The organism is Methanocalculus taiwanensis (genome assembly GCF_024372745.1).
GTDB lineage: Archaea > Halobacteriota > Methanomicrobia > Methanomicrobiales > Methanocorpusculaceae > Methanocalculus > Methanocalculus taiwanensis.
Window position 1 is genome coordinate 1 of sequence record NZ_VOTZ01000010.1, and the last position, 56563, is coordinate 56563.

The following is a 56563-nucleotide window of genomic DNA, read 5'->3' on the forward strand; positions in this document are numbered from 1 at the left end:
GCTGACTGCAGATCAGCTACACCCCAGTTCAAATCTGGGCCTTGGCTTGTGGTAATGGCGGCCATAGCGGTGGGGATACACCCGGACTCATTCCGAACCCGGCAGTTAAGTCCACCCGCGTCGAACATGGTACTGAGGTACGAGAGTCCTCGGGAACTGTTCAACGCTGCCAATACCACCCCCCTATTATGAAAACAACTCTTCTCAGAATGCTTTTCCAAAGACGCCTGCGTCTGTTTCTTCTTTAAATATACTCTCGCTGATTTCAGCATGCATTCCCTTTCCAGAGTACAATGCTCCCGAAAAGAAAAGAAAGAGGGGTCGGATAGTTTTTGGGTTTTGCGGGAAACCCTGACCAGAGAACGGGATCAATGAAGCGGAACTCCCGTAATGCTCCGGCATATACTACTCAGACTCGAGGGTATATAAACAAAAGGAGCGGGGCGCGAAAGTGAATGCCAGGGCACAGGCTGGTAGGTGGCATCGTCAGTATTCTATAAGATAAGGATCATTTTACTTCTGGAGACAGATCCTCCTTATGATACCCGATGTGCTTCAATTTCTCATAGACTTCATCTACCCGCTCATCATCATTGCAAACATCATTTTTGCATTGACTGTCATCTTTATCGAGAGGAAGAATCCGACGGCAACGATTGCATGGCTCATGGCCCTCATCTTCCTTCCAGTAATCGGTTTTATTCTCTATCTCTTTATCGGACAGACCTTTCACCGGGATCGGATGTTCCGGGTGAAGAAAGAGTATGATGAAAAGATGACAGATCTAATTGAATCGCAAAAGAAGGAGCTCTTTAACCAACAGATATCAAAATTACCTACTGTTTCTGATGCATATAAGCGGATGATGCTGATGCTGATGGATGGCAACAGGGCACTTGTAACGACAGATAATGAAGTCAGAGTTTTTACTGAGGGAAATTCCAAGTTTAACGCTCTGCTTGAGGCTATCCGGAACGCAGAGGATCACATCCATCTCGAATATTATATCTTAAAAGATGATGATATTGGACGAGAAGTCTTTGCAGCATTGACCGAGCGGGCGAAAGCGGGGCTCACGGTCAGATTCCTTGGTGACGGGCTTGGTGCGGCCGGTCCGAAGAGCTCTTTCTTCTCATCCTATCTTGAGGCGGGAGGAAAGCTCGCCTTCTTCTTCCCCTCCCTCCTGCATATACGGCATCCGAGGATTAATTACCGGAACCACCGCAAGATCGCAGTGATTGATGGAAAGCTCGGGTTCATCGGTGGTTTTAACATAGGTGATGATTACCTGGGCCGTGTCCCGGAGTGGGCGCCATGGCGCGATACCGCTGTGATGGTAGAGGGCCATGCGGTCTTTTCGATGCAGATTCGATTTATCCTGGACTGGAACTATGCATCAAAAGAAGGTACGATCGAATTCTCCTCCCGTTACTTCCCCGAGTTTAATGGTTCAGCGGAGGCATCACTTCCGATGCAGGTGGTATCGGGTGGGCCGGATACCTACTGGAATCCGATCAAAGAGTCATACCTCAAGCTGATTAGCCTTGCAACAGAGTCGGTTTATATCCAGACACCATACTTCATCCCTGATGAGAGTATTATGGATGCTCTTCGTATGGCTGCCCTCTCCGGAGTTGATGTCCGGATCATGATGCCCTCAAAACCCGACCACTTTTTTGTCTATTGGGCAGGATATTCGTATATTGAACAACTCCTTGATGCAGGTGTCAGGGCATATACCTATGACAACGGGTTTATCCATGCCAAGACGATTGTCGTTGACGAGACTGCCGCATCGGTTGGGAGTGCTAACTGGGATGTACGTAGCTTCCGGCTCAACTTTGAGACAAATGCCATCATGTACGATCATCAGATTGCAAAGGAACTCAAAGAGAAGTATCTTCTGGATCTCCATGTCTGTAGTGAGCTGACTCCCGATCGGTTTGCAGCCCTTTCTCTCAAGATCAAGATAAAAAAATCTGTATCACGCCTCTTCTCTCCGCTCCTCTGAATCCCCCTCCCCTTCCTTTTGTCTGGAATGGTCCGATGAAATTTTCGTGCGGTAGGATGATACCAGATTTGTCGTCCGGTGTTTCTGGTACCTGTAATGAACGCCTGCCTGTTCAAAGGTATATGGTACAAAACTCCATGCTATGACTCCTGCAGTTGCACATCGTGCGATATATCCGCCGGATGAACCGATAACGAGGTTTTCTCTCCTTATGATCCCATCCAGAAACTCTTCGACGGTCTCTGCTGCAACAGCAGAGACAACATTCCCGACATCGGAGAGGATATGGGCATCGGATCCACCGGTATAGGCGATATTATGTGTTTCCGCATACACAATCGCCTTTTTATTGAGACCATACATCATTCCCCCGCATATGACTTCAATCCCATCAATATGATCGAGAACGCCGGGGAGCATCTCTTTCTCGATACATTTGAGAATGCCCCGGTTAATGCCATAGTATCCATACGGGTGGGCGGCTATCCTGAGACAGTCATAGTCTTTGGCAAGCAGAAGGCACTCAAGAACCGGCAGATTCTCCGGCAGGCCGGGCCGCCTACGGTTTCTTTCACGGGTAAATTCATTGAAGAAATCCTCCATGTCGGCGGATGTATAAAAATAGAAGAGGAGGTGCGGCCCTTCCTTTGTCTCAAGTTCAATACCCGGGATAAGAAGATGTTTCGGCTTCTGTGCGAGCGCATCAAGAGATCCGCTGATCGTATTATGATCGGTGATTGCAACCCCAATCTTCTCCCGCTCTGCATACCGGATCAGATCGGGGATCTTTGTTTTGCCATCTGAATGGCTTGTATGCAGGTGCATATCAACCGGGTAGTACCCATCAGCCTGGAGTGCTGCAATATCTGGCGGGCAATAGCAGATACCTCCTTTATTGTCTTGCATAAACCTTTTCATCGGGATGTGCTCTCTGTTGTAGAAATAATCTCGTTATCCTGCATACTCCTCGAGGAATTTGGCAGCCATCTTATATGCCAGCGTCACCTGCTCCTTCTCCACCTTCGGCACTCCGCATGCAACCAGATGAATTGTTTTTGTGGCATGTGTAATCTTTGTTGCATCCGAATCACGGTATGGATAGATGGCAACGATAGCATCTGTATCTGTCAGGATAACCTGGTTCTTCTGTAAGATAACCGGTTTTTTCATTCCGATCCCAAGAAACTCCTCCCCTTCCCCGGCAAACCGCATGATCAGATCGCCGGTGAGGCAATCGGCATCGAATGCAGCGATTGGGATGCCTGTTCGAATCGATGCCAGATTATAGGCATCAACAGCTGAATTGATCTGAGGAAGGGGCTTTCTGGCAAGTACCCTCCGTACGAGGGCTTCAGATGCGGGACGGGTCTTAGTCGGATCAATGCCGACCCTCCAGAAGAAATCACGGTAGGCACGGAAGAGGGGCTCATTTTTTACACCATCGAGTGTATATCGTTCCTCTACCCAGCCAATGACTTCATCTGTCAGGGCTTTGAGCCGGGAGGTATCCGCTTTTGGAGTAAGCGGTCCGATATCGCCTTCTGCTACTGAGAGTCCGGGGAAGGCGGCCAGAATATCCGCATGCATCTTCATGACGGGTACTTTTCCGATTAGTATAATAAAGTGTTTCCTCAGGTATAATTCGATTTTAGCCTAGTTATCCTGCATATTTTCCACAACTGTGGTACTCCCTCTTTTGGATCACGGGGAAATTAATACTTTCATTGTATGGAAGAACGGACGCCCTTCTTTTGCCAGTGTTCGGAGGATATAGATCGGCCTGAGGTAAAACTCTCGGTACGCCCTTCTCTGGAGGTTCCGTATCTCATCAAGCGTCAGGCTCATAGTCTCCACAATCGGTGAGAAGAGATCGAATCTTGACCAGTCCTCCAAAAATTCCCCGGATTCCAGTACGTCTCTATAGTATTCCGTTCCGGGATAAGGTGTTGCTACTGAGAACAGGGCATAGCTTGCCCGTATGCTCTTTACAAATGAAACACTCTTTTTTGCGGTCTCTTTCGTTTCTCCAGGCAGCCCGATCGCAATTGATGCTATTGTTCTCATCCCGATATCATATGCTGTATCAAATACTGTCCTGATCTGTTCAATACGGGTTCCTTTTCGGACAATATCCAGAATATCCTGTTCTCCAGACTCCACCCCGATGAAGAGGGTCTCACATCCAGCCTTCTTCATCAGCCTGATCAGATCAGAATCAATACGGTCAACACGGGCCGTACAGCCCCACTCGATATCAAGACTCTCCTCAATGAGCAATTTGCAGAACTCTTGCACCCAACCGGGCATCAGAGTAAAGGTGTCGTCCATGAATGCGATCATCGAGATCCCAAGCGTCTCCTGAATATGACGGATTTCATCCACGACATTTCGGGGAGAGCGTTTGCGTATTTTTTTTCCATGAAGTGCGGATGATGCGCAGAACGAGCATTGCATTGGGCAACCCCTGCTGCAGATCATCGTTGCAATCGGCATATTGACATCGAAGATCCGGTAGTTCTCTTTGGGAAGGAGATGGCGGGCGGGATAGGGCAATGCATTCAGATCCTGGATACGGGGTCTGTCTCCATTTTCGATAATCTCCCCACCTGATCGGAAGACGAGTCCCTGTACCATACTCAGATCAGTTCCGTTTTTAAGAGCCTGATAGAGTTCGAGAAATGTATACTCCCCCTCTCCTTTAATGATCAGATCAATCGCACTATTCTCCCGGAGAATGTCATTGTACATAAAAGTGGCATGAGGTCCGCCAAGAACGATTGAACTTTTTGATACACGTCTGACCGCCTCAGCTGACAGGAGTGCCTCGTCAATGAGAGGCGTGGTTGCTGTAATCCCGATGAGAAACGGTTCTCTCTCTGCTATCTTCTCTTCAATATCCCGATAAACGCTATCGTCTGCTGCACAGTCCATCACCTCGACGGATATCCCGTTCTGCTCCAGGACTGCGGCAATATAGAGAATGCCAAGAGGTGGAATTCTGATATTCAAATACTTCTTGTACTTGGATTTCTGATCAGGGGGATTGATCAGGAGGACATCAACAGCCATTAGTGGGAGTATAGTTTCTATGTTTGTATTTAAATGCAGTGATTGCAACAGTATCTCCGAATAAACCCATTCCCGGCGCCTCATTGCCTGGGTGGGGAGTGCCCAAAAGGTCCCCCGGCGTGATTGGCATTCGAGACCCTCTCCTCCCCAGGCTCCGTTCCGGAAGAGACAGGCAGATTCACCTATACGCGTGAATAAACTATTGTCAGCTTTATGACGATATAGGAAGAGATGATGGGATCGATTGGAGAATCCCCCGGCTATATTCCTCCCGCCAGAACCGGGTATTCAATCTGGATCGCGAGTTTGCCTTTGTGAGGGGCAAGCGGGAGGCTTATGCCCATCCATCCTCTCTTTTATACATGCGAAGACTTATATTTGATAATGAATATATTCCCGTCGTTCATTCAAAGGAGATAGTATGCCCCCATATCCGCAACACACCATTGGGTCGATCACCATCATCGAGCTGCCAGCACGGGTCGACTCTGTAACGTCCCTGGATCTTGAAAAACAACTTCAAAGGCTGATTGGAGTGAATAAAGGGATTATCTGTGATTTTTCCCAGACAACATTCATATCCAGCCTCGGCCTCCGTGTTCTCCTTCAGGCATATAAGGATGTAAAGCGCCTTGGCAGTGAAATGGTACTCTGCTCGGTATCAGATTATGTGATGGAAGTCTTTGACATATCCGGGTTTTCAAGAATTTTTACCATGTACCCTTCACGCACAGAAGCGCTTCCTGCACTTGAAATATCCATCAAATCAGGTGGTATGAACAAGGTGCAGGGGGAATGACTGATGAAATGCACAGTTGCAGAACTGATATTTGATTATCTTGAGCAGCAGGGAATCGATCACATCTTTGGCGTTCCCGGCCTTGTCCTTGAGCCATTCCTTGCTGCATGCAGGAAGAAAGGTACAATCACTCCTATTCTGGCAAAACACGAAGAGGGAGCTGCCTTTATGGCAGATGGCTATGCCCGCGTCAAGGGTCTTCCCGGTGTCTGTTTTGCAACATCCGGTCCAGGTGTTACAAATCTTATCTCAGGTGTTGCAGGTGCAAGTCTTGATGGAATTCCGCTTCTTGTCTTCTCAGGCCAGATTCCGACATTCACGAACCGCAAGGGGACGCTTCAGGATTCAACGGGTGTCGGGATCGATTCTGTGAAGATATTCGAGACGATCTGTAAAAGCAGCATGGTGCTTTCTTCCCCTCATGCCGCAGAATATGATCTTCGATCTTCATACATTCATGCTATGACCGGGAGAAAAGGACCTGTTCACCTGAGTCTCCCGAAAGATATCCTTATGGAGACCATTGAGATCTCCATTATCGAGGAGCCTTTTACTCCTCCGGTTGCGGAATACTTTGATAGAAAACGGGTTATTGAAGCAACACGTGAGCTCTGCATTGCTGAGAAGCCTGCCATGCTTGTCGGAAGCGGTGCTGTTGCCTCGGGCGCATCTCAGGAGATCGTTGAGCTTGCTGAGATGTTCCGTATACCTGTTGCGACAACCCCAAAAGCAAAAGGTGCCTTTCCTGAAGATCATCCACTTGCACTGGGGGTTTTGGGGCTTGGCGGCTCGCCTCTTGCAGAATGTTACATAAAATCCTCTGAAATCGACGTTCTTCTGGTCGTCGGATCAAGCCTGAACCAGATTTCCACCTTCTCATGGGACCCGGCTATCCTCCCGTCTAAAACCCTTATCAATATCAATATCGATCCAACCATCATCAACATCAACTATACAGCGGATATACCGCTCATCGGTGATGCCCAAACTGTAATATCCGAGATCTCGTTCCGAGCGCTCAGATATCTTGATGAGCAGGAAGAAATGATCGAAAAACGCTATGCTGACTTTCAGCGGGAGAAGCAGCACCAGAATATGGTGGTTGATCCTGAGAAGATGATGAGCGATCAGGTGCCGATCAAACCCCAGCGACTTATTTTCGATCTCCAGAATGGGCTGCCGAAAGACGCCATTCTCTTTAGCGATGTCGGGAGCCATCTCCTCTGGGCACTCCACTACCTGAAGATGACCCGGCCGGGGCAGTTCATCGCACCGTTTGGCCTGTTAACCATGGGCTTTGGGACTGCCGCTCCAATCGGGGGGAAACTTGCTGCACCTGACCGGCCGGTTGTCGCCATCGTCGGTGATGGGTGCTTTGGCATGAACGGGATGGAGATTGCAACTGCAGTTAATTACAATCTCCCAATCGTCTGGATCGTTATGAACAACAGCATGCTCGGACTGATACATGCATTCCAGTCTCTTTCCCTCGGTGAAGATACGATCCTCACCCGTTTCAGGCGGATCGATTTCGCAAAACTTGCCGGGTCGCTTGGTGCTGTTGGAATCACCATCACCGAGCCTGGTGAACTTGCCCGACTTCTTCCGGAGGCGATTGCTTCGGGAAAACCGACTGTCTTTGATTGCCTCATCGATCCGGATGAGAAGCCTCCGATTACCTCTTTTGCTACCGGTGCACGGGATTATGCTGCCAGAACGCTGCATTAAGGGTCTTGTTCTCTTTTTTTAGTAGCAGCGATATCATTCACCATAAGGATTATTCCCCACTGCTATGACCTCAGATCCATAACCAATATCTCTCTCCGGATCAATTCAATCGTATGGAGGTATGGTCATCGCGCCTTGGCTTCATCCTTGCAGCAATAGGATCAGCTGTTGGCATCGGTAATATCTGGCGTTTCTCAACCGTTGTTGGTCAGAACGGTGGCGGTGCCTATCTTATACCATATCTCACCGCCGTCCTCCTCGTCGGCCTGCCACTGATGATCCTTGAGATGCAGGTCGGGCAGCATACAAGAAGTGCCGTCATCGCCGCCTTTGGGAAAGCCTCCCTCAGGTGGGCGGGCTGGATCGTCTTATTCGTGGTGATTGCGGTCATCTCGTATTATCTTGTCATCACGGGATGGACATTTGGGTACCTTGCTTTCTCCCTCACCGGAACCCTTGAGCCCTTCTCAGACTTTACTGGATCGTACTTTCCAATACTCTTCTTCATTCTTGCAGCTATTCTGTGTGGGGCGATCGTCTCATCCGGCATCACAAAGGGGATTGAGCGGACGACGACTATCCTCGTCCCACTGATCTTCATTCTTCTCATCATCATGCTCCTCTTCACAATCCGGCTCCCCGGTGCTCCATCCGGCCTTGCTTACCTCTTCACTCCTGACTTCTCCGTTTTAAACGACCCCCTCATCTGGGGGGCAGCCCTTGGCCAGGCATTCTTCTCACTTTCAGTCGGGTATGGAACACTCCTCACCTACGGGGCATACCTTGGATCGGCTGAGAAGATCCCGGCATCGGCGGCAATCGTCACCATCGCAGATATCTGTGTCTCCCTGTTAGCCGGGATCATCATCTTCTCGATCGTCTTCACCTATGGACTCGAACCAGCAGCCGGACCTGAGCTCGTCTTCACCACCCTCCCCTATGCCTTCGAACTGATGCCGTTTGGTGCCGTCTTTGCTGTATTCTTCTTTCTCCTTGTCTTTTTTGCTGCAACAAGCTCTGCGATATCATTCATTGAGGTTCCAACAGCCGCCCTGACAGGAGTCTTTGGGAGATCCAGACGATCAATGGCTGCTCTTGTCACTTTGATTCTGATTATCATAGGTCTGCCTGCTGCTGCAAGCTATAGTGCTTTATCCCTCTCATTCCAGGGTATTCCCATCCTTGATGCAATGGATGAGGTCTTCGGGACGATCGGCCTCTCAGCCTCTGCCTTTCTCCTATCAATCGCCTTCGCCTGGCTCTTTGACCAGAAGATCCTCTGGGGGGATCTATCAGAAAGCTCTCCTCTCATCTGGGCAGTACCCGTCCTCTGCAAGTACCTGATCCCGGTAGCCCTCCTGATCACCATCACCTACCGGATCGCCGCCCTATTCTGAAATGCAAAAAATGTTATGAGATGTTCCAGACTACCACTATTTCTCTCCACTCACGACAAGCCCATAGGGATGGGCAATAACCTGCAACCGGGAAAACCCGATCCCGTCAAGGAGTGTCTCCAGCTCTTCCTGTGTATACGATGCCCGGACAGATGTTTCAAAACCCTTCCGGATTTCTGGTTCGAGGCAGGAGTCCCGCATATACCCAAATATCTCCGGTGAGAGATCACGGCGGAGATCGCTGACAAATACCACTCCTCCCGGCCTGATTACCCGCAATATTTCGGAAAAGACCTGCCCTGCATTCTCCCATTCATGCATGGATCCATTGGAGAAGGCGCAGTCGAAGGTATTATCGGGAAATGGCATCGAAAGGGCATTCCCCTCTTTATAGGCCGCACGATCCGAATGCTGGTATTCACGGGCATTTCTCTCTGCAATTGCAATCATTGCAGGGCTGATCTCAAGCCCCGTCAGATGGGTTCCCTCTGTATGGGTGAGCCATTCAAGCCCGAGATACCCCGGTCCCGGCCCGATCTCAAGTGCATGGTCGCCTTCCCGTGTGCACCCTGCCAGCTCATGTACCGGCAGGTGCCCCTCATCACGGAGACCTCTTTGCATACGATCATATTCTTCTGTTGTTACCTCGTCCTGAATTCCGTCACAGGTTTCAGGAATCCTTGATTCAATCTTCGGTGTGGTGTTCATCTCATCTCCCTCCCATCCTGCCGATACATACCTTGCATCCACCGCCTCTTCAAGCCGTACCAGCCGCCCCTCTCTTCGGAATATCAGCGGAACCCGTTCAAATCCGCTTTCTCTCCTGAGCGACCGGACAGAGGAGGATAGCGAATCGCTGTCATATACTCCTGTAAAGCGAGCACAGAGATCCGCAAAAAGCAGTTGTTCGTCTAAACTCAGGTGTGCCATACGTACCTCAAGGAAACCAAACAGCTTCTCTTCGGTATCAAGAATCCATTCCTCACCTTTTTCGGTCGGCACAACTAAAATGCTCCTCCTGTTCTCTGTATCCTGAACCCGCCTGACAAATCCTTCCCGCTCGAGATAATTCACAAGATCCGTTGCGGAACTTGGGGAAATATCCAGCATCCCGGCAATGTCTCCCATACATATCTTTGAGAAATACGCAGAATACAGCACTTCAATCCCACCTGGGCTGAGCAGGTTCTTTCTTCCCCTGTCTTTCCCAAAGATCATGTTGATTGCGATTGATACAAATCCGAGGGAGAGCCTTATTCGTGCAGTTGGATCCATGATCCCTCTCATATTGGTCCTCCTGCTATCTGAATATTACGGTTATCCGTAATGTTTTGGATACTCTTTAAAACCACATACTCTTCGCCGCAGTTCACAAAAACCCTTAATATCGCACATATTCAATAATTACTGATGTATCATTTCAAAACAGGTATTCTCCTCGCTTTTCTGTTTGTGATCATCATCACCGCAGCAGGATGTTCTGCTCCCACCTCCCAACTTTCTGAGGATGGTGAACCGGATTATCCAATAGATTCAGTGGTTCTGACAACAGTTGACAGAACCGTTCTTCCCGTCCCTGTTCCATCAACATCGCCTGCCCTGAGTCCAGATCAGATCGAAAGCTTTTCAGAATATGGATACGGGGTCTGGGAGTTTGGCGAAGGGCTCGCGTATGAGAAGAGACTGGACCTCATGCCCGATGGATACACTCCTGCATCAGATACCAATACAGAGAAACTTCTGACCTTCTTTGCCATGACCGATATCCATCTCACCGACAAGGAGTCTCCTGCCCAGGCGATCTATTACGGCTATAAATGGGGTGTCATCTCAGGATACTCTCCCGCCATACTGTATAACATCCATCTATTTGATGCAGCAATCCAGACAGCAAATGCCCTTCATAAAGAGAGTCCATTTGACTTTGGTATATTTGTTGGTGATGCAATTAACAGCGGTCAGTACAATGAACTGCGATGGTATATCGATATACTTGACGGCAGGAGAATCACCCCCTCCTCCGGTGACAGGAACGATCCAATCCCCGGCCCTCTCAATGATTACCAGGACGAATTCAAAGCAGCAGGGCTTGATGAATCGATCAGCTGGTATCAGGTTCTCGGCAATCATGATCACTTCTGGATGGGTCTCTTCCCTCCGGATGAGTATGTGAAAAGTGCCATTACAGGCTCTGAAGTGCTCGAATTAGGTAATATTTTCACCGACCCTCTCCGCCTTAAAAGCCGTGGTTTCTATATGGGAGCAATCGATGGCCGGACACCATATGGTGATATTATTGGTGCAGGGCCTGTTGCCAGCTTCCCTGATGGTCCTCCGACAGTCCCTGCCGATAACGATCGCCGTTTCCTCTCAAAAACAGAGTGGATCAGTGAATTTTTCAACTCCTCTTCAAACCCACAAGGGCATGGATTCAGCCAGTCCGCCAGAACAACGGGATTTGCCTGTTATTCATTCGAACCCGGATCAGATATCCCCATAAAGGTCATTGTGCTTGATAATACCCAAAGGGACGATGACCCCAGTGAAAACAGCTCCGGATTTGGTTCTATCGATTCTGAGCGGTATGACTGGCTGGTACAGGAACTTGAAGATGGTCAGACAGAAGGAAAGCTCATGATCATCGCAGCCCACATCCCGATAGTCATCAAAGAGACTGAAGGTAGTCTCAGTTCGGTCATGAAATGGAGTCAGTACGCTGCGGTATCTGATGTTGATCTGATAGCCAAACTCCATACCTATCCAAATCTTTTAGTATGGATTGCGGGGCATCGTCATCAGAATGCGGTGATACCGATTAAATCTCCGGATTCTGACCGCCCGGAACTCGGTTTCTGGCAGGTTGAAAGTGCATCACTGCGGGAGTTCCCCCAGCAGTTCCGGATCTTCGAGTTTGTTTATAACAGCGACAATACACTCTCAATCTTCACGGCCAATGTTGATCCGGCGGTCAGAAACGGATCACCCGCTGCGAAGTCACGTTCGTATGCTATTGCAGCCCAACAGATATTCCAGGCTCCGGTAGAGATGACGCCAAGCGGTGCCTATAATGCAGAACTTCTTGTTCAACTGACCCCGGAGATGCAGGAGATCCTTCAGAAGACAGAAGAGTAGATGTGGATTCGGTTATTACATTGATACTCAGTAGCGGCCGTGTCAACTGGCCGGTACGAATAAGGCTCAACTACAAGCAACCTTCGTGCAGATTAAATTGCAATATCCGTGCTAACACCGCTATTGCAAGCCCCGCTCTTTAGGGCGGGGTAGTTGATCGATCTTCTGTCTTAGGGTGTAATCAACTCCTATAGCACCCTTAACCGATTACAGTGCTCTCAACAGGTTACAGAACCGGGAACATACCTGCGGACATCAATAAGCGTACCATTCTTTGCACTCCGCTCAGCCAACACCATGATCTCATGGGTGATCGCCTCATCCACATAATCTTCCTCGCAGTTCATGCAGACCTCTGCCAAAACCTCCTTCACCACCAGGGTGAAACCTTCCCGTTCGAAGGTGATCGTGGTCTTACCGGACCGTATCTCTCCACTCTTACAAATAACACACTTCATCATCTTCTCCTCATCTTGTTCTCTCTCCATTGATCTGGATCCGGTTCATATGCAGTGATGATAATGATCTCCCCCTCATCTTGTCTGCCAACCTCTCTTCTCCCAAGAGAATACCGGCATCACCTCCTCATATGCCCGTTCCAGCAGCACCCTGTAGTATGCAGGATCCGCAGTCGCCGCCTCCCATGGGGGATCGGCGACCAGCCGCTTCCCGTCACGGACAACATACCCGATCTCCATCCCGGCTTCAACAGCAACACCTGCCATCCCGTAGGCACGGATTGCTGAACCTTCGATGCACCGGTTTTTGTACTCAGTCCTGCTCACCCGCCGGGTGATGACGAGATCCGCAATTGCCGCAGATGAAAGGCCGGAGACCGCCTCATGGAACAATTCCTCCACGTCCCCGGCAAGATACGGAAGTTCGGCTGCACACTCCGCCCTTTCAAACACCGAGAAGATTTCCTCCTGAAATCTGCGTATATATGGCGGGGTATCGCCCCTGCGGGCGGCAACCCCCCGGATCTTCATAGTGCCGTCTTCAAGCCTCCCGAAATACCGGTTATAGGCTCCCGTTCCGTCAGACATCGGGAGGAATGCAATCCAGCGGTATGCTTCAGATTCGGTTGGAATATTTGTAGCAGCCTCCGTCTCCCGTACAAACCGTTCGATATCGCCCCCGGCAACCCAGAGCGAGTCGACAATCCCGTGAAGAACATGGCACCCGCACTCCTCAGCGCACTCTTTTGCGGCAATCAGAATCTCCCGGGCATGCCGGGTGATCGCCTCGTGTACCGCAATACATCCGAACTTCGCGTTCCGATATCCGGTATAGCCAAAACTGGTGACCAGCATCCATTTCAGGAGGCTGTCCATCCCGGCATATTGTTTATCCACCTTCTTCAGCGCTTTTGTCTTCAGCCTGAGCCCGACCACCGGCGCAAGTACCGATGCCAGAAATCCCTCATCTCCGCCACTGGCAACCGTCTCGGGGGAGAGATTTTTGCCGACGATGATCGAGGGGTACATGGAGGTAAAATCGACCTGCACAACATTGTCATAGACGCCCGGGATGGGCTGGAAGATCATACCTCCCTTATCTGCCTCACGGAGGGTGGCAATCGGGCGGGTAGCCTCTGCATGCCATTTCCGGAATGGCACTGCAATTCCCCGCCTGATCGCCTCATAGTTCTCGTAACCTGAGATGAGGGTTCCGGGCGTGAGCCTGGCGGTCAGGTTTGGGGCAAGCCCGGTCATCCGGGACGCAAGCAGCACTCCGGCGATCCCGCTCTCGCGGTATGTGAAACTCCGGGCAGCATCAATCAGGCACCTCCCCTCCGGGATAAGCGCTCCTTCCCGGTGGACCACCCGCCCGTAACTCCAGTATGATCGTGCCGAGAGGCGGCTGTATCTCCCGTTTCTGCTGATAAAAAGCAGTATTCCATGCTCTTCTGCGGAAGAGACGAGCGCCGGCATCCAGTAGTCGGCATGGGGAAAGAGGATCAGATCCGGGTTTCGGTCATCAAGGGCTGCCGCAAGCTCACCAAGCATATCGGGAAGAGATCCGGTGATTTTCTTCCCATCCACTGACATACTGTTCACTTTCCGGCTCCGGTACGGAGGATCAGCCACCCCGATCTCCATCATCGCCAGGCTCCTGTCAAAGGAGGGGGAGAACCTGTCCTCTCCCGGGAGTGCGCAGGCGGTGAGTCCGCGCTCTGCCAGGAACCGTTGTTCGGGACGGAGGTCGAGATTGTAGATTTTTGCGCTGTACCTGCTCTGCTCCTCGATCAGTCCTGCAACCTTCCGGGACGCGGCGATTGCATACCCCTCCTCTTCCGAGAAGATCGTCTTCACCCGGCAGGGGGAAAGCCCGAACCGCTCATCCAGCCCATCCAGCATATCACGGTGAAGGTGGGGATCATCCAGGGTGAAGAGGAAAGCAGGGGTATAGGCGACTCTTTTTGATTCCCCGTCTCTTCCCCAGAACCGGATCCCTCCTATATCTGCAGATGTGTCAAGGATCCACATCTCGTTCCTTCACAAGCTCAATAAAGACCGAAAAGACTGCAGCTTCAAGAGGATCATCGAAGGCATAGAACCCCTCTCCGGTATGGGCGCGGGCCATTTCGGCGAGGCGGATGGCATAGGGCTGTTCCTCCCTCCTCAGTGCCCGGCCTGCCCGTTCCCACCTCCGGGCAATCTCGTTTACTCCCTGCCTGACACTTCCGATACTCCGCCCCATCAGAATGCCCCCAGTGTCGCCTGCCCAAAACGGCTGGCACGGACATTCTGCTTCCGCACCGGTGCTTCTTCGGGTGCGAGGGTGATGATCCGGTCCGCATAGGCTGCCATCTCCCCGAAGAACCGATCCGGAACCGGCGTGTACAGGATCACAAGTGATCCTGAGGCGGCTTCAGAAATCACCTTCCCGATCGCAGCAGCCATACTGCTCCCCCCGGATTCAAACAGGGTTGGATCATGCTCGATGAAGATGATCGTATGGGTGGCCTCCCTCAGGATCGTAAGGAGCTGGTGGGCGGTGAATGCCCGCCTGACATCGAAGGTGGCGCTTCTGTCCCCTGCCCGTGTCAGCAGGCGGGAACCGTTCCCGGAGATATACAGAAACAGGTACCGCTTCAATTCGGGATGCTCTGCAAAGAGGCTGATCATCGCTTCCTCCGGGGCAACAACTGCTGCAAATGTCCCGGTTCTGAGGGTGATATATGGTGCAAGTCGGATCTCCATACCAACCTATCTGGCGGACTTGTGTATTGATACTCAGTGCACGGAGTGCGAAAGTGAAGGGGAATTATTTATCTCTTCCTCCCCAAGCTACCAATGATACCGATGAATATTACAGTGTCACGAAATGAGGGAGTTGTCGTCTTTACACCGGATGGCAGGCTTGACGGGCATGGAGCCGGGATCTTTGATGAGGCGATACAGTCGGCATTCCATGATGACGATTCGGCAGCGGTTGTTGACATGTCGTTGGTTGAGTACCTCTCAAGCGCCGGTATCCGTACCCTCCTTGCCCTTGCAAAGGAGGTGAAACGGCGGGGCGGCGTCATGGCACTTGCGGGGGTGCAGGAGTATCCGATGAAGGTGCTGAAGATGGCGGGCTTTCATTCGGTCTTTACGATTGTACCCACCGTTGGCGAAGGGCTCCTGGCCTGTGGGAAAGACGGCCTGGCCCTTTCGCTAATTGATGAACTCTCTGCTCCCTCAGAAAAACACGGCGATGTCTCATACCAGGTAGAGCGGGCAGGAACCGGCACTGCACGCCTGAAGGTGCGGGGGAGCTTATCCACCCTCCTTCATGCACGGATCACGCGGGAGGATCTGGTGGAATCCACTTTTACGTCAATTAAATACTCAATCGGGCTTGGTGCGCTCAGCCCCGATGCCGGCTCGGCCCTTCCGCTCCTTGGGGAGATGATCACCCTCCACGGCGCGATGGTCTGGCTCCCGACCGATGGAAACGACACCCCGGACTTCCTCGCACCGGCAGGAGAGGACGTTGGGATACCGGTCTATACCGCTTTCAATATCACATTAGAAGGACCCTTCCACGAATACATCTCCTTTGAATCCGAAGATCCTGATGGCATCTCTCTTGAAGATCTCTATCGGCAGCTCTTCTCGCGTGCAAAGGAGAAACAGAAGAAATGTAATGGCATCATCGCCCTTGCTATAGCCGGTGTTACTGCAGGGATGACCGGTTCAGGGCTCGCCCGCTCTCCCCTGAAAGAATACTCCGGTGGACTCAAAGGAACCATCATGGATGAGGATGCAATTGGTGAATGGTGCTCGGTAAACCCGATCCCCCATCATATCGGTGACACCCTCGTCTCGTTCGGTGTTGGAGTGGATATAACCGCCGAACTCTCTTCCTATGATCCGGTTGCCCTCCATTCGCTTGCCTATCTTCACCCGGCACACAAAGGTACCGCCGATCAACAGCTCCATAACCACGGTGTCATCTTCCGTGGCGTACCCTGGGATAAAAACGCACATCTTGAGAAGATGATCCAGACACTGCTCCAGGAGGCGGATGTTGCGGATATGCGCCATCTCTTAAACACCACGAGGTTCCGCCGCGGAAAGATTGGAGTGGCATACATTAGTGAGGTCACAGAAGAGTAACTTCTGTACCATCTACAACAACGGATATGATCATGCCTCTCTTCCCAAAGATCTCAAAGAAGGCTGGCATGCCTCCCGGCTCACTCATACATATCGGGGAGAAAACCGGTGATCCAATCACTATAACGGTGATGGATTACGATGCGGATGGCAACGTCACTGAACTCTGCACCCGCGATCCCGCAATCATCAGCAGGTACCAAAACAGCCCGTCGGTCACCTGGATCAATATCGATGGCATCTATGACACAAACGTCATCAGGATGATAGGTGAGATCTTCTCGATCCATCCACTGACGCTTGAGGATCTGATGAATACCACTCAAAGGCCAAAGTACGAAGAGTACCTCGACTACCTCTTCCTGGTTCAGAGGATGCTCACACGTTCAGATGGCGAGATCCGATCCGAACAGGTGAGCCTGATCATCACCCCGACCTGTGTCCTCTCATTCCAGGAGCGGATCGGTGATGTCTTCGATCCCATCCGCCTGCGGATCAGGAACAAAGGGAAGATGATAAAATATGGGCCGGACTTCCTCTGCTACTCCCTCATCGATACGATAGTCGATGCATACTTCGAGGTCCTTGAGTCTTTTGGAGAAGATATCGAGGTGCTTGAGGATACCCTTATCCAGAACCCTGATCCGGATACCATCGTCTCTATCCGCCGCCTCAAACGTGATCTGATCGCTCTTAGAAAAGCGGTATGGCCCCTTCGGGAAGCCTTATCCTCACTTGAAAGATCCGATACTCCGCTCATCTCTGATAGGACCGGGATCTACTTCCGCGATGTCTATGATCATACGATCCAGGTGATCGATGCTGTTGAGACCCAGCGTGATCTCACAGGGGGCATGCTCGATCTCTATCTATCCACCATCTCGTTCAGGATGAACGAAGTGATGAAGGTACTCACCATCATCGCAACGATCTTCATCCCGCTCACTTTCATTGCAGGAATTTACGGGATGAATTTTGTGTATATGCCCGAACTTGACTGGGAGATCGGGTACCCCGCAACACTTATCCTGATGTTTGGGATCTCCCTTCTGATGCTGGCCTACTTCAGGAAGAAACGCTGGATATAGGGGAATAAAACCCTCTTCTCTCTCTTCTCCAGTTTTACTTCCTGCTGGAAGAGCGCAGCTCCGTGTATCATCTTTGGATGGGGAACCGATCGCTTCTTCCTTGGTGATCCAAGCACCTCTTCAACCTCACCAATAAGATCAAGGATGTCAGGCCGGATGAGAATTGAACCACCTGCTTCAAAGAGGGGGGAGAGGCCCTGCGGAGGATGGGTGGGTGCAATGTAGAGGAACTGCACCTCACGCCCCCCGGCAAGATCAGAGAGGAGCCCCCTCTTCCTCTCCACCTCTTCTGTAAAAGCGAATGCAGGAGAGTGGGAGATCGTTGCTTCAGCAAAGAATATCACCCCGTTATTATCTTCAAAGAGGAGATCGACTTCAGCAGCAATCGCACCATCTGCGCAGATCCGGATCCCGCCGTCCCGTGAGTACCAGATTCCTTTTTTTGATCCGCCATATTCACAAACGTCAGCACCCCATGCAGCGATTCTGCTGATGCATGAGCGTTCATCACCTGCTTTTTTTAGAAGCTCGTAGGCAGCCGCCTCAAAGAACCTCCCCTGAGCCCGCCGTCGTGGTTCATGATCGGTTGAGATGAGCGCTTTTCTGGTTGAAGGATGCAGGTGCCGGAGTGCAAGGAGCGCTTCTTCCCTGCCAACCCCTGTCTCTCTCAGCAGGTAGATTGCATCCATAAAAAGGGTTCACCGATGGGTGAAATAGGCGGTGATCGATCCCTTTTCGAACGAATCGATCCGAACAAAACCGAACCGCTCGAACTGGACGGTTCTGCCTACGAATTCTCCTGCCTCCGCCTCAGCATACCCTTCGATAACTCCTTCCGGGGTGAGGATGCGGCATGGAACCGCCGCCTCCGGCGGGAGCCACTGGATAATCGGTGCTTTTGCTGCCCTCGCATCGGCAAGGGATTCCCCTGCAAATTCTGCTGTTCGCTCGCCTGTGATCCTGATATTAAAGAGGTCTTTTAACCGGATCATCCCGGCATCTTTCATTTCAGATGCAGGAATGAGCAGATCTCCCGTGAAGTGGAGCTTCCGCAATCCACGCTCTTCATCTCCCGGATAGCGGGGTGCCTCTGCGATCTGGTCGGGCGCCCCCTCCACCCGGAGAGATCTCGGCTCAGGAACGAAGAAGTAGCGGTTCGATTCCTTATCGATGATATCGCGGTTCTTCGCAAAGAGGTTGTCCCATGAGAACGAGATATCGGTCTCTCCAATGCCGATCTCAGTGATCGCAGCACGTACTGCCTCGGGACGGATTCCGCGCCGTGCGAGTGCACGGAGTGTTCCAAGCCTGATATCATCCCATCCCGAGTAGATCCCCTCGCTGATACCCTGGTGCATCGAAGAGGTCGAGAGTACAAGCCCCTCTATGGACATCCTACCGTAATGGAGATAGTGTGGTGGTTTCCACCCGAAGTAATCAAAGATATATCGCTGGCGACGGGTATTGGCAATATGGTCTTTTCCCCGGATCACATGTGTCATCCCGAGAAGATGATCGTCTATTGCTACTGAGAAGTTCATCAGGGGATAGACTGTTGCATCGACGCGGGGATGGAGGGTACTGTTTACGATCCGCATTGCAGAAAAGTCCCGGATCGCGGGATCAGGATGATCGATCTCGGTCTTGATCCGGATTGTTGCCTGCCCCTCAATGAATGTGCCATTAAACATCTGCTCATAGCGAAGGAGATTCTCCTCTGGTGTAAGGGTGCGGCATGGACATGCCTTTTTGGCAATCTTGAGCTCGCGGAACCGCTCAGCTTCGCAGGTGCAGACATAGGCCCCTCCGAGTTCTATTAGCTGCCGGGCATAGGTATAGTAGATATCGAGCCGGTCGCTCTGGTATACGATATCAGAGATCCCGATCCCCAGCCATTCGAGATCATCTCTCACCATCTCGTAAGCTTCGGGATCAACCCTCTTTGGATCAGTATCTTCGATCCGGTAGATATATTTCCCGCCATATCGCCGGATATAGGCATCATTGAGGATGGATGCACGGGCATGGCCAAGATGGAGCGGACCGGAAGGATTTGGTGCAAATCGCATCACTACTCCGCAATCGGCATCGGGAAGCGAGGGGAGTTCGGTTGAACGTTCCTTCTTCTGATGCATTGAAGCAGCAAGATCGGGCGCTATTGCAAGAAGCCGCGTCTCCCGTTCCTTTGGGGTGAGTGCTTCGACATCGGCAAGAACGGATTGGATTATTTCATTCAGTTCTTTTGCCCTGCTCCTGAGTTCAGGATGCGACCCGAGCACCGCTCCGATCACGGCACCTGCACGCGGGACATTTGCATGCTTCACCGCATTCTGGAGTGCATACTCCTCGAGGATCCGGCGGATATCCCCGTCCATCTCAGAACCTCCGGGTCACGAAGAAATCGACCATCTCGATGATCAGCTGTTTCTCTTCGGACTCGGAAATAACAGATAATCCTGCTTTTGCATTGTAAACAAGATCGAGTGCGATCTGCCTGACCTCATTGATAACCCCTGCATTTTCCAGGTCATTTATGATGGAATCAATCTCATCATCAGTGAGATTCCTCTTGTATGGGGCAAGATCGATCCCTTTCTCCTCTGCAACAATGGCGATCAGGGTCTTCTTCCCTGCTCTGAGATCAGATGCCCGATCTTTTCCGCTTGAACCCCTTGGAGTCAGGAGATCGATTAGATCATCCTGAATCTGGAATGCGATCCCGGTTGTCATGCCGAGATTGTGGAGCGCTTCTGCCTGTTGTGGTGTTCCCCCGCCGAGGATGGCTCCGATCCCGGCAGCAGCTGCGTAGAGTGCTCCGGTCTTCTTCCTGACCATATCCAGGTACTCGCCGCGTGTGACCTCGTCCTGATTTTCAAATGCCATGTCCTCCGACTGGCCCTGACATATCTCCTCGCAAGCCCTGGCGAGCATCGATATCGCACGTACCATTGCAGCCGGTTCAGCCTCTGCCTTGCAGATTAATTCAAATGCCCGTGCATAGAGGACATCGCCGGCAAGGATGGCTGTTGCCTCATCCCATACGGTATGTACTGTTGGTACTCCCCGGCGGAATGAGTCATTATCCATAATATCGTCGTGGACGAGAGTGAAGGTATGGGTCAGTTCAAGTGCAAGTGCGGCAGGAAAGATCCGATCGGATGATCGTTTTTTCACCGCTTCGGCTGCGAGCATCACCATTGCAGGCCTGAGCCGTTTTCCACCTGCAAGAAGGAGATGTGCGCTTGCTTTATCCAGCTGTCCGGGTGCATCACCAAAGTACCTGAATAAGGATTTGTCTACGAGATTTTCAACAGATTTAAGGTATTCCTGTAGATCCATATTTCTTCCCTCACTTATTTGTGGACAGTGAGCCGCTGTCCGTTTGTCATCAGGTGGACATCTTTCTGGAGCGTGTACCCAAGCTCGGATGCAAATTCTGCATATGCGGCAGTCATCTTGAGGTCACCGTGCGAGGGGACGATATGCTGCGGGTTGAGCATGTGGATAAAATCATAATGATCCTCCCGGTATGCATGTCCGGTTACATGCAGTTCGTCAAAAATTCGTGCCCCGGTCATCCTGAGCCGTGTCTCGGTGAGGTACCGCTGCCCGAAGTTCATCGGATTTGGAATCACTTTCGCGGAGAAGAGGACTTTATCGCCTTTCTCAAGGCGGTAGGGGGTGTCACCGGCGCCGATGCGGGTCAGGACCGATCCCGGTTCGCCCTGATGTCCGGTGATGATCGGCATGAATTTTTCTTTCCCTTCCTTCATCATCCTTCGGAATATCCGATCGACAGTTCTCCTGTTCCCAAAGACTGAGGTTGATTTTGGGAAGGCGACCAGCTTCATCTGTTCTGCTGTCGTTGAGTATCGCTCCATCGAACGGCCGAGCAGAACAGGTTTTCTCCCAATCTCGTGGGCGCACTCGGTTAGCGTCTTCAGACGTGCGACGTGGGAGGAGAAGGTGGTTACCAGGATCGCGTTCTTGTCATCCTCAAAGCTGGTGATCACATCACGTACGAGATCGCGGGCGATTCGTTCGCTTGGGGCCCGTCCTTTTGAGGTGATGTTGACGCATTCAGTGATGAGAAGGAGCACTCCCTCTTTCCCGATCTGGATGAGCCTGGCAAAGTCCGGCGGCTCTCCAATCACCGGTGTTCTGTCAAACTTGAAGTCGTTTGCATAGATAATCGCACCATGTGGGGTGTGGAGCACCGCCATCACGGAATCAATTATTGAATGCTGTGTGCGGACAAACTCGAGCGTCAGGTTCTGTGATATGGTATATTTTCCACCTGCCTTTAGGGCAAAGAGTTTGTTGTTGACACCAAACTTCTGTTCTCCGGCGATCTGCTGCCGTATCAGCTCGGTTGTATAGGGTGTTGATATAATCGGGGCATTGTACCGGTGGGCAAGTTTTGGCAGTGCCCCGATATGGTCGAGATGCCCGTGTGTGCAGACGATTGCCCTGACTGTTCCTTCGATTCCGTTCATCACGGTATCGTCGGGAATTGCTTTCATCTGTATCAGGTCGAGAGAATGCATATTCTCAACTTCTGCATCCTCGTGGATCATGATCCGGTCGAGGCGCAGCCCCATATCGAATATAACAATATCCTTACCGCAGCGAACAGCGGTCATATTCCGCCCGACTTCTTCATATCCGCCGACGGTAATTACTTCTATCTCCATAAATTGTACCTCTAATCATATTTTTGTATCATCATGCGAGTATCTCCGGTGATATACGTCCGAACTCTCCGCATATCGCGTAATGTTGCGGCACCCGAGAGGAACATCGCTGCTTTCAGTTGTCTGTGGATATGGTCGATGGCACATGCCAGTGCAGAATCGCCCTTCATCGCAGGTGCGAGGAGTGGGAGAGCCATCCCTGCCATATCGGCTCCGAGTGCAAGGGCCTTTGCGATATCGACGCCGCTTCTGACGCCTCCCGTCGCAATAACCGGTCCTCCGGTCTCTCTGACTTCGATCAGGCTTACCACCGTTGGTATGCCCCAATCAATGAAATCATCACCGAGACGTGTGAGAGGGGGCTCGTTCTTCTCCCCTTCCCGTATACCTTCTATCTTTGCCCAGGAGGTTCCCCCATGGCCACCTATATCGATCGCCTTCACTCCTGCGTTCCAGAGGAGGCGTGCGGTTTCACGTGAGATACCCGATCCTGTTTCTTTGACGATCACCGGAACTGATGCATCGGAACAGAGTTCTTCTATGGCACCAAGGCATCCGGCTGCATCGCGATCGCCTTCCGGCTGAATCGCTTCCTGGAGAAAGTTCAGATGAACTGCAACGCAATCGGCATCGATCATGGAGACCGCTTTTTCTGCCCACCCGGTTCCATATTCGCGGAGCTGTACTGCCCCGATATTGGCTGCAATGAATGCGGTTGGAGCCTCTTTGCGGACAACCTTAAATGATCCTGCAAGATCCGGCCGTTCAAGTGCCGCACGCTGTGACCCGACCCCGATGGCGCAACCGGCCTTCTCTGCTGCCCGTGCAAGCCTGCGGTTCACATCTGTTGTGTCAGGATGGCCGCCTGTCATTGCTGCAATAAAGAGCGGTGTTGCAAGGGAATGTCCAAGAAAATGGCAGGAGAGATCGACTCCATCCATATCGCATTCGGGGAGGGCGGCATGCACGATACGGATATCCGAGAAACCGCTTGATCCAGCTTCGATATCCTCTTCGCTGCATATCCTGAGGTGATCAAGCTTCCGGGACGTGGTAGCTTCATGCCAGTTCATGTATCTGCCCCCATGATCGTGGTGCCTCCATGTTCTCCTCCCGTGAGAAATGCCAGGAGTCGGTCGATATGGAATATTGAAGATATTATTCCGGCATCTGCCAGAGTGAGAAGCTCTTCCACCTTCCCCTTCATACCACCGGTGACATCGGTCTTTTGTGAATTCCCAAGGTCAATTCCATTCAATGAAGCCCGGCTTATCATCCCGACAACTCTCCCGTCTGAGAGGACGCCGGGAACATCCGTTGCAAGCCCGACACGACAGGGTGCCACACCTTCTGCTATCCTGAGTACAAGCTGGTCACCTGAGACGATACATGCCCCTTTTGTCCGATCCATCACCACATCCCCATGCAGTACGGGAATGATGCCAAGTCTGGCCATACCTGCCAGGTGCCCTGTTTCAAAAGAAATGAGCCTGCCATTCTCGGCAAGGGATCCGGAAAGAGGATGTATCCCGATCGCATCAAGTCCCGCATCCCTGAGGATTGAGACTACGGTGGCATTTAATCCTGCCACGGCACGATGTGTCTCCCCTATACCCATTGCATTTGTCTGTCCGACTCCACCCTGAATCCCAAATCTCTCAGCTTCAGGATGGCCGCATGACCCGGCACCATGAATGAGGATGAGCGGGCTGTTGTTGTGAGAAGCTATCGTCTCCGCTATTGCCATGAGCCGGGTGTGGTCGATCACGCCGGCATTCTCTTTCTCGGTAATCACAGATCCGCCGAGTTTGAGTACAACCGTATTATTCATCTTTCTCTTTCCGTACACCCTGGGTATCGATGCCGGTTATGATTGCACGGGCGTCACACGCCTCGATAGCTCCGGCAACCCTGGTCTTCGCACCCTTTGAACAGAGTGCAAACATACACCCGCCGCCTCCGGCACCAGTCATCTTTGCACCGAGTGCGCCGGCTGCCCGTGCAGCGAGGACAAGGCGGGAGAGTTGTGGGTGGCCGACTCCGAGCGCCTCAAGGAGTGCATGGTTCATGTTCATCAGGTTTCCAAGTTCACGCGGATTATTGAAATGGTGCATCGAACATTTCGTCACAGCGGCAATTGCTTCAATGATCGGATCCGCAATCTGTGGGCGTGTCTTCTTCAGGTCAGCAACACGTGCCACCATTCCGGACGTGCTATGGTGGGTGAGGCTGTTTCCGATAACGAGCTGGATCTGCGGCGGCGGAAGCCTTCGCTTTGTGTTTCCGGTGATGAGCACCATTCCCCCGACAGTGGAGACATAGGTGTCGGTTGCACTTGCCCGTCCGTTCTGGACATTCTTCTCGACAGTATGGGCAATCAGGGCAAGTTCATCAGCACTCTTCCCAATTTCAAACTCATCGTTGATGGCAAAAAGGGTGGCGACCGTCACTGCGGCAGATGATCCGAGACCAGAAGAGCTTGGGAGCTGGGATCTAACGTAGACCGAACCCGATACCCCCATCTGTCGAAAACATTCGGCAATATAGGTGGAGTTTGGTTTCTTCTGCCGTTTTGCCTTCCTTACAGTGACCATGACCCGGGGCTTGATCGCCATAGCGATTCCGGGTTTTCCATAGACGACCGCGTGTTCACCAAAGAGGAAGACTTTGCCTGGTGCGCTCCATGTTGCCAACCTATATCACCGCAATGGCTGCGTAACCAACGACTTCAGGATCCCCGGTCACATCGCCGCTTGTCATATATGAGAGGAGAATACCTTTCTCGGCACCGAGATCTGAAGTGGAACGGATCATCGTGGCAATTGGCCCATAGCCGCATGCTGATATCCTGTGTTTTGCGATCCGTTGGTATAATTCGTCGGTGTCGAGTGAGAGGATCGCATCAATCGCCAGGGAATCAAGTTTCTCAGCCTCATTCTGAGGGACATAATGAGAAAAGTCGCTTGAGGCGACGATGATCGCATCCTTATTTGTCTTATGAAGTGCCGAGATGATCCGGCCCGATAGCTGTTCTGCCTCTGCAGGTGTCTGATCGCCCATCAGTATCGGGGTGATCCTGGCACGCGGAAACCGGTACTTGATGAATGGCATCTGCGTCTCAAGTGAGTTCTCGTTCTCCTGGTGTGCTTCCTCATCAACAGGAAGTTCAAGTGCCAGAGAGAGCCTCTCATCATTGGTGATGATTCCAAGCGGTGTCTCCCATGGTCGGGTGGAAACACAGCTCCGATAACCGCGATGACTTGGCCCGATAACGATGAAAGTGCCGGAAAAACCTGGATCTATACAGCCGTATCCACGGGCAGCGACAGCACCGGAATATGGATACCCTGCATGGGGTACGACAATTCCCAGGGGGTGCAGCCTGTCGGTTTTTGTCCTGAAGAACATCTCGAGCACCTGTTCAAGGTGCCCGGGCTCCTTCGGATAAAACATACCTGCCATTGTACACTTACGGATCTCCATAGGGCTCCCACTTCATCTGGCAGTTGTTCTTCAGACTATTTAAATATCGGTCTCGAAGTCTTCGGGGGTGAGCGACATTGTAATACCACGGATTCTGAGCATCTCTTTTGCAAGGAGATAGTAGACCATGGAAAGCGCTTTCCTACCCTTATTGTTTGTTGGAATGACGAGATCGATATTCCGCAGGCTGTTGTTTGTATCACAGAGGGCAATTGTTGGTATGCCGCTCTGGACCGCCTCGCGGATCACCTGGGCATCGCCGATTGGGTCGGTGACGATGACAACATCCGGTTCGATATATTTGTTCAGGGAGGTTTCGTTTAATGCCGGGTTTGTCAGCATACCCGGGATGAACCGGCCTGTTGCCGCCATTGCACCTACGACCTCAGAGAATTTACGTGCGGGGTACTGACCGTATTGTCGTGATGTGACCGCCAGAATCTTTGGTGCGTCAAACCCGGAGAGGAATTTTGCTGCCTGTTTGATCCGCTCATCTGTTTTTCTGATATCTATAATATACAGGCCGTCTCCACGGACCCGGTAGATGAAGTTCATCATCTCATTGCTCTTCTGCTGTGTCCCGATGTGAACGCCCGCCGCAAGGTACTCCTCAACCGGCACAAGGGGTTCGTTCAGTTCAATATCAAGTTCATTCTCGCTCATGCGAAATTCTCCGAAATACGAATTAATTCATTAAGTTTTGCTATTCTTTCGCCCCCGACAATACCACATTTCAGGTAGATGCACCCGAATGCGATAGCAAGATGGGCGATGGTCGTATCTGTTGTCTCTCCTGATCGGTGGCTCATCACCGTCTCCAGCCCATACCGCTCTGCAAGGTGTACTGCCTCAAAGGTATCGGTGAGGGTTCCTATCTGGTTTGGCTTGATCAGAACAGCGCTTGCTGATGCCATCTCTATGCCTTTCTGGATACGTTCGGGGTTTGTGACAAAGAGGTCGTCGCCGCAGATGAGGCAGTTGTCGCTGATCTGTTCAGTGAGGTTTGAGAAACCTTCGAAATCCTCTTCATGGAGGGGATCCTCGACATAGATCAAACCGAATGTATCGACAAGATCCGCGATATAGGCGATTTGATCCTCAGTTGACCTCTTCCGCTCACGATAGACATACCGCTCTCCATCCCAGAGTTCGGTGGCTGCGACATCAAGGCCGATTGCAACAGTAACGCCGGTTTCATCAGTGATGGTGTCGATGGCTGTTCCGATCAGATCAAGTGCGTCCGTATCACTGATTTGTGGCGCCCATGCACCTTCGTCACCTTTTCCACAGGTGATGCCCTTTGCCTTCAGGAGTTTTTTGACCTCCTTGTGGACGAGTGCATTCGTGAAGACCGCCTCTTCAGTAGAGGATGCCCCGGTTGGAATGATCAGGAACTCCTGGATCTCGGTTGCCCCGGGTGCATGTGCTCCGCCGCCAATAACATTGCCGAGCGGTAGTGGTGCCTCCTCTGCAAACACTCCCCCCAGGTAGGTGAAGAGTTCCATGTTGAACGCTGATGCAGCTGCTTTGGCATTTGCAAGAGAGAGAGCAACAGCAACATTTGCTCCGATTGTGGCAAAATTGCCGGTTCCGTCACATTCGCGAAGGATGCGGTCAAATGTCCGCTGGTCATGGGAGTCCAGTCCCTCAAGGGCAGGGATAACTGTCGTGTATGCATAGGGTATCGCCTCTTCAGGTGACAGGACGATCGCCTCATGGCTCCCGGTGCTTGCGCCGCTTGGCGCGGCTGCACGCCCAAATCCGCCATCAACCCATATGTCAGCCTCCACGGTGGGGTTTCCCCGGCTGTCGAGGATGGATCTAAGTGTGATCGCTTCGATCGATGTCATGCCACCACGACTTCCCGTTCCCCGAAATGGCGCTTGACAGTGATAGGGATGAGCCCCTTTTCAAACTCTTCAAGTGCGATCTCCAGGGGATCAATGCGTCCGGTTCTCACAAGAACCGGGGCTCCCATCGATATCTGGAGGGCCCTGGCTCCTATGATCCTGGCTCGCTCGTATCGAGTGTAGGATATCATGATAATCATCCGTAAAATTTTTTGAACAGAAATGGGGTCGCTGAGATTCGAACTCAGGTCACTGCGTCCCGAACGCAATAGGATAGTCCAGGCTACCCCACGACCCCCCCTTACTGATAGGGATACAGCTCATCAATTATCTCCTTATGTGAGAGGAGCATCCTTCTGCAACAGTACCGCTCCAAACCGAGGGAATCGAGGATCTCTTTTGGATCCTCGCCTGCTGCTTTTCGCTCTTTGAACTCATCCCAAACTGTGGAAATGACTTTTCCACAGGTGAAACATCGTACAGGTATCATTGTCCCCGATTCCTTATTAGTCTGCTGATATTAACGGTACGATTTCTGGAATCTCTTCCGTGCACCGCGTCCATGAGGCTTCTTTGCTTCTTTCTGGCGGGAGTCATTCACAAGGAGGGTCCTGTCATATGCGAGGTATACCTCTTTGATGGCCGGATCGTTTGTCCAGCCAAGTAAACCCCTGCCGAGTGCAGTTCTGATGGCTTCAGCCTGTCCGATGATCCCTCCGCCGGATACGTCGACATCAATGTCGATTGTGTCTGCTACCCCTGGTGCAAGGACGAGTGCCTCTGCAATCTTCATCCTGATCAGTTCAGATCCATACACCTCGAGAGGAACCGAGTTGATACGGACTCTGCCTTTGCCTTCACGCAGGGTGGCGCGGGCGACTGCAGTCTTTCTCTTTCCACTTGTATTGATAATTTTTGTCATCCAATCCCTCTGCTTAGAACTTGGCCCCAAGGTTCTGGCTTATGGTCTGAAGTGTAACATACCTTGGCTTGCTCAGCCTGTTCCGGTGCGCTTCCTCGAGCACTTCCATATCCATTCCGGCAAACTCCTCCGGGATGCCTACATATGTCCGGACTCTCTTGAATGCCTCTGCACCCGGGCCAGTTTTATATCCTATCATCCCGCGGATTGACCGCTTCATAATATGATCGGGCCTGCGTGGGAAGAATGGTCCGCCCTCGACAGATCCACGAACGCGTCGCTGCTGGTATCTCTCCAGTATCTCAGCCCTGCTGCCCGAGAGGATCGCTTTCTCGGCATTGACAATGGCGATCTCTTCGCCATTGAGAGCGCGCTTTGCGACGATGCTCGCGAGCCTCCCGAGGAGAAGATTTTCTGCATTGATGATTGTTACCATTGCTATTCACCTCAGTATCCGAACCTGGCTTCCTTTCGGGTTTGCCGTCAGCAGCTCTTCAATCGTCATACAATCTCCGCTTGCCTGTGTGATCTTCTCACGGGCAGAATCAGAGAAGTTTAATGCCGCTACCTTCACCGAATGCTCAAGCACTCCGCTTCCGAGTACCTTGCCCGGGACAAGGATGATCTCGCCTTCCTGTGCATAGCGGTTGATCTTGCCGATGTTGACCTCGGCATAGTTCCTGCCGGATGTGTCGAGCCTTCTGGCAATCTCGCGCCAGATGTTTGCCTCATTCTCACCTGATGCTGTCCTGAGCGTCCTGATGAGATCCGTAAGGCGCGGGTTAGTCTTGCCCGTTCTCTTCATCTACTGTCCCTCCATTGATATTTCCTGTAAAGATTCTATGATTTCGTCAGATCTCTTTCTGATGTATCGCAGTCCCTCTTCGATGATCTGCTGTGCCGGAATCGATCCGTCACTCTCTACGATGAAGAGGTATTTTGTCCTGTCTGAATCGATGTTAATGGCCGAATCCTCGCCGATACCTGTTCCAATACATGCCTTCTCGCAGAGCTTGCAGAGCGAGCATGCCTCGATCTTACCTTCGACGACACGCACAGTCTGGCCTTTGACTTCAAGGACGTTGCGAGGACATTCATCGACGCACATTCCGCATCCGTCACACTGGTCGGTTACCTCGATAACCGGATATTGTTTATATCCGCATGCAATGGTCGACTGCCATTTTGCATGCTCGGTTCCCGTGTTCAGATATGCGACAGCTTCAATGACAAGTTTCTGGTCTTCCCAGAGTTTGACGAGGGGAATATTCGTATCGACAGGGACTGTCATCGGATCTTCTGAGACAAGGTCTCCAGAGGTGACCATTCCGGGTCCTTCAACAGTCAGCGTGAAAGTGACCTGGCAGTGCGGGCACCCGGCCCCTTCGCATTTGCATGCCTCTCTCCGAACAAACCTGCTCAGATCGGTTTTGATCGGAATCATCCCGATTCTGTGGGCAAGCATCTCATCGAAGAGGACACTGGTATTGTCATAGATCCGGACATCCTCGATTGCAAGTGTTGGAACCTCGCCGATCATCGATCGCCTGAGTGCATTTGCAAATGCTTCAGAGGCACCGCTAAGGGTGAACCGGGCGATTGAATCATCGAGCCTGCCGAAAACGATCTCCATCAGACTCTCCTTCCGCGCCTGCCACCGCGTGCCCGGATACTGTCATGCGAGACCGGGGTGACATCTTCGATCCTGCCGATGCGGATGCCGGCACGTGCAAGTGCACGGATTGCTGCCTGTGCTCCGGGTCCCGGGCTCCTCTGCTTTCCGCGTCCGGGTGCTCTGACCTTAACGTGCAGCCCGACGAAACCCTTGTCTCGGGCTGCCTGTGCGACATTTGTTGCCATCTGCATCGCTGCATAGGGCGAGCTCTCGTTCCTTGCCTGCTTAACGACCATCCCGCCGCTGCTCTTGCAGATGGTTTCTGCACCGGAGAGATCGGTTACGGTGATGATTGTGTTGTTAAAGGATGCAAAGATATGTGCAATGCCCCATTTATCATTCTCAGCTGCCATGTTTACACCCTCACATTGTTAATCCGGCCGCGCTCGGGGTTGCTTTCTTTTGCAAGTGACGACGTCCCATAGTAGCCGATATGATCTTCTTCTGCCCGTGTAACCATGTATCCCGGGACAGAGACGCGTCTGTCATTGATGGCAATGTGGCCATGGTTGATCAGCTGCCGTGCCTGTTTCGGTGAACGGGCAAGTCCTTTCCTGTAGACGATGGTCTGGAGGCGCCGTTCAAGGATGTGGCTAACTTTCAGCGACAGCACATCGTCAATGGTTGCTCCTGCATTGACAAGTGCATATCTCTGGAGATGCTGAAGAAGCTCATCGCGTCGGGCATCTACCCGTGCCTCATCAACACCGCCTGAGCTCATTGCAAGAATGTCACGCGCACCCTGCCTGTGGCGGCGGAGGATGTGGGTGGCTTTCCAGATCTCTTTTTTGTTCCTGAGCCCGAATGTGATTGCAATGTTCCGCTCATCTTCAATCCGAACTTTTTCAAAACGGCGTTTTGGAGACTGGTACTGCTTGTGGTTCTTTCCTGGATATCCCATATGTGCTCACCCCTCACTTCTTCTTCTTGGATACGCCGACCGTCGTTCCGGTTCTTCCGGTCGCCTTGGTCCGCTGTCCACGTACCTTCTGGCCGGTTTCATGCCTGATGCCCCGGTAGCAGCGCATCTTCTTCATGATATTGACATCCTCCTCGTGGGTGAGGGAAACATCAATGCCGAGCAGGTGGCGGGATTTTCCGGTATAGAGATCTTTTGGTCTGTTCATCATCCAGGTCGGGACTGTCTCTACGTACTCGTCCACAACAGCGCGGATCCGGTCAACCTCTTCTTCTGAGAGCTTGCCCATCAGTTCATGGGTGTTGACATCGGCTTTGCGTGCCATGACGAGCGCGGTGTGGATACCCACGCCCTTGATGCCCGTCAGTGAGATCGAGACCTGCTTGGTGCCGTCGAGATCAGTATTACTGACGCGTACGAAGTAATTCAGTTCGGATTCTTCCATGTGTTATTCCTCTTATCCTCTTGGAGCGCTGAGGGAGGGATTTGAACCCTCGAGTCCCAGGGGGACACAGGTTTAGCAAACCTGCGCCATACCAGGCTTGGCTACCTCAACAGAGTTATAGCGCATCTTTCGACACTCGCAGTGCACGAATAGACACCGCTCCATAAAGTGAGTGCTCTATACTATTGGAAGAAAAGGGTATTAATGGTTATGGATTGCTGGTTCTTTTCCGTCTCAGAATGCCTGATGAAACGAGTGCTGATGTCATGAGGGGGATGGCAATGGTTGCATCGCAGAAACATTGTACCCTGGGGCAGGTAACCGCCTCTTTCCCCCAGCTGATCGCCTCTTCGAAAGTGCATCCCGAGAGGCCGCCCCAATGGGGGGCATCAGTTGTGAACTGGATGGCATAGGCATGTCCGCCGAGATCGCTGTTATGAATGGATGCGATCACCTGTGTCTGCTGGATGAAGTTTTTCGGCACCCCGCCGCCAATATAGATGACTCCTGTCTTGTGTGCGTGCTCAACAATCTGCGTTATCTCATCGGTATCTGCAATCTGGTCGATATTCACGCTGGTACCTGCCCGGCGAGCCATAACCATGCTGATCCCGATTGACGAGTCGGCGAGTGCTGGCACAAAGATTGGGATCTTCTCCTTTGCGCAGGTGGCGGTGAGCGATCTGCCCTCAGGTCTGGTCTCGATGAGCCATTCTCCCAGCCTTCGGATCAGCTCGCGGCTCGAGCCGTGGAACGGAGCAATAGAATCGATAAAATCTGCAACCTGCTGGTCGACGTTTCTGAACTGTTCTTCATAGGCAAAGACATCGTAGATCCTGTCGATCCCCTTCTCATAGAGTGTCGCATCATCCACGTGATGGTGACCGCGGTAGTGCCGGACACCCAGATGTTCGCAGATATCATGAAAAATGTTTGCACCTGTCGAAACAATGCCATCGATAAAATGCTGCTCGGCTAGTGTTATAAGGCATTCCTGCATGCCTGCAGGAACCATTGCTCCAGAGATGCCTAAGAGGATTGTGCAGTTGGGATCACTGATCATCTCTTTCCAGATTGTAAATGCCTCACCGAGTTTTCTTCCCTGAAAACCGGTTCTGCTCATTGCATCAAGGAGTGTATCGATCCGATCAGTTGGCCTTACCGGGGTGGTAGGGGTCAGCTCCATACCCATACATTGCCTGCCTGGAGTATTAAATGCAGGGATGCGGGATAAAAAAGAGTCTTAAAAAAAAAGGTTTGTATTTCAGGTACGATCAGAGTGCACCGATGATCGATCTGCGGGTGACAAGACCGACCGGCTTCTCGTCCTGGGTCACAAGGACGGTGCTGATATTCTTCTCGGACATCAGGTCGACGACAGTTGAAACCGGTGTTCCCATCACAACAGATGTCACAGGGGTGCTCATGATATCCTGTGTGATTAAGTTTCTGATCCGGTTGTCATGGTGCTTCACCTCAACCATCTCCTTGAGTTTCACAAGGGCGCGTGCAAGATCGGTTTCGGTGACGATACCAAGGACACGTCCGTTGTCGTTGACAATGAATCTGGTTGCGGAGTCATCGATCATCCTCCGGTGGAGGTGGACGATCCGGTCTTCCGGTGTTATCCTCGGGGCAATCTCGATGACATCCTCAATGTGGCAGTCGGGTCTCATGACTTTAAGGAGGTCGCCCATTGTCACCATTCCGATGAGCTTATGTTCGGTATCCAGGACAACAACGATCTTGTAGTTCTGGAGAAGCGGAATCAGGATATCAATCTCCTGATCGGGGTATGCGAAGGTGAAGTCTTCTTTTACCACATTAGCAACATGGATCTGGGTCGGCGGGATAGTGCCGGTTTTTTTGCTGCCAATCTTCTCGGCTATAGTCCGGCGTGAAGCTGTCCCAACAACCTTCCCCTGATGAGTAACGATGATCGGATCGATCCCCTCACTGAGCATCCTGTCAAGCGCCTCGGTGATGAGGGCTGATTTCGCAATACTGACAGGTTTTGACATGATGTCTTTGATAGTAAGTTCGGTTGTCATTGTGCTACCTCTTTCAGTATGTCATCCCGTTTTAATATTCCTTTGATCTCACCGGCATCAACGGCGATAATACTGTTAATCTGGTGCTCCCTCATCAACGCAATCGCACTTGTTATCGATTCAGCGGGGTTGATTGTGATCACCGGCCGAGACATCACATCCTCTGCGATCCCGGATAACTGCCGGACATGCCTCCGGCTTTTTCTTCCTCCGGTCTCCTCTCTTCTCAGGTGCATGATATCCTTTTCAGGCACTCCGTTCTGGTCGAGATATTCATAGAATGCGATATTGGATTCGGTGATCACTCCTGCAAGTGTCCCGTCATTGTTGATTACAAGGATCTTGTCGTTTCTCTCCCTGATTATGTCAATAACGTGGTTTAGTGAGTGATAACGGGAAACTGCCAGCACATCCTCCATAATATCGGAAACTGTAGCGTTTATCTGATCGACTTCTTCCGATGCCATAATGTCGCTTTTTGTAACGATCCCCTCGACGTTGCCACTCTCTATGACAGGAAGCCCGCTTACATCGTTTTTTAGCATCAGTCCTACGGCTGTGCCTGCGGAAACATCCGGCGATACTGTGATCGGGTCAGTTCTCATCATCACCTCCACAGGAATCCTGTCGATCGGCCTTCTCCTCCAGATGGGATCGTTCTGCCGGAACCCATAAGCAATATCCTTCTTGGTGATGATACCGACAAGCGCCTCGTCCTCCATGACAAGGAGCCTGGATATCTTATGCTTCAACATCAGATTGCGTGCATATGCGATATTCTCGGCTTTTTGAACGACATATACCGGGGCTGACATCATCTCTCTTACAATCATGGTGAATCACCTCGATGCAAGTGTTCTTACCAGGTCAAATTCTGTGATCATTCCGATGAGACGTGCATCTTCTGTCACAGGGAATGCCCCGATCCGCTTCTGCACCATCTCACGGGCAATATCATTGATACTCTTTTCAGGTGTTGTTGTCTGGAGAGATCCGGTCATGATTGATCGGATCGGCAGTGCCGTCACTTCGCTTACATCCCCGGACTGAATCTTCCGGAAGACTTCGCCTGAGCCGATATACTTCATAATGTCCGTCGCCGTCACGATACCAAAGAGGACATCGTCTGAGACGACCGGAAGCCTTCTGAAATGATATTTGTTCATCTGCTGTGCAACAGCGGCAATTGAGCAGTCCGGGTTTGTTACGCGGGGAGAGCCCGACATCACATCCTCAACCGAAAGGAGGCTCTGGCCCTGGAAGAGTGCCTTTAAGAGGTCATGTTCGGTCACCATCCCGACAACCCCCGACTCATCATCGATGATAGGGGCTCCTCCATGCCGTTTGTTCACGATCAGGTCAATCGCATCTTCGATATCGTCATTCTCTCTGAGTGTCATCACCTGCTCGGTCATGATCGATCGCAGGCTTTCGTTGATTGCAGAGAGGAAATTGCCCTGATGCTTGTTCTTTACCAGATTGTACCGGTCGCCTCCACCCATAAAGTCCACGATATCCGATACAGTGATAATTCCCCTGAGCTGACCGCTCCCGGCATCGGTGATCGGAAGCCTGCGGAATCCTTCTCTGGTCATCGTTGAGACACCGTCGCATATGCTCATAGTCGGAGGTACGCAGACGACATTTGTGGTAGAGATGGCCATGATCGCTCCTGTCCGCTCTGCGGGACGGGATTTAAATTCTATCGGCCCACGATTCAACTTTCCCTGCATCATAAGGTGACGTTCACCTTTGTTCTGGCCTGCATTTTTCTCGTGCATGCTGATCCCTTTGGTTATTTTACAAGGTTCTTCAGGACGTCATGGCGATCCAGAATGCCGATGACATCTCCGTCATCAACAACCGGGATACGGCTGACATCATGAGCAACAAGGATTCCTGCTGCATCCGATACTCTGGCATCAGGTGTCGTCGAAATGACTGGAGTTGTCATTACGCGGGAGATGCTGGTTCTGGTACTGTTACCAAGTGATTGCCTGATTGAGCCATTCTCAATGAGGTCACGCCGGGATACGATCCCGATCAGTTTCCTCCTGGATATAACAGGGAGGGATGTATACCCGCTCTCGACGATCCTCGAGTATACTTTCTGGATGCTCTCATCTGATTCGGAACAGATTACGTTTCTTGTCATTACATCAGCAACTATCCCGGTGATCTCATGGCGTGAAACCAGGACAGGAAAGAGATCACGAAATAGTATGACTCCGATAAACGTTCCATTCTCTCTCAGAACAGCGGAACTATCCGTTCCTGCCCTGAAAATAATTGAACCAACTTCCTCAAGGGTTGTTTCGAGACATACCGATGGTGCGTCACGGATAAACCCGGAGATGGTCACGTTCGATCGGGTGTCGGTCACCTTCAGGACATCGGTAATATCGATCATCCCGGTGAGGTTTCCCTTCTCATCGGTGATATATATCTCGCGATATATGTCATCGCGGAGAATCTGACGGGCACGGGTGACGTACTCGTCTTTTTGAAGGGTGGTGACCTCGATCAAGAGATCGCGGGAGACTTTCATTGAATTGACTCCTCATCACGGCATACAGGGCAGATATTCTGGTTGTCGAGATACATGAGATCGTCTGACATACTCCCGCACCTGTCGCATATGCCGGCGTGGTAGTCGTTCATGCGGTTAATGACGATTAAATCGTTCATAATCTCATTGATCTCATTTGCAACACTGAGAATGTCCCGAACGGTAATGATCCCGATGACTTTGGTCTCTGCATTTACTACCGGAAGCCTCCGGACCCGGTGCTTCACCATCATCCGTGCAGCATCAGCAATCGCGGCATCTGAATCAATCGTGATCAGCGGTGTGCTCATCACTTCCTTGACGTATACCTCTCCTGGCTTTCTGTCCTTGGCCATAACCTTGCAGTTGAAGTCCTCTTCAGTAACAATGCCAATCGGCAGATTGTTCTGCAGCACGATACAACTCCCGACCTCATCACGGCACATTGAACGTGCCGCTTCGGCTGTAGTTTCATTTGCATCGATTGTGGTCGGATTGAGTTTCATCACCTCCCGTACCGGGACGCGTGTTTCGAAGTCCATGTTGTCATTCTTTCTCATCTGTGTTTCACCTCCCTCTTCTGCTCTCTTAACTGATGACACATCTACTATGCCATGCCCATATTAAAAGATTCGTAATCCAGACCTGACGTTATATTCGCAATAAAAAGGCTCTCTTAAAAGGAACCGGTTTTACATTAGGTGGGTAGTATTATTAGGAATCGGGAGAAGAGTACAGGTACCATGGCAGATAGAGAAACTGCCTGTGTTCAGGGGATGACAGATGAGTATGTTTACTCGTGCAAAAAGAAGACTAAGTAAGTTTTTTCAGACAATATTCCGGAGAAAGCGCTCCAGGATAGGTATCTATGGTCCGCCGAATGCGGGGAAGACCACACTGGCAAACCGAATCGTTCGTGACTGTTCTGGTGATGCAATAGGTCCTGTTTCTGAGATTCCGCATGAAACACGCCGGGCACGAAGAAGAGAAGGTGTTACGATCACCGGGGCAAATGGCAATACCCTCCTGCTGGATATCGTCGATACTCCCGGGGTAACAACCAAGATAGATTACCATGAGTTCCTTGAGTATGGTCTTGAGCAGGATGAGGCGATCTCCCGTGCCCGTGAGGCGACTGAGGGTGTTGCCGAGGCGATGCACTGGCTCAGGGAGGATATCCATGGTGTTATTTATGTGATGGACAGTACGCTTGATCCCTTTATGCAGGTGAATATCATGATGGTCGGTATCATCGAGAGCAGAAATCTCCCGGTGGTTATTGTGGCAAATAAGACTGATCTGCCCGATGCCGCACCCTCTCGTATCAAGAGTGCATTCCCCCAGCACCCGGTTATCTCCGTTTCCGGGCTTGAAGGGACAAATATGGAAGAGCTCTATGATATGATGACCGAACATTTCGGGTGATCTCAATGATACAGGGAGTACAGATAGAACTCATCTCTGCTGACCGTCTTTCAAACCTGACAACGATGGAGAAGATCCGGACGATCCTCGATTCGGTGATGCTTGGAAATATTGTTGTCCTTGAGCATGGCCTGACGCCGGATGAACAGAGCCGGCTCATTGAGGTGACCATGATGGAGATCCGGCCTGGTGGCTTTTCAGGGATCGAGATGGAGACATATCCGGGAAAAGAGGCCGAATCAGGTGGTATATTCGGCCGGCTATTTATGGGTAAGAAACCCCGGCAGGGGAGAATGACTGTGATTGGCCCTGCTGGGCAGTTGAAGATGCTAAAGATAGAGCGTGACCGGCTGGTTGCCTGGGCGTCGCTTTCGTCGGGAGGATAAGCGGTACCATGCCTCACAAATGTACTCAGTGTGGCCGTGAGTTTCGGGATGGATCGACCGAGATCCTGAGGGGATGTCCAAGCTGTAGCGGAAAGAAGTTCTTTTACGTCAGCGAGAGGGTGAGGCATAAGGATGTCCTTGAGGAGAAGAGTACTCAGGAGATCGCAGAAGAGACAAATGAACCGATCCTTGAGGTTAAAACTCCCGGGAAACCACATGCGGATATGTATGATCGGGTGGAGAGCGTCAGGATTGTCGGTCCCGGGAGCTACGAGCTTAATATTGAGAAACTTGCCAGAAGCGATGAGCGGGTCATTGGTGTCGGGAAGGATGGGAGCTATGTTGTTGATCTCATCTCGATGTCAAAAACTCGGGCTAAAAAAGGGAAAATTAAAAAATAAATATCCTCAATAATTGCTCTATATCTCATTTTAGCTTTTATTTAAGGTTATTTTCCCTATCTTCACGAAACTATAAATACTATAGCCTACTACTGGTAATTGGATTTCTCATAGGTTGGCTGGCCACCTGACAGCAGGTGCATTCTCTTTGTATGCCCTTACCGGGGTGAGTCATTTCTGCCTGTACCGTCTTCTGGTACAGAAGGATACCCTTCACGGAGGTGATTTGTATGACAACACGCTACATTACATCGGTTTCCCGGATTCCGAAACTTTCGGCAGAGGAGAAGAACGAAATCGGCCAGGTAGAACACTGGTTCTCGTTCAAGGCGAGCGAATATTACCTGAGCCTCATTGACTGGTCAGATCCATTTGATCCGATCAGGAGGCTGATCATCCCTGATCCTGGTGAAATCGAGGAGGAGGATGGAGATATGGATCCCTCGGGCGAGTCTACATACACCGTTGCCTCCGGACTCCAGCATAAATATGCACGAACAGGGCTTCTGCTCGTCTCGGATCAGTGTGGAGGGCTCTGCCGGTACTGCTTCAGGAAACGCTTATTTGTGGAAGGTGCAGACGAGGTCTCCCCGGATGTCACTGAAGGGATCAGGTATATCCGGAAACATCCCGAAGTGACAAATGTCCTCCTCACCGGTGGTGACCCCCTGATGCTCCCGACAACACAACTGAGGGAGATCATCGAGGAGATCCGGAGAATCGATCACGTCCAAATCATACGGATTGGGAGTAAGATGCCTGCATATAATCCGATGAGGATCTCAGAGGATAAGGAGCTTCTTGCTCTCCTGAAGCAATATAGCCTTCCAGAGAAGCGGATCTACCTGATGAGTCAGTTCACCCATCCGCGTGAGATCACCTCTGAAGCGGAAAAGGCGATCAATGCTCTCCTCTCAGCAGGTGTGATGGTACTCAACCAGACCCCGATCCTTCGTGGAATAAATGATTCGAGTGAAGTGCTTGCAGAACTCTTCCAGAAACTTTCATTTATGGGTGTTTCTCCCTATTATATCTTCCAGTGCCGCCCGACACATGGAAACCACATTTATGCAGTTCCTATCGAGGAGAGCTACCGGATATTTGAAGAGGCACGTTCCACAGTGTCGGGTATTGCCAAACGTGCACGGTTTGTGATGTCGCATGCCACCGGTAAGATCGAAATTACTGCATGCACAAAAGAGTATGTGGTGATGAAATACCACCAGGCAGCAGATCCCGAAGAGATGGGAAAGGTCGTCGTCTGCCGGAGAAACCCCTCGGCATACTGGTTTGATGATTATGTATCGATTGTCGACGAGTGCCTCCTCTCCTCAGTGGATGACCGCCGCAATGATCTGATGGCCAGCGCACCGCCGGAAGCAGACACGCTCTCGGAGTGAGATTCCCTCTCCCTCCGATACTCTTAAAGTCTTACCTGTTCTATTCTATACTGCACATTATGTGCTGGCTGAGGTAAGTCCGACGTGCTCTATGGCACTGCCCGTGAAGGGGGCTTGGGATTACGGCGAGTCAGTTTCGGCTCTTTTCGTGACTTACAGTGAATGGCAGCTGCCAGACACTTCCTGCAAAAGACTGCGGGCAGCTAAATAACTAACGAGGTACACATGGCACGAATGCATGCACGACGGAGAGGATCGTCGGGTTCTGTCCGTCCTTATAGAACGGATGCTCCACAATGGTCCAACACCGATCTCGCAGAGATCGAGAAGCTTATTGTCGGGATGAAGAAGGAGGGCCTCTCTTCCTCTGTCATCGGGATGACACTCCGGGACAAGTACGGTGTCCCTGATATCAAACTGGTGACTGGAAAGCGGATTGGAACTATCCTGAAGGAGAATGATCTTGTATCGGAGATTCCAGAAGATCTTCGAAACCTGATGCAGAAGGCGCTTGGGATGAGGAAACATCTCTCCGAGAACAAGAAGGATATCCACAATAAGCGCCAGCTCCAGCTGACCGAGTCAAAGGTCAGAAGGCTGGTCAAGTACTACGTAAAATCAGGAAAACTTCCGAAGGGATGGACATACAAACCGGAGACCGCAGAGATTCTCCTTTCACGATAGATTATGCCGCTTACGCCGTCAACAGAACTGCTTGCGCAGCACCTTAAGTCCGCGGGTTTCGTGGAGGTCTATGCCCACCACGATGTCGATGGAATAGCAGCTGCGTCTCTTCTCTGTACGGCGTTATCCAGAATTCAGGTTCCATTTCACCTTCATATCCGTTCAACAATCAGAACAGAGATGATCCCAACCGACTGCCCGGTCCTGCTCTGTGATTTCGGGTCATCACTCTCCGATCTCCCCTCATCAGTGATGGTCATCGATCATCATATCCCATCATTTACAGGAGAGTTCCATGTCAATCCGAGGCTTTATGGCATTGATGGAGATCGGGAACTCTCTACATCGGGAGCCGCATACTATGTCGCCCGTGAGCTTGGGGATAACCGCGATTGTGCGGGTCTTGCAGTCCTCGGGGCAATCGGGGATCGCCAGGAGTTCAGAGGTGCAAACCGCGAGATTGTGAATGAAGGAATCGGAAACGGAGTGATATCAACAAAACCAGGCTTTATGCCCACAGGCAGAACCCTCTACGATAGCCTCTTCCTCGCAACAGATCCATATCTCCCCGGTATATCCGGCACAGAATCCGTCTGCAGGGATCTTGCCGGGAATAAAGATCCGGATATTTCCCAACAGGAAGATTCACTCTTCCTCTCAAGGCTGGTGCTCGGGGTAAATGATGAGGCATCAGCCGAGGCACTCCAGAGGCTTGTTGCTGACAGCTACCACCTGGAGCGTGAAGTAATTCCCTGGGCTCCGGCGATGGCAGCAGTTATTGATGCCTGCGGAAAGTCCGGGCATGGTGGTCTTGCCGTATCCCTCTGTATGGGTGATCCTGCAGGAATTGAGGAGGCATGGTCTCTCTTCTCAGCGTTTAGACAGAGGATTATTTCTGGTATGGATTCGACAGAGCAGATCGAACCGGGCTGGTACCGGGTTGACGATTTAGCTGTTGCTTCTGATATCGCAGATCTCCTCTCAACCGATCTCACCCAGTCATCCCCGGTCTTTGTTATCACAGAAGACGATGATTTCTGCTCTGTTTCTGCTAGAACGCCGCCGGGATGTGACCTGAATCTTGACAGGATTGTCAGGACCGCTGCGACTGCCGTCGGAGGCAGCGGCGGGGGCCATATCAGGAGGGCTGGAGCAACGATACCGGCAGGGAAAGATGTTCTCTTCAGGCAGGCAGTTATTGAGGCGATCTCAGCATGATTATCGATACAGGCAGGATCAGGTCATACCATGCATCACCAGAATGTGTTGCAGCGAGTCTCTCCCCCGATAATCTCCAGGATATGGAGATGCATGTCGCTTCAGGGTATGTTGAGATGGTGATCCACGGGAAGCCGGTTGGCTCGGTACTTGCGACTGTGGATGATTATCTGATGAACCTCTCGATTGCGGATACACTCTGTTGTGAGAATGGTGAAAGAAAGGAACAAAAAAAAGGCATTGATCTAAACAAATGAAAATCAGGTGATACGATGGCAAAAAAGAAACAGATTGGACGAAGGGTCGAAGGCTGGAAGGCAAAGAGCTGGTACAAGGTCTATACCCCTGAGGTCTTTGGCAAAGTATATATCGGGGATATTGTTTCAGCAGATCCCGCAAACATGATCGGTCGCGTCATGCAGGTCTCACTCGGTGAGATTGCACAGGACTACTCCAAACAGTACATCAAGATGCTGTTTCGGATCAATAACGTTGCAGGCGATGCAGCCTACACCGAGTTTATCGGCCATGAGGTAACCCGTGATTATATCCGTTCACATGTGAAGCGGCGGACATCACGAATAGATGCCACTGTGACGAAGAAGGTCCAGGGGGGCCGTGAGATCCAGGTGACACTCACCTGCTTCACGCTGAACCGGGCAAATCTTTCGCATATCCATTCGATCCGTGCAAAGATGGTTGAGGTTGTCTCCCGCCTTGCTACCGAGATGGATTATGATACCTTTGCAAAGGCAGCGGTCAATGGCGATATCTCACGCGAGATCTTTAAAGAGTCGCGCACAATCTTCCCGATTCGCAGAATCGACGTGATAAAATCCGAAGCGGTCAGGACTGCAGCTGAGAAGGCTGCAGCAATCGCCGCATAATTTTTTTTGTTCCTCAAAGGGACATACTCATAACATATTGAGGTGTATCTCTATGCAGGATGACTGCTCAGAAGATACTACTCCTGGTACTTGACGGTATAGCTGATCGACCGTGCGAGGTACTTGATGGGAAAACGCCTCTTCAGGCAGCGGCGACCCCGGTTCTTGATCGCCTTGCACAGGAGAGCGTCTGTGGCATCATGGATACCATTGCCCCCGGAATCAGGCCCGGATCTGATACTGCACATCTGAGCCTCCTGGGCTATCCTCCTGAGAGATACTATACGGGCAGAGGGCCCCTCGAGGCTGAAGGCTGCGGCATCCGCATGGAAGCAGGGATGATAGGTTTCCGGGGCAATTTTGGAAGCCTTGATTCGAACGGGACGATCATCGATCGTAGGGCAGGTCGGATCGCATCGACAGCACCCTTCTGCGATGCTATCCGCGAAGGTGTCGATCTCTCGTCTTTTGGGGTTGAACTCTTTATTGAACCCGGCGCCGGCCACCGTGCTGCCGTTGCATTCCGTGGTGAAGGTCTTGGTGCGAATGTGACCTCCAATGATCCAAAACACGAGCACCTTCCACCTCTTCCGATCCGCCCTATGACAGATGCGGGATCAGACCTCCATACCGCGGAGGTCGCAAATGAGTTTCTCCGCCAGTCGCAGGAGATTCTTTTTGATCATCCTCTGAATAAGCAGAGGATAGCTGATGGACTCCTTCCTGCAAATATCGTTCTGATCCGTGGTGCCGGTATAATGGGAAGATTTGAGCCGTTCCCCGAGAAATGGAAGATAACCGGGAGTGTCATCTCAGCAGCAGCTCTTATTTCTGGAATTGGATCTGCTGTTGGTCTTGAACCAGTGCAGGTGCCGGGGATCACAGGATCGGCCGACTCCGATCTCAATGCAAAAATTGCATATACAGAGAAAGAACTTGACAGAAAGGATTTTGTTCTGCTGAATATCAAGGGCGCGGATGAGTTCGGTCATGATGGAAAACCCCTGCTGAAAAGGGACTTTATCGAGGTGATTGATTCAGCCCTTGCTCCGCTTCTTGAATGGCATGATATTATCATTGCAATCTGTGCCGATCACACGACCCCGTGCTCAGTGATGGATCATTCGGGTGATCCGGTGCCGATAATAATCCGTGGTCCGGGTGTCAGGGTTGATTCCGTTGCTGCCTTTGATGAGCTCTGCACTGCCGGAGGAGGGCTTAGCCGGATTCGTGGGGGAGATCTTATGCCGATACTGGTTGATCTGATAAACAGATCCGAGAAGTATGGTGCCTGAGGTGCAGACTGGTATGCAGGAGAAGGACGTACTGCCTGATGAAAATACAGTTCCGGAACATGCACAACAGGAACGGCTGGTTTTCAAAGGGTGTATCCTTCCAGACAGGACAGAGCTGCAGGAACGTATCCTCAAGGCACCCGGCGATGTGATAGTGGGTGAACATTCACGGATAGAGTATGGCATATCCGGATATGATGTCTTCATAGCTGAGTCCTGCTACCTGAAGGGGGATGTGATTGCAGAGGGCGATCTCAGGATCGGAAATTTCTGCGATATCGACGGTAACCTGGTCTGCGATTGCGATGCCTTCATCGGAGAGGGGGTGACGATTCGTGGCAGGCTCTCGGTTACGGGAAACCTTGATATCGGGGATAATGTCATGATCGAGAAGGGTTTTGATGCACGCGGTATTATCGAGGTTCGAAACCCTATGCCTGTGATCCTGTACATCCTCCTCTATGTGCTTACGATGCTCAGGATCGATCATGAGGAGGAGATCGACCAGTTCATCGAGAATTTGACTGCTGAGGATGCCAACCCGCTCATTCTCCCTTCCCGCTCACATCTCGATGAGTTTCAGCTTTTGGTACAGACCCCGATTATAATTGGCTCATCCTGCCGTCTTCATGGACTGATACGTGGGGATAAAGCTACAATTGGTGACAATACGACACTCTTTGGAAGTATACGTGCCAGGGATTCTGTTTCGGTATCTCGGGGTGCCATAATTCACGGGAATGTTGAGGCTGAGAATGACGTAGTCATAGAAGAGAATGTCCGTATTCTTGGAAATGTGGAGGGGCACAGGGTGACGATGGATGAGGATGCAACCGTTGAAGGCGTTATTAAATCGTCTGGTGGACTGACGATACAGAGGAAGAAGATATGAATGTTGAAGAGATATTTGAGGTTCAACATCTTTCATTTGTTGAGCCGGCATTTGGGGATCTTTCCGGAGTTGAATTTGTAACTGATCTCCTTGCAATTCCTGCCCTTGAAGATTGCGCACGGCTTTTGATTGATACCGAAGATGATCCGCTGGCACTTGCCCTTTCGGCAGATAAATCGGCATGGTGGGCTTCAACCTGTCTGTACCGGCAGATGACCGGAGAGGAGATCGATCGGTTTGAGGAGGTGGGCGGTGATCTCTACCAGATCGAACGAAGTATCTGGGAACGGGCAGTCCGAAGATCCTTTGCCGAAGAGATCAGATCTGCCATTCATCCCGCTTTTGAGGATATCCCTCCTGATCGCACCGGAAAGCTTGAGTCCCTGATCCATGAGGTATGGGGACATTCCGGTTCAGGCGACTGCATCGACTGCTGTTGCGGCTCAGGGATCGGATCAGCTATCGTCTCCAGGATGGGTATGGAGCCGCTTGCCTATGATAACGATGAGGCGCTCATCGCCCGCGGACTGATTGCGGGGAGGCTCGTACCGGAAGGGACACTCTGTATCGATGGAAGGGTTGCCGATGTGTTCCTGCCGCCTGCTGATAAGGGGCTTGGGATCATGCTTGGTGAGATCCATTCTTTTGAGGCTCTCGTCTGGGAGGAGCTTGTGATGGTACTCTTCGATCTCTGCGACGAGGCGCTGATAACTGTTGGAACCGAACGCGAGTCGGATCTGATCAAAGAGTGGGGTGCGTCGGTTGACCGGAAGATCGAGGTCTTTGAAAATGAGCGCGACCCGATTTATGACCGGTGGGTCTGTGTCGGGTGAGGTCTTTCCCTCTTCATAAATTATAGGAGCACCCCATCCCGAAATTTCAATTTAAGAAAAATATAAATGTCTCTCTTCTGATTTCTGGTATGGACTGGAAAGTGATGGGATTACTTCAGTATCCGGTGATTGTGTTTTATGTAACTTTTCTGATTGCCGCATGCATCGGCGTGTCAGGATGCGTAACTGAGGAATCAGCCAGAGCATCCGATCTGATCTTTTTGACCGAAGATTTCCCGCCATTTAATTATGAAGAAGAGGGTCGCCTCAAAGGAATCGGAGTCGAACTTCTTGATGCAGTATACGATGAGGAGGGATTCTCACATCCGGATGAAAGGATGCGTATCGGTCTCTTTACCGATGGATACCAGATGGCTCTCACAAATCCCGGATATGCCCTCTTCTCTGTTGCACGAACCCCTGAGCGGGAGGATCTGTTCCTCTGGGCAGGCCCGATTGCCTCATACGATATTGTCCTCTTTTCCAGGCGTGGCAGCGATATCCTCATAGATTCACAGAGCGATCTCAACCAGTACCGTATCGGTGCGGTTAAAGATGATGTATCGGTTCTGGAGCTGATGCGGGCAGGAGTTGATGATACCCGGATTATCACCGATCCAGATCCCATCAGCCTGATCCATATGCTTGATGCAGGCGAGATCGATCTCTTTGCCTCGGGGGATCTTGCCGGAGAGTACCTGATAGCAAAAGCAACAGGAAAATATGGCTATTTCAAGCAGGTATACCGTCTCAAGACGGTGGATCTCTATTATGCATTCAACAAGGAGACACCGCAGAAGGAGGTTGAATGGTTCCAGTCTGCACTCAACGCCCTGAAAAAAGCGCCCGCTCGTGATGGGTTGAGCCGGTATGATCAGATACTCAACCGGTACATTCCATCGAGGGGTCTTTCCACCCTCACCTATATGACTGAAGAGTATTACCCGTACAATTTCAAGGAGGATGATAGTGTACAGGGGATCTCAGTTGATATTCTGGAGGAGGTCTTCTTGGATCTGAATTGTGATCTCTCACGAAAACAGGTGATCCTTTCCACATGGGAGAATGGATACCAAAAGACCCTCTCCACCCCCGGGTATGTGCTCTTTTCCACTGCACGGACGCCTGAGCGGGAGGAAAACTTCCTCTGGGCGGGCCCAATCGTCAGGAGCAGAAATGTTCTCTTCATGCGATCCGGTGCTATAATGCCTGCTGAATTGAATCTCACCTCCCTTTCGATAGGTGCTATCACCGATGATGTTGCAGTATATGATCTGGCAGGACTTGGAGTTGAAACGATCACCTATGCAACAGATGCCGGAGAGCTGATCCGGATGCTTGAGGAGGGGGAGATCGATGCATGGGCATATGCCGAATACCCTGGCATGAGGCTGATTGATCAGTATGCAAGGAACCCGGCTGTAATCGAGATCGCATACCCGCTTTCAACCCATGAGTATTATCTCGCCTTTAACAAAGAGACGCCGCCTCAGCTTGTGCAGGCATGCCAGCAGGCGCTTGATCGGATCAGATCTGAAAAGGATGTATATGGGGTCAGCCGGTACGAGCGTATCCTCTATCGGTACCTCACACCGGGATATGCAGACGGGATCCTGACAGAAGCGGATGCAATAGATCTCGTTTCACTTACTGCTGATGCTCTTGCCCGCGATGCCCCTTCAACCATCAGGGCTATCAATGCAGGTATACATCCATACCGGGATGAAGAGAAATCCGGCCTCTATGTCTTTGCCTATGACACCGATGTGGTGATGGCCGCCCATGCAACCAATATCCATCTTGTCGGTGTGAGTTTCAAGGGAAAGACCGATGTGACTGGAAAGGCATTCAGGGACGAAATGGTGGCAGGAGCACTGAAAAACGGGTCAGGATGGGAGGATTATATTTATATCAACCCGGCCGAGAGCGGCCTCTTCTGGAAGAGCACCTATTATCAGCTTGTAACCGGGAGTGACGGAAACGAGTATGTGGTTTGTAGTGGGATCTTCAAGACGGGGTGAGATTCTCTTCAGATTTTTCAGATGAAAGCCTATTTATATGATACTCAATATCTACTGCTATAGGTGTTATTCATGCGCTGGGTATATGTCATCATCCTTGCATCTTGTTTAATTTTTATCCCTGGAGTTTCAGCTCTCGGTTTTGAACCTGTTTCAAGCTTTTCTGCAACTCCTGTCTCTGGCTTTCCCCCTCTTTCTGTCCAATTTAATGATCTATCGGAAGGATCTCCTACCTCATGGTTATGGTTATTTGGAGATGGTGGTACTTCAACTGAGCAGAATCCTGAACATATATACCAAAATGAAGGTATTTATGATGTTTTCCTGACAACCGCCAATGCATATGGGCAAAGTACCAGCCAGAGAGTGAAATATATCCGTGTAGGACTCGAGCCAACACCAAATTTTGTTGCTAATCCTCTGATCGGCTCCCCTCCACATGAAGTTCAATTTTCTGATAAATCTACTGGAAATCCAAAAACATGGTTATGGAATTTTGGTGACGGAACAACATCAACCGATCAGAATCCGATTCATACATATAATCTATCCGGAAGATATGATGTAACGCTTCAGGTCTCAAATGCTGTTGGTACTGGTGACCGCATAAAAGAGCAATATATCGCCATCGGATATCCTCCTTCGGCAAAAATTGGTGTGTCACCCACAACCGGATATGCTCCGCTTACTGTAACCTTCATGGATCTCTCAGATGAAACTCCGTATTCCTGGTTCTGGACATTTGGAGATGGCGGGACTTCGACAGATCAGAACCCTGTCCATACCTATAGCTCTTCAGGGACGTATCCTGTAACCTTAACTGTGGAAAATCTCTTTGGGAGTGATAATGCCAGCCTCCAGTCCTCCATTCATGTAAATCCCCCTGTGACTGCATCGCCAACAGAACCTGCTGCCCCCTCCCCCCCCGGTTCGCCTCTTGTTGCAAACTTTATCGGAGCACCAAGAACCGGTGATGCTCCCCATATTGTCAGGTTTACTGATACATCAACAGGTGGTCCGACATGGTGGCGATGGAGTTTTGGTGATGGTCTTCTTTCGTCAGAGATGTCTCCAACCCACACATTTACCTCACCTGGCAACTATAGTGTTACGCTCACCATTAAAAATGACTATTCTACCGATTCACTTACGAGGGAAGAATATATCCGCGTTACGGGTGAAGATACAGCTCCGATAGTGACAGAGATTCCTGTACCGATGACGTCGGTTTTCGGTATCGAAAAGAACAGTGATCCGGCTGAATCATATGAAGAATATGAAGATTGTAATTCTTTAAGCAGTACGGATTATGAGGGAGGATTAATCGGGTCATGGTGGTGGATTATCCTTCTCCTGGTTATCATCGTCTGTGGTGTTGCGTTATATTGGTGGAAATTCATAAGAAAAAGTCGTTCTGAGGGCTGGTTCTAAGTATCATATTGTGGGTTATGTGTTTTCATGAGGAGCGGGTGAGAGATGCTCTCATCTCCCCTTCTGCTCATCCTCATCGGTCCTGCACTCGAGATCCGCGAGTATCATCAGGGGATCGTCCTCTTCCCGGACAAGGCTGCGTATCCGCTTCAGCCGCTCGACTCCGATGAAATGCTCTGCCATAACCCTGCCAAATGGGGAGAGCTCGATAATCCCTCCTTTTCGATGTATCAGTTTGTACTTCTCCATCTCGGGGATGGCGTCCTCGAGGGTTCCTACCATCCGCTCATTCATTGATGTTAGATCCTGCTCGATTCCGCGGGCAACAACGGCATTTGCCGCATACTCTTCACTGCTCTCCTCCATCCCGTATACGGGTGCGACCTCCTCCATCACACCCCTGAGAAGATTGATCGCCACCTCTTCTTCGGTCGCCTTTGACTCCCGTGAATATGAGCCGCCGGGCTCTGCCAGGATCACAACACGACCCGCATCATGGAAATCGGGCCGCCCTGCTCTTCCGATCATCTGGTGGAACTCCTGTACCGTCAGCCACTCGATACCCATAGCAAGGGCATCAAAGATCACCTGTGATGCGGGAAAGTCAACCCCTGCTGCAAGGGCTGCGGTTGTGACGACTGTGGCAAGTTTTCCTTTTGCAAACCTGGATTCGATCTCTCTCCGCTCCTGTGCCGTGAGCCCCGCATGGTAGGGGGCGGCCCGGGGACCGATAGCATCTGCGATCTGGTGGCAGCGGGATCTGGCGTTTGTGAAGACGATCGTCTGTCCTTTGAATCCTTTGGAGGAGGTCTTTCCAAACTCCTCGAAGACGAGCCGTTTGATCGTTGGGATCTTCGCATCCCGCTCGACGAAGAGGAGATGACGGTCCAGAGAGACCGGCCGCTCTGCATACGTGACCAGGTTCGCATTTAGTTTCTTTGCGAGGAGATGGGGCGCTCCAATTGTTGCCGAGAGGTAGATGAACTGTGTCTTTGGGGCGATCTGTTTCAGTCGGGCGATCATTCCGTCGAGCCGGTGGCCTCGTTCGGGATCTTCGAGCATCTGTACCTCATCGATAACAATTGTCCCGATATTCCGAAGTTGCCGCCCTCTTCTCAGGATATTGTCGACCCCCTCATAGGTTCCGACGATGATATCCGATCCTGCATCCCGGCGGGCGGGGGATCGTGTTTCAGGGAGGTTGAGCCGGGATACCCCGGTTGAGATCGAGACACTAGCCAGATTCTTGTAGGTCTCTGAAAAACGCTCATACTTCTGGTTAGCCAGTGCCACAAGCGGAACCAGAAAGAGGAGGCGTCCCCTGCCTTCAAGCAGGTTCTTGAGCCCTGCCATCTCACCGATAAATGTTTTTCCGCTGGCTGTTGCAGCAACAACCAGCAGGTGCTTTCCATAGAGGAGCCCGGCTTCAACAGCAAGTTGCTGAGCGGGCATGAGAGTGGTGATGGACACTGCGTCTACAAAGTCACGAGGAATCGGGAGCTCGTCCAGCCTCTGTGTCTCTGCAACCGGATGGGCTTTGACCCTGTCAAAAAGGGTCTTTTTCATATCGAGGCTCTCAGGCTGGATGATCGCAAGTACCGCCTCGAGATCGCGGTGCTCCATCAGGAGATCCTCGATATGGGCACGGGTTTTTTTCCCGAGCTTTTTAAGATGCGATAATTCGCGTATGAGCTCTTTCCGTGCACAATCCGGGCATATAAGCTCACGTCCGCATCTGATTTGTGTCTCCTTTGACAGCTGGGTGATTTGATCCTCAAGCAGGCAGATCCGGCAGATATCAACAAAGCTATACGATATCTGGAGGCTTGCCAGAAACTCTTCAAAAGAAGCGTCGTGCTGTGTCAGATATACATCGCCCTGTCGGAGTGCAATGATCAGATCTTTTGTTGGCGTCTTTTTTGGATGGGATGCACCCGGCCTTCTGACCATGAACTCTTCTGGCCGGATACCCCGTGTTGTTCTTGCGAGGGATACGGTACCGACATGGCGTATCCTCCGGTCATCAAAAAAAATGATCCGGTATGCCTTCTTCCATGGAAGGATGATTGCGCTCATAGGTGCTTACTGCACCGCCAGATCATGGATAGTGTAGGAGAGGCCTGCGGTTTCAAGCCGTTTGATGAAGTCAGTGAACTCCGAATCGACAACGATGATCGCACAGTTCATTCCATGGAATGCTGCTTCGATCACACCCTCGCGTGCGCCATAGAACATATCTGACCTGATACCGGATCGCTTTAGTGCCATATACGCCTCGATCCCTACTGCACCGATGATTTCGGCCTTTTGCACGATTTTAAAGAGCCGGTCCCGCTCAACAACCCGGGATCCGCCCCTCTCGATCCGGGGTACCTTACAGACATAGATGTTCCCTTCAGTATGTTCGATAATGCCGCTAAGCCGGGCTACCCCTACATCAGATCCCTTTTCGGCATCATCGATGGCAATACCTGTTGCAGACTGGGGCTCTTTTCCGGCATAGAGCCAGCCGCCCTTCATAAAGACGCCGACTGAATCGCCCTTCTTCAGATCCTCTCCCGCAATTGCCGCCCATATTGCAACCTGCTGGATTATATCCCGCCTGATATGGCGTGCATAGCTCTCAAGCTGCTCTGCACTTGAGAGTACCCATTCGATCCCTTTGCGGGTGACACTGTACCGGCCGCGTCCTTCGGCAGTGATCAGCTCGTCATCTGCGAGATCACGAATATATTCGGAGATTGCCTGCGGGGTTACGCCGAGCTTCTCTGCGATCTCCTGCTGGCGTATTGATGGCTGGTGCTCGGCCACTTCGACGAGAACCTGAAATCTGGTCGTCTCCCTTTTGCTTCTGAGAAGATTACCGAGGGGATCCTTACTTTTCTCCATCAAGGAGTATCAACCCCTGTCCCCGGACATCAAAATGTGGTATGCGCTTTGCTATGCCCTTAACATAGATCGGTTTTACACCAATCTTACGCGCGATCTCGCCGATCGAGGTGTTACCGGAGTCAACTTCGACCTTTATATTATCGGAGAGTACCCTGAGTTTCTCGTCGTTTGATGTGGATATATAGAGCATTGAGACGAGATCCTCCATCGTGCACTGGAAATTTGCCCTGAACTTCTGATAATTTACCCGGTACTCTTTTTCAGGTTTCTTTCCTGGAACTGTTCTCCATTGTTCGTCGATAAGGTTTCCTTTCTTCAGCATCTTCAGGCAATCATTGATGCATTCTGATTCATATTGCTGACAAAGTTCCTTTTCTGTAACCCATGATTTTGAGAGCATTTCATAAACAATTTTATACCCTGAGTTGTTAAACGTAACAAGCAGAGGTACAAGCTCCACCGGGTCGCTTACAATTTTCGTCTTAGGATGATCCGTCACTGCAAAAACCCTGTGTACTATATTGCTCTGTAATTCTATAACCTTTGTTGATAATCCATGCGGAGATCTGGCACTATCATCGTCCGTGGGATCGTACAGGGTGTAGGGTTCCGCCCCTTTGTCTATGCAACCGCGGAGTCGCTTTCAATCCGTGGTTCGGTCACCAACCTCGGCAGTGAGGTTCATATTCACGCTGAAGGAGATCGTTTTGACGAGTTCCTCGAAATGGTCCGGAAAGGGCCGCGCCTTGCAGCCATAGACGAGGTGATCGTCTCACCACTTTCAGGTACAATCCCCGATCATTTCTCGATCCTTGATAGCAAAACAGGCAACCTGTCCGGCCTGATCCCCCCGGATGTTGCAATCTGCGATGCATGCATCAATGATATTAAACAGCGAAATAGTCGTTATTTTAACTATTGGGCAACGTCATGTGTTGATTGCGGGCCGCGGTACAGTATCATCCGCGCGCTTCCCTATGATCGGGAGAGAACAACGATGGATCATTTCCCTCTCTGCCCGTCATGCGAGGAGGAGTACTGGAGTCCGCAATCAAGGCGCCATCATGCCCAGACGATCGCCTGTGCCACCTGCGGGCCATCGCTTGCGCTGATGGATCCGGACGGACGGAGCATGCCGGTTACAGATCCGATACAAAAGGCAGCCGAACTGCTTGACCTGGGAAAGATCCTGGCGATACGCGGGATAGGGGGTTTTCATATTGCATGTATTGAATCGTCAGCAGAACGGCTCAAAGCCCTCCTTGGAAGGACCGAGCAGCCGCTTGCTGTAATGGCTGAAGCAGATACCATTGAGAAGGTTGCCATGCTGGATGAAGATGATAAAATACAGCTTACGAGTCCGGCACGCCCTATTGTCGTACTTGAAAAACGCGATCACACGTCCCACTCAACGATCTCAAACCTGCATACCCTCGGGATGATGCTCCCCTATACCGGCCTTCACCATCTTGTCTTCAGCCGCCTCCAGGCCCCGATGCTCGTGATGACGAGTGCAAATGTGCCTGGCAACCCGATGATCACCGAGATTGATCTGGTGATGTCGCGCCTTCGCGGTGTGGTGGACTACTTCCTGACCCATGATCGCGAGATCCAGAACCGATGTGATGATTCGGTTATCCGTGATGGTCTGATCATCCGGCTCTCCCGTGGCATTGCCCCAAAAAGGACACGTATTGATCTAGGGACGCGGGCTATCCTCGCTGTCGGGCCGGAACTGAATGCGAATGCAAGTATCTACAATAATGGCTTCTGCATCACCTCCCCTCATATCGGAAATATCAGAAACCCCTCTACCGTCCGCTACCTCGATGAGACGGTGGAGAGGCTCAGGGGCTTAACCGGCACCACACCTGAGATCATTGCATGTGATCTCCATCCACAGTTTCTGTCCACACGATATGCAACAGATCTTGCAGATAAACTTGGTGCAGAACTTGTTTTTGTCCAGCACCATCGTGCGCATATTGCTGCTGCGACACGCGAACGGTGTGTCGGGATCGCAATTGATGGTGTCGGGTACGGGGATGACGGCACAGTCTGGGGGGGCGAAATCTTTGTCGGGCAGGCACCGGATTATGTACGTGCCGGGCACCTTGAGCAGGTGCTGATGCCCGGTGGCGATGCCGCAACCTCACACCCCGAACGGATGCTCTATGGTATCCTGCAAAAGCCTGAAATATTGGATCTCCTTGCCAGCAGGGGATGGAATGAGATCGCCTGTTCGGCACTTTCACATCAGGTGGAGAGACGGTTTAACACAATCCCCACAACGAGCACAGGCAGGGTGCTTGATGCCGCATCTGCCCTCCTTGGCATCTGTTCCAAACGGACCTATGATGGCGAGCCGGCGATGAGGCTTGAGGCGGCAGCATCTGCCGGAAGAGCCGGAGAGTGGGATATATTCATCTCTGAAGAGAACGGCCAGCAGGTGCTCTCAACATCCCGGCTGATGGAAGAGGCGCTTTTACGGTATCTTCCCCTACAGGAGGAGAGCCACGAGATGCAGAGGCGGGCAATAGCAGATATTGCTGCATCGTTCCAGTTTAATCTCGCCCGTGGCATTGCCCTTCTCGCAGTTTCAGTTGCCGAAGTAAACGGGATCGGAAAGGCTGCCCTGTCAGGAGGGGTCTGCTATAACCGCATGATCAGAACCACCATCTGTGACGAGCTTCAAAAAGCCGGAATCCAACCGATCATTAATACAGACTATCCCCTTGGTGATGGCTGTATCTCATATGGGCAGGCGATTATTGCCGGAATCAGGTGATCTGGAATGGAGGCACGGGAGTATGAGTATCCCGAACGTGAATTTGGCCCCCCACCTGAGGATCCGGATGAGATTGCGCTTGTGGAGCTGAAACTCTTAAACGTGATCCAGCTCTTCAATACCCTTGATCCATCGCCTTTCTATGAAAAAGAACTTGATACTGATGCTGAAGAGTATATATACGATTCTTTTGAGGAGATTCCATTCGATCAGCCGGTCCGGATCATCGTTTATCTCCCCCTCGCCCTCATCTCCAATGAGGTGAAGGAGAATATCAAAAAAGCAGTCGAAAACCATTTCCTCTATCTCGGATCATTGGCAGAACATGCCCTCTCTGTGCAATGGAGGCGCGAGCGGCTGAATCTGGCGATCGGGATCGTCTTCCTCTTCTTCTGCCTGACAATCAGCCAGCATGCATCAGATATCTTTGAACAGGGATCGCTTGCAGAGCTGATCGCAGAATCCCTTATAATCATAGGGTGGGTCGCACTCTGGAAGCCGGTCCAGTTCTTCCTCTACGATCTATGGCCTATCAGGAAGAGGAGACGGCTCTGTGAAAAGATTGCGGTATCTGATCTTGTGGTAAAACCAGCCTTGGCATAGTTCTGATGGTCATATTTGTTCTGGCAAGGAGGACCCTGGGCATGGCTCGCCAGTGAACAATTCTAAACGGATCCTGCATTCTTCAGTAGCAGGACTAATTTGATAAAAAAATTTAGCCGAAGAGGGCTCCAAGACCGGCCATGCCGGACTCTTCTTCCTCTTCCTTCTTTGACTCTTCTTCCTCTGGTGCCTCTTCAGCAGCAGCTGCTGCCACAGGGGCTGCGGCGGCTGCAACCGCAACAGGTGCTGCAGCGGCCTTGCTGATGGCATCTTCGATGTCAACACCGTCAAGGGCGGCAATGAGCGCCTTTACACGGGATTCGTCTGTAGCGATACCAGCGGCAGAGAGAACTGCCTTGACGGATTCTTCTTCTACTGCTTTGCCAGCAGAGTGCAGTAAGAGAGCAGCGTATATGTACTCCATAGTTCGGTCACCTTATTCAACTAATACTTTGATTGTGTTCATCTGTCTGTATGCCTTTGCGATGATGCCATCAATGACATCTTTCTCGTAGATAGCGGCCTCTATACCAAGGCTGCGAGCCTCACGGAATGCCTTTGCAAGGATTGTCTCCATCGTGAATGCAGTCGGATAGGCTGCATTGACCGAGAGATTAAATGCCTGCTGAACGGCAAGAACGAGCTGGTTGTAATACTCAGCCTCGTCAATACCAAGTACATCCGGTAGATACAGCTGATCCTGGTAGAGTGCGACATGAAGGGATAAACCGACATCCATCGGCTTGATATCAAGCTTTGAGAGGACGCCGGCTTTCTTCCGGTCAATAGCCTCGCCAGCTTTGACAACCGTCTTCGTTTCGCGGATCTTCACCTTGCCCCCGTCGATGGTGGCTGGAATGCCTGCCTGCTGGAGTTCGCTGACGATTGGGCCTGGCTTGAAGCTTGTCGGCCCCTTCTGGACAACGATATCCTCTGGTGCGATCTCACCTGCTTTGGCAGCCCGCTTTGTCTTCGTCTTTTCAAGGGAC

At 51.3% G+C, this 56563-nt stretch carries 60 protein-coding genes, 2 tRNA genes and 1 rRNA gene (1 of these 63 cut by a window edge); 23 read left to right on the forward strand and 40 right to left on the reverse strand.

What is annotated here, in order from left to right:
• Positions 1 to 53: 53 nt before the first annotated feature.
• Positions 54 to 175 (forward strand): 5S ribosomal RNA (gene rrf, locus FTO68_RS05675).
• Positions 176 to 538: 363 nt separating this feature from the next.
• Complete coding sequence (cls, locus tag FTO68_RS05680) at positions 539 to 2011, forward strand: cardiolipin synthase (RefSeq protein WP_255332416.1); 1473 nt, start codon at positions 539 to 541, stop codon at positions 2009 to 2011.
• On the opposite strand, the gene FTO68_RS05685 is transcribed toward cls, so the two are convergent.
• The 3 genes from FTO68_RS05685 to FTO68_RS05695 form a co-directional block, all read right to left on the reverse strand.
• Positions 1985 to 2917, reverse strand: a complete 933-nt coding sequence (locus FTO68_RS05685) for a PHP domain-containing protein (protein WP_255332417.1) — start codon at positions 2915 to 2917, stop codon at positions 1985 to 1987. The genes cls and FTO68_RS05685 overlap by 27 nt on opposite strands.
• A 45-nt stretch (positions 2918 to 2962) precedes the next feature.
• Entirely contained in the window at positions 2963 to 3604 is a 642-nt protein-coding gene (locus FTO68_RS05690) for a B3/B4 domain-containing protein (protein ID WP_255332418.1), read from the reverse strand.
• Between the two features lie 108 nt (positions 3605 to 3712).
• Positions 3713 to 5080 carry a B12-binding domain-containing radical SAM protein gene (locus FTO68_RS05695; RefSeq protein WP_255332419.1) on the reverse strand — a complete coding sequence of 456 codons (1368 nt, stop codon included), beginning with the start codon at positions 5078 to 5080 and terminating at the stop codon, positions 3713 to 3715.
• Between the two features lie 421 nt (positions 5081 to 5501).
• Here FTO68_RS05695 and FTO68_RS05700 point away from each other — a divergent pair, with 421 nt between their 5' ends.
• From FTO68_RS05700 to FTO68_RS05710, 3 genes are all read left to right on the forward strand, one after another.
• Positions 5502 to 5879: an STAS domain-containing protein gene (locus FTO68_RS05700; protein ID WP_255332420.1), complete on the forward strand. Its 378-nt coding sequence runs from the start codon at positions 5502 to 5504 to the stop codon at positions 5877 to 5879.
• Positions 5880 to 5882: 3 nt separating this feature from the next.
• Positions 5883 to 7607: a thiamine pyrophosphate-binding protein gene (locus FTO68_RS05705; RefSeq protein WP_255332421.1), complete on the forward strand. Its 1725-nt coding sequence runs from the start codon at positions 5883 to 5885 to the stop codon at positions 7605 to 7607.
• A 113-nt stretch (positions 7608 to 7720) separates the two neighbouring features.
• Entirely contained in the window at positions 7721 to 9004 is a 1284-nt protein-coding gene (locus tag FTO68_RS05710) for a sodium-dependent transporter (protein ID WP_255332422.1), read from the forward strand.
• 36 nt (positions 9005 to 9040) lie between these two features.
• Here the strand turns inward: FTO68_RS05710 and FTO68_RS05715 are convergent, their stop codons facing one another.
• The gene (locus FTO68_RS05715) at positions 9041 to 10291 is read right to left on the reverse strand and encodes a methyltransferase domain-containing protein (protein ID WP_255332423.1); all 1251 of its coding nucleotides are present in this window, start codon (positions 10289 to 10291) and stop codon (positions 9041 to 9043) included.
• A 123-nt stretch (positions 10292 to 10414) separates the two neighbouring features.
• On the opposite strand from FTO68_RS05715, the gene FTO68_RS05720 reads away from it, so the two are divergent.
• Positions 10415 to 12136: a TIGR03768 family metallophosphoesterase gene (locus FTO68_RS05720; protein WP_255332424.1), complete on the forward strand. Its 1722-nt coding sequence runs from the start codon at positions 10415 to 10417 to the stop codon at positions 12134 to 12136.
• A gap of 218 nt (positions 12137 to 12354) precedes the next feature.
• Here the strand turns inward: FTO68_RS05720 and FTO68_RS05725 are convergent, their stop codons facing one another.
• The 4 genes from FTO68_RS05725 to FTO68_RS05740 are packed head-to-tail and all read right to left on the reverse strand — an operon-like array spanning position 12355 to position 15342.
• Positions 12355 to 12624, reverse strand: coding sequence for a type II toxin-antitoxin system MqsA family antitoxin (locus FTO68_RS05725; protein ID WP_255332425.1), 270 nt, complete (start codon positions 12622 to 12624; stop codon positions 12355 to 12357).
• A gap of 45 nt (positions 12625 to 12669) precedes the next feature.
• Positions 12670 to 14625: a type B DNA-directed DNA polymerase gene (locus FTO68_RS05730; RefSeq protein ID WP_255332426.1), complete on the reverse strand. Its 1956-nt coding sequence runs from the start codon at positions 14623 to 14625 to the stop codon at positions 12670 to 12672.
• Positions 14612 to 14839: a DUF8156 family protein gene (locus tag FTO68_RS05735; RefSeq protein ID WP_255332427.1), complete on the reverse strand. Its 228-nt coding sequence runs from the start codon at positions 14837 to 14839 to the stop codon at positions 14612 to 14614. The genes FTO68_RS05730 and FTO68_RS05735 overlap by 14 nt, the downstream gene beginning before the upstream one ends.
• The gene (locus FTO68_RS05740; protein ID WP_255332428.1) at positions 14839 to 15342 is read right to left on the reverse strand and encodes a hypothetical protein; all 504 of its coding nucleotides are present in this window, start codon (positions 15340 to 15342) and stop codon (positions 14839 to 14841) included. Before FTO68_RS05740 ends, FTO68_RS05735 begins: the two co-directional genes overlap by 1 nt.
• A 93-nt stretch (positions 15343 to 15435) precedes the next feature.
• On the opposite strand from FTO68_RS05740, the gene FTO68_RS05745 reads away from it, so the two are divergent.
• Both FTO68_RS05745 and corA read left to right on the forward strand, forming a co-directional pair.
• A complete protein-coding gene (locus FTO68_RS05745) occupies positions 15436 to 16743 on the forward strand; it encodes an STAS domain-containing protein (protein WP_255332429.1) in 1308 nt (435 codons plus the stop codon).
• Between the two features lie 32 nt (positions 16744 to 16775).
• Positions 16776 to 17831, forward strand: a complete 1056-nt coding sequence (corA, locus tag FTO68_RS05750; protein ID WP_255332430.1) for a magnesium/cobalt transporter CorA — start codon at positions 16776 to 16778, stop codon at positions 17829 to 17831.
• Here the strand turns inward: corA and FTO68_RS05755 are convergent.
• From FTO68_RS05755 to FTO68_RS05885, 27 genes are all read right to left on the reverse strand, one after another.
• Positions 17804 to 18520 (reverse strand): hypothetical protein, encoded by a 717-nt coding sequence (locus FTO68_RS05755; RefSeq protein ID WP_255332431.1) that lies wholly within the window; start codon positions 18518 to 18520, stop codon positions 17804 to 17806. The two genes, corA and FTO68_RS05755, sit on opposite strands and share 28 nt — an antisense overlap.
• A 9-nt stretch (positions 18521 to 18529) precedes the next feature.
• On the reverse strand, positions 18530 to 20206 hold the full coding sequence (locus FTO68_RS05760; RefSeq protein ID WP_255332432.1) for a glutamate--tRNA ligase: 1677 nt from the start codon (positions 20204 to 20206) through the stop codon (positions 18530 to 18532).
• Position 20207: 1 nt separating this feature from the next.
• Positions 20208 to 21170 carry a polyprenyl synthetase family protein gene (locus tag FTO68_RS05765; RefSeq protein WP_255332433.1) on the reverse strand — a complete coding sequence of 321 codons (963 nt, stop codon included), beginning with the start codon at positions 21168 to 21170 and terminating at the stop codon, positions 20208 to 20210.
• A gap of 14 nt (positions 21171 to 21184) precedes the next feature.
• Positions 21185 to 22525: an RNase J family beta-CASP ribonuclease gene (locus FTO68_RS05770; RefSeq protein ID WP_255332434.1), complete on the reverse strand. Its 1341-nt coding sequence runs from the start codon at positions 22523 to 22525 to the stop codon at positions 21185 to 21187.
• An 11-nt stretch (positions 22526 to 22536) separates the two neighbouring features.
• On the reverse strand, positions 22537 to 23598 hold the full coding sequence (gene fni / locus FTO68_RS05775) for a type 2 isopentenyl-diphosphate Delta-isomerase (protein ID WP_255332435.1): 1062 nt from the start codon (positions 23596 to 23598) through the stop codon (positions 22537 to 22539).
• Entirely contained in the window at positions 23595 to 24356 is a 762-nt protein-coding gene (locus FTO68_RS05780; RefSeq protein ID WP_255332436.1) for an isopentenyl phosphate kinase, read from the reverse strand. The genes fni and FTO68_RS05780 overlap by 4 nt, the downstream gene beginning before the upstream one ends.
• Entirely contained in the window at positions 24349 to 25218 is an 870-nt protein-coding gene (gene mvk, locus FTO68_RS05785; RefSeq protein WP_255332437.1) for a mevalonate kinase, read from the reverse strand. Before mvk ends, FTO68_RS05780 begins: the two co-directional genes overlap by 8 nt.
• Position 25219: 1 nt before the next feature.
• The gene (gene amrB / locus FTO68_RS05790; protein WP_255332438.1) at positions 25220 to 26008 is read right to left on the reverse strand and encodes an AmmeMemoRadiSam system protein B; all 789 of its coding nucleotides are present in this window, start codon (positions 26006 to 26008) and stop codon (positions 25220 to 25222) included.
• Positions 26009 to 26047: 39 nt separating this feature from the next.
• The gene (gene rpsB, locus FTO68_RS05795; RefSeq protein ID WP_255332439.1) at positions 26048 to 26671 is read right to left on the reverse strand and encodes a 30S ribosomal protein S2; all 624 of its coding nucleotides are present in this window, start codon (positions 26669 to 26671) and stop codon (positions 26048 to 26050) included.
• Positions 26668 to 27858, reverse strand: coding sequence for a phosphopyruvate hydratase (gene eno / locus FTO68_RS05800; RefSeq protein WP_255332440.1), 1191 nt, complete (start codon positions 27856 to 27858; stop codon positions 26668 to 26670). Before eno ends, rpsB begins: the two co-directional genes overlap by 4 nt.
• Positions 27855 to 28049 (reverse strand): DNA-directed RNA polymerase subunit K, encoded by a 195-nt coding sequence (locus FTO68_RS05805; protein ID WP_255332441.1) that lies wholly within the window; start codon positions 28047 to 28049, stop codon positions 27855 to 27857. The genes eno and FTO68_RS05805 overlap by 4 nt, the downstream gene beginning before the upstream one ends.
• Positions 28050 to 28081: 32 nt before the next feature.
• Positions 28082 to 28156: transfer RNA gene (locus tag FTO68_RS05810), tRNA-Pro, on the reverse strand.
• Between the two features lie 3 nt (positions 28157 to 28159).
• A complete protein-coding gene (locus FTO68_RS05815; protein WP_255332442.1) occupies positions 28160 to 28348 on the reverse strand; it encodes a DNA-directed RNA polymerase subunit N in 189 nt (62 codons plus the stop codon).
• A 30-nt stretch (positions 28349 to 28378) separates the two neighbouring features.
• Positions 28379 to 28780: a 30S ribosomal protein S9 gene (locus tag FTO68_RS05820; protein ID WP_255332443.1), complete on the reverse strand. Its 402-nt coding sequence runs from the start codon at positions 28778 to 28780 to the stop codon at positions 28379 to 28381.
• A 13-nt stretch (positions 28781 to 28793) separates the two neighbouring features.
• Positions 28794 to 29216 carry a 50S ribosomal protein L13 gene (locus FTO68_RS05825; RefSeq protein WP_255332444.1) on the reverse strand — a complete coding sequence of 141 codons (423 nt, stop codon included), beginning with the start codon at positions 29214 to 29216 and terminating at the stop codon, positions 28794 to 28796.
• 6 nt (positions 29217 to 29222) lie between these two features.
• Positions 29223 to 29585, reverse strand: a complete 363-nt coding sequence (locus FTO68_RS05830) for a 50S ribosomal protein L18e (protein WP_255332445.1) — start codon at positions 29583 to 29585, stop codon at positions 29223 to 29225.
• Positions 29586 to 30413: a DNA-directed RNA polymerase subunit D gene (locus FTO68_RS05835; protein WP_255332446.1), complete on the reverse strand. Its 828-nt coding sequence runs from the start codon at positions 30411 to 30413 to the stop codon at positions 29586 to 29588.
• On the reverse strand, positions 30413 to 30808 hold the full coding sequence (locus FTO68_RS05840; RefSeq protein WP_255332447.1) for a 30S ribosomal protein S11: 396 nt from the start codon (positions 30806 to 30808) through the stop codon (positions 30413 to 30415). The genes FTO68_RS05835 and FTO68_RS05840 overlap by 1 nt, the downstream gene beginning before the upstream one ends.
• A gap of 2 nt (positions 30809 to 30810) precedes the next feature.
• Entirely contained in the window at positions 30811 to 31356 is a 546-nt protein-coding gene (locus tag FTO68_RS05845; protein WP_255332448.1) for a 30S ribosomal protein S4, read from the reverse strand.
• A 13-nt stretch (positions 31357 to 31369) separates the two neighbouring features.
• Complete coding sequence (locus FTO68_RS05850) at positions 31370 to 31819, reverse strand: 30S ribosomal protein S13 (RefSeq protein WP_255332449.1); 450 nt, start codon at positions 31817 to 31819, stop codon at positions 31370 to 31372.
• 26 nt (positions 31820 to 31845) lie between these two features.
• A tRNA-Ser gene (locus tag FTO68_RS05855) sits at positions 31846 to 31930 on the reverse strand.
• Positions 31931 to 32027: 97 nt separating this feature from the next.
• Positions 32028 to 33005 (reverse strand): deoxyhypusine synthase, encoded by a 978-nt coding sequence (locus tag FTO68_RS05860; RefSeq protein ID WP_255332450.1) that lies wholly within the window; start codon positions 33003 to 33005, stop codon positions 32028 to 32030.
• An 88-nt stretch (positions 33006 to 33093) separates the two neighbouring features.
• Positions 33094 to 33870, reverse strand: a complete 777-nt coding sequence (locus FTO68_RS05865; protein ID WP_255332451.1) for a CBS domain-containing protein — start codon at positions 33868 to 33870, stop codon at positions 33094 to 33096.
• Complete coding sequence (locus FTO68_RS05870; protein WP_255332452.1) at positions 33867 to 34703, reverse strand: CBS domain-containing protein; 837 nt, start codon at positions 34701 to 34703, stop codon at positions 33867 to 33869. Before FTO68_RS05870 ends, FTO68_RS05865 begins: the two co-directional genes overlap by 4 nt.
• Before the next feature lie 6 nt (positions 34704 to 34709).
• The gene (locus FTO68_RS05875; RefSeq protein WP_255332453.1) at positions 34710 to 35651 is read right to left on the reverse strand and encodes a CBS domain-containing protein; all 942 of its coding nucleotides are present in this window, start codon (positions 35649 to 35651) and stop codon (positions 34710 to 34712) included.
• A gap of 14 nt (positions 35652 to 35665) precedes the next feature.
• The gene (locus tag FTO68_RS05880; protein ID WP_255332454.1) at positions 35666 to 36418 is read right to left on the reverse strand and encodes a CBS domain-containing protein; all 753 of its coding nucleotides are present in this window, start codon (positions 36416 to 36418) and stop codon (positions 35666 to 35668) included.
• Positions 36415 to 36978 carry a CBS domain-containing protein gene (locus FTO68_RS05885; RefSeq protein ID WP_255332455.1) on the reverse strand — a complete coding sequence of 188 codons (564 nt, stop codon included), beginning with the start codon at positions 36976 to 36978 and terminating at the stop codon, positions 36415 to 36417. The genes FTO68_RS05880 and FTO68_RS05885 overlap by 4 nt, the downstream gene beginning before the upstream one ends.
• A 223-nt stretch (positions 36979 to 37201) precedes the next feature.
• Here FTO68_RS05885 and FTO68_RS05890 point away from each other — a divergent pair, with 223 nt between their 5' ends.
• The 13 genes from FTO68_RS05890 (at position 37202) to FTO68_RS05950 (ending at position 49291) form a co-directional block, all read left to right on the forward strand.
• A complete protein-coding gene (locus FTO68_RS05890; protein WP_255332456.1) occupies positions 37202 to 37843 on the forward strand; it encodes an Era-like GTP-binding protein in 642 nt (213 codons plus the stop codon).
• A gap of 5 nt (positions 37844 to 37848) precedes the next feature.
• Entirely contained in the window at positions 37849 to 38229 is a 381-nt protein-coding gene (locus tag FTO68_RS05895) for a DUF2073 domain-containing protein (protein WP_255332457.1), read from the forward strand.
• Between the two features lie 8 nt (positions 38230 to 38237).
• Positions 38238 to 38630 (forward strand): Zn-ribbon domain-containing protein, encoded by a 393-nt coding sequence (locus tag FTO68_RS05900; RefSeq protein ID WP_255332458.1) that lies wholly within the window; start codon positions 38238 to 38240, stop codon positions 38628 to 38630.
• 230 nt (positions 38631 to 38860) lie between these two features.
• A complete protein-coding gene (locus FTO68_RS05905; RefSeq protein WP_255332459.1) occupies positions 38861 to 40030 on the forward strand; it encodes a KamA family radical SAM protein in 1170 nt (389 codons plus the stop codon).
• A 225-nt stretch (positions 40031 to 40255) separates the two neighbouring features.
• On the forward strand, positions 40256 to 40714 hold the full coding sequence (locus tag FTO68_RS05910) for a 30S ribosomal protein S15 (protein WP_255332460.1): 459 nt from the start codon (positions 40256 to 40258) through the stop codon (positions 40712 to 40714).
• 3 nt (positions 40715 to 40717) lie between these two features.
• Complete coding sequence (locus FTO68_RS05915) at positions 40718 to 41932, forward strand: single-stranded-DNA-specific exonuclease RecJ (protein ID WP_255332461.1); 1215 nt, start codon at positions 40718 to 40720, stop codon at positions 41930 to 41932.
• Positions 41929 to 42189: a KEOPS complex subunit Pcc1 gene (locus tag FTO68_RS05920; RefSeq protein ID WP_255332462.1), complete on the forward strand. Its 261-nt coding sequence runs from the start codon at positions 41929 to 41931 to the stop codon at positions 42187 to 42189. The genes FTO68_RS05915 and FTO68_RS05920 overlap by 4 nt, the downstream gene beginning before the upstream one ends.
• 15 nt (positions 42190 to 42204) lie before the next feature.
• The gene (locus FTO68_RS05925) at positions 42205 to 42819 is read left to right on the forward strand and encodes a 30S ribosomal protein S3ae (RefSeq protein ID WP_255332463.1); all 615 of its coding nucleotides are present in this window, start codon (positions 42205 to 42207) and stop codon (positions 42817 to 42819) included.
• 59 nt (positions 42820 to 42878) lie between these two features.
• Complete coding sequence (locus tag FTO68_RS05930; protein ID WP_255332464.1) at positions 42879 to 44114, forward strand: 2,3-bisphosphoglycerate-independent phosphoglycerate mutase; 1236 nt, start codon at positions 42879 to 42881, stop codon at positions 44112 to 44114.
• Positions 44104 to 45006, forward strand: a complete 903-nt coding sequence (locus tag FTO68_RS05935; RefSeq protein ID WP_255332465.1) for a polymer-forming cytoskeletal protein — start codon at positions 44104 to 44106, stop codon at positions 45004 to 45006. The genes FTO68_RS05930 and FTO68_RS05935 overlap by 11 nt, the downstream gene beginning before the upstream one ends.
• Positions 45003 to 45839: a hypothetical protein gene (locus FTO68_RS05940; protein ID WP_255332466.1), complete on the forward strand. Its 837-nt coding sequence runs from the start codon at positions 45003 to 45005 to the stop codon at positions 45837 to 45839. The genes FTO68_RS05935 and FTO68_RS05940 overlap by 4 nt, the downstream gene beginning before the upstream one ends.
• Positions 45840 to 45928: 89 nt before the next feature.
• Positions 45929 to 47860: a transporter substrate-binding domain-containing protein gene (locus FTO68_RS05945; RefSeq protein ID WP_255332467.1), complete on the forward strand. Its 1932-nt coding sequence runs from the start codon at positions 45929 to 45931 to the stop codon at positions 47858 to 47860.
• A 72-nt stretch (positions 47861 to 47932) separates the two neighbouring features.
• Positions 47933 to 49291 carry a PKD domain-containing protein gene (locus tag FTO68_RS05950; RefSeq protein WP_255332468.1) on the forward strand — a complete coding sequence of 453 codons (1359 nt, stop codon included), beginning with the start codon at positions 47933 to 47935 and terminating at the stop codon, positions 49289 to 49291.
• 51 nt (positions 49292 to 49342) lie between these two features.
• On the opposite strand, the gene FTO68_RS05955 is transcribed toward FTO68_RS05950, so the two are convergent.
• Genes FTO68_RS05955 through FTO68_RS05965 form a run of 3 tightly spaced genes read right to left on the reverse strand, consistent with a single transcriptional unit; the run spans position 49343 to position 52682 of the window.
• Positions 49343 to 51367 (reverse strand): DEAD/DEAH box helicase, encoded by a 2025-nt coding sequence (locus FTO68_RS05955; RefSeq protein WP_255332469.1) that lies wholly within the window; start codon positions 51365 to 51367, stop codon positions 49343 to 49345.
• Between the two features lie 6 nt (positions 51368 to 51373).
• Positions 51374 to 52180 (reverse strand): DUF7839 domain-containing protein, encoded by an 807-nt coding sequence (locus FTO68_RS05960; protein ID WP_255332470.1) that lies wholly within the window; start codon positions 52178 to 52180, stop codon positions 51374 to 51376.
• Positions 52167 to 52682: an ArsR family transcriptional regulator gene (locus FTO68_RS05965; protein WP_255332471.1), complete on the reverse strand. Its 516-nt coding sequence runs from the start codon at positions 52680 to 52682 to the stop codon at positions 52167 to 52169. The genes FTO68_RS05960 and FTO68_RS05965 overlap by 14 nt, the downstream gene beginning before the upstream one ends.
• A gap of 57 nt (positions 52683 to 52739) precedes the next feature.
• Between FTO68_RS05965 and hypF the strand changes: the two genes are divergently transcribed.
• Both hypF and FTO68_RS05975 read left to right on the forward strand, forming a co-directional pair.
• Positions 52740 to 54971, forward strand: coding sequence for a carbamoyltransferase HypF (hypF, locus tag FTO68_RS05970; protein ID WP_255332472.1), 2232 nt, complete (start codon positions 52740 to 52742; stop codon positions 54969 to 54971).
• 6 nt (positions 54972 to 54977) lie between these two features.
• Positions 54978 to 55574 (forward strand): hypothetical protein, encoded by a 597-nt coding sequence (locus tag FTO68_RS05975; protein WP_255332473.1) that lies wholly within the window; start codon positions 54978 to 54980, stop codon positions 55572 to 55574.
• Positions 55575 to 55686: 112 nt separating this feature from the next.
• Here the strand turns inward: FTO68_RS05975 and rpl12p are convergent, their stop codons facing one another.
• Together rpl12p and FTO68_RS05985 are read right to left on the reverse strand one after the other, a co-directional pair.
• A complete protein-coding gene (gene rpl12p, locus FTO68_RS05980) occupies positions 55687 to 55998 on the reverse strand; it encodes a 50S ribosomal protein P1 (RefSeq protein WP_255332474.1) in 312 nt (103 codons plus the stop codon).
• A 12-nt stretch (positions 55999 to 56010) separates the two neighbouring features.
• Positions 56011 to 56563 carry the 3' portion of a 50S ribosomal protein L10 gene (locus FTO68_RS05985; RefSeq protein ID WP_255332475.1) on the reverse strand. Its footprint extends 296 nt past the window's final position, so 553 of the gene's 849 nt are visible here — the last part of the coding sequence; its start codon lies beyond the right edge, outside the window; its stop codon occupies positions 56011 to 56013.

Bases quoted from the DNA above. Each gene is read 5' to 3' on its own strand.
- FTO68_RS05875 (WP_255332453.1), bottom strand. From the start codon at position 35,651: ATGCACGAGAAAAATGCAGGCCAGAACAAAGGTGAACGTCACCTTATG.
- FTO68_RS05850 (WP_255332449.1), bottom strand. From the start codon at position 31,819: ATGGAAGAATCCGAACTGAATTACTTCGTACGCGTCAGTAATACTGAT.
- FTO68_RS05960 (WP_255332470.1), bottom strand. From the start codon at position 52,180: ATGGAGAAAAGTAAGGATCCCCTCGGTAATCTTCTCAGAAGCAAAAGG.
- FTO68_RS05745 (WP_255332429.1), top strand. From the start codon at position 15,436: ATGATACCGATGAATATTACAGTGTCACGAAATGAGGGAGTTGTCGTC.
- FTO68_RS05835 (WP_255332446.1), bottom strand. From the start codon at position 30,413: ATGGAGATCGTTTTCGGCAGGCTCGATGATTCAATCGCCCGGTTCACC.
- rpl12p (WP_255332474.1), bottom strand. From the start codon at position 55,998: ATGGAGTACATATACGCTGCTCTCTTACTGCACTCTGCTGGCAAAGCA.
- FTO68_RS05820 (WP_255332443.1), bottom strand. From the start codon at position 28,780: ATGACAAAAATTATCAATACAAGTGGAAAGAGAAAGACTGCAGTCGCC.
- FTO68_RS05705 (WP_255332421.1), top strand. From the start codon at position 5,883: ATGAAATGCACAGTTGCAGAACTGATATTTGATTATCTTGAGCAGCAG.
- FTO68_RS05720 (WP_255332424.1), top strand. From the start codon at position 10,415: ATGTATCATTTCAAAACAGGTATTCTCCTCGCTTTTCTGTTTGTGATC.
- FTO68_RS05955 (WP_255332469.1), bottom strand. From the start codon at position 51,367: ATGAGCGCAATCATCCTTCCATGGAAGAAGGCATACCGGATCATTTTT.
- FTO68_RS05860 (WP_255332450.1), bottom strand. From the start codon at position 33,005: ATGGAGCTGACCCCTACCACCCCGGTAAGGCCAACTGATCGGATCGAT.
- corA (WP_255332430.1), top strand. From the start codon at position 16,776: ATGCCTCTCTTCCCAAAGATCTCAAAGAAGGCTGGCATGCCTCCCGGC.
- FTO68_RS05920 (WP_255332462.1), top strand. From the start codon at position 41,929: ATGATTATCGATACAGGCAGGATCAGGTCATACCATGCATCACCAGAA.
- FTO68_RS05870 (WP_255332452.1), bottom strand. From the start codon at position 34,703: ATGATTGTAAGAGAGATGATGTCAGCCCCGGTATATGTCGTTCAAAAA.
- FTO68_RS05710 (WP_255332422.1), top strand. From the start codon at position 7,721: ATGGAGGTATGGTCATCGCGCCTTGGCTTCATCCTTGCAGCAATAGGA.
- FTO68_RS05715 (WP_255332423.1), bottom strand. From the start codon at position 10,291: ATGAGAGGGATCATGGATCCAACTGCACGAATAAGGCTCTCCCTCGGA.
- FTO68_RS05760 (WP_255332432.1), bottom strand. From the start codon at position 20,206: ATGGACGGGGATATCCGCCGGATCCTCGAGGAGTATGCACTCCAGAAT.
- FTO68_RS05950 (WP_255332468.1), top strand. From the start codon at position 47,933: ATGCGCTGGGTATATGTCATCATCCTTGCATCTTGTTTAATTTTTATC.
- FTO68_RS05700 (WP_255332420.1), top strand. From the start codon at position 5,502: ATGCCCCCATATCCGCAACACACCATTGGGTCGATCACCATCATCGAG.
- FTO68_RS05895 (WP_255332457.1), top strand. From the start codon at position 37,849: ATGATACAGGGAGTACAGATAGAACTCATCTCTGCTGACCGTCTTTCA.
- FTO68_RS05735 (WP_255332427.1), bottom strand. From the start codon at position 14,839: ATGGGGCGGAGTATCGGAAGTGTCAGGCAGGGAGTAAACGAGATTGCC.
- FTO68_RS05910 (WP_255332460.1), top strand. From the start codon at position 40,256: ATGGCACGAATGCATGCACGACGGAGAGGATCGTCGGGTTCTGTCCGT.
- FTO68_RS05865 (WP_255332451.1), bottom strand. From the start codon at position 33,870: ATGACAACCGAACTTACTATCAAAGACATCATGTCAAAACCTGTCAGT.
- eno (WP_255332440.1), bottom strand. From the start codon at position 27,858: ATGACATCGATCGAAGCGATCACACTTAGATCCATCCTCGACAGCCGG.
- FTO68_RS05780 (WP_255332436.1), bottom strand. From the start codon at position 24,356: ATGAATAATACGGTTGTACTCAAACTCGGCGGATCTGTGATTACCGAG.
- FTO68_RS05805 (WP_255332441.1), bottom strand. From the start codon at position 28,049: ATGATATCCTACACTCGATACGAGCGAGCCAGGATCATAGGAGCCAGG.
- FTO68_RS05730 (WP_255332426.1), bottom strand. From the start codon at position 14,625: ATGTGGATCCTTGACACATCTGCAGATATAGGAGGGATCCGGTTCTGG.
- hypF (WP_255332472.1), top strand. From the start codon at position 52,740: ATGCGGAGATCTGGCACTATCATCGTCCGTGGGATCGTACAGGGTGTA.
- rpsB (WP_255332439.1), bottom strand. From the start codon at position 26,671: ATGAGCGAGAATGAACTTGATATTGAACTGAACGAACCCCTTGTGCCG.
- FTO68_RS05935 (WP_255332465.1), top strand. From the start codon at position 44,104: ATGGTGCCTGAGGTGCAGACTGGTATGCAGGAGAAGGACGTACTGCCT.
- FTO68_RS05825 (WP_255332444.1), bottom strand. From the start codon at position 29,216: ATGGTAACAATCATCAATGCAGAAAATCTTCTCCTCGGGAGGCTCGCG.
- FTO68_RS05915 (WP_255332461.1), top strand. From the start codon at position 40,718: ATGCCGCTTACGCCGTCAACAGAACTGCTTGCGCAGCACCTTAAGTCC.
- amrB (WP_255332438.1), bottom strand. From the start codon at position 26,008: ATGGAGATCCGTAAGTGTACAATGGCAGGTATGTTTTATCCGAAGGAG.
- FTO68_RS05755 (WP_255332431.1), bottom strand. From the start codon at position 18,520: ATGGATGCAATCTACCTGCTGAGAGAGACAGGGGTTGGCAGGGAAGAA.
- FTO68_RS05925 (WP_255332463.1), top strand. From the start codon at position 42,205: ATGGCAAAAAAGAAACAGATTGGACGAAGGGTCGAAGGCTGGAAGGCA.
- FTO68_RS05725 (WP_255332425.1), bottom strand. From the start codon at position 12,624: ATGGAGAGAGAACAAGATGAGGAGAAGATGATGAAGTGTGTTATTTGT.
- FTO68_RS05900 (WP_255332458.1), top strand. From the start codon at position 38,238: ATGCCTCACAAATGTACTCAGTGTGGCCGTGAGTTTCGGGATGGATCG.
- FTO68_RS05890 (WP_255332456.1), top strand. From the start codon at position 37,202: ATGAGTATGTTTACTCGTGCAAAAAGAAGACTAAGTAAGTTTTTTCAG.
- FTO68_RS05695 (WP_255332419.1), bottom strand. From the start codon at position 5,080: ATGGCTGTTGATGTCCTCCTGATCAATCCCCCTGATCAGAAATCCAAG.
- FTO68_RS05905 (WP_255332459.1), top strand. From the start codon at position 38,861: ATGACAACACGCTACATTACATCGGTTTCCCGGATTCCGAAACTTTCG.
- FTO68_RS05940 (WP_255332466.1), top strand. From the start codon at position 45,003: ATGAATGTTGAAGAGATATTTGAGGTTCAACATCTTTCATTTGTTGAG.
- fni (WP_255332435.1), bottom strand. From the start codon at position 23,598: ATGAACTGGCATGAAGCTACCACGTCCCGGAAGCTTGATCACCTCAGG.
- FTO68_RS05840 (WP_255332447.1), bottom strand. From the start codon at position 30,808: ATGGCAGCTGAGAATGATAAATGGGGCATTGCACATATCTTTGCATCC.
- FTO68_RS05845 (WP_255332448.1), bottom strand. From the start codon at position 31,356: ATGGGATATCCAGGAAAGAACCACAAGCAGTACCAGTCTCCAAAACGC.
- FTO68_RS05765 (WP_255332433.1), bottom strand. From the start codon at position 21,170: ATGGATCTACAGGAATACCTTAAATCTGTTGAAAATCTCGTAGACAAA.
- FTO68_RS05945 (WP_255332467.1), top strand. From the start codon at position 45,929: ATGGACTGGAAAGTGATGGGATTACTTCAGTATCCGGTGATTGTGTTT.
- FTO68_RS05770 (WP_255332434.1), bottom strand. From the start codon at position 22,525: ATGGAGATAGAAGTAATTACCGTCGGCGGATATGAAGAAGTCGGGCGG.
- FTO68_RS05690 (WP_255332418.1), bottom strand. From the start codon at position 3,604: ATGAAGATGCATGCGGATATTCTGGCCGCCTTCCCCGGACTCTCAGTA.
- FTO68_RS05975 (WP_255332473.1), top strand. From the start codon at position 54,978: ATGGAGGCACGGGAGTATGAGTATCCCGAACGTGAATTTGGCCCCCCA.
- FTO68_RS05885 (WP_255332455.1), bottom strand. From the start codon at position 36,978: ATGAGAAAGAATGACAACATGGACTTCGAAACACGCGTCCCGGTACGG.
- FTO68_RS05815 (WP_255332442.1), bottom strand. From the start codon at position 28,348: ATGATACCTGTACGATGTTTCACCTGTGGAAAAGTCATTTCCACAGTT.
- FTO68_RS05930 (WP_255332464.1), top strand. From the start codon at position 42,879: ATGACTGCTCAGAAGATACTACTCCTGGTACTTGACGGTATAGCTGAT.
- FTO68_RS05830 (WP_255332445.1), bottom strand. From the start codon at position 29,585: ATGAAGAGAACGGGCAAGACTAACCCGCGCCTTACGGATCTCATCAGG.
- FTO68_RS05685 (WP_255332417.1), bottom strand. From the start codon at position 2,917: ATGCAAGACAATAAAGGAGGTATCTGCTATTGCCCGCCAGATATTGCA.
- FTO68_RS05740 (WP_255332428.1), bottom strand. From the start codon at position 15,342: ATGGAGATCCGACTTGCACCATATATCACCCTCAGAACCGGGACATTT.
- cls (WP_255332416.1), top strand. From the start codon at position 539: ATGATACCCGATGTGCTTCAATTTCTCATAGACTTCATCTACCCGCTC.
- FTO68_RS05880 (WP_255332454.1), bottom strand. From the start codon at position 36,418: ATGAAAGTCTCCCGCGATCTCTTGATCGAGGTCACCACCCTTCAAAAA.